Source organism: Streptomyces sp. NPDC096152, from assembly GCF_044763235.1.
In the GTDB taxonomy this organism is placed as follows: domain Bacteria; phylum Actinomycetota; class Actinomycetes; order Streptomycetales; family Streptomycetaceae; genus Streptomyces.
In genome coordinates, this window is the sequence record NZ_JBIWFW010000003.1 from 894,573 (window position 1) to 949,440 (window position 54,868).

General features: G+C 72.3%; 54 protein-coding genes (2 of these 54 only partly in view). 23 read left to right on the forward strand and 31 right to left on the reverse strand.

Going from position 1 to position 54,868, the window contains the following annotated elements:
- A protein-coding gene (locus tag ACIQ9G_RS14325; protein ID WP_392190594.1) for a PLD nuclease N-terminal domain-containing protein crosses the window boundary here: on the forward strand, window positions 1-22 show its 3' portion. Its footprint begins 371 nt before the window's first position; the window shows 22 of its 393 coding nt (coding positions 372-393); its start codon lies off the left edge, out of view; it ends in the stop codon at window positions 20-22.
- A gap of 78 nt (window positions 23-100) precedes the next feature.
- On the opposite strand, the gene ACIQ9G_RS14330 is transcribed toward ACIQ9G_RS14325, so the two are convergent.
- Window positions 101-448 carry a hypothetical protein gene (locus ACIQ9G_RS14330; protein ID WP_403608725.1) on the reverse strand — a complete coding sequence of 116 codons (348 nt, stop codon included), beginning with the start codon at window positions 446-448 and terminating at the stop codon, window positions 101-103.
- Between the two features lie 131 nt (window positions 449-579).
- On the opposite strand from ACIQ9G_RS14330, the gene ACIQ9G_RS14335 reads away from it, so the two are divergent.
- Window positions 580-1,050, forward strand: coding sequence for a nucleoside deaminase (locus ACIQ9G_RS14335; protein ID WP_403608726.1), 471 nt, complete (start codon window positions 580-582; stop codon window positions 1,048-1,050).
- Here the strand turns inward: ACIQ9G_RS14335 and ACIQ9G_RS14340 are convergent.
- The 8 genes from ACIQ9G_RS14340 to hemL form a co-directional block, all read right to left on the reverse strand.
- The gene (locus tag ACIQ9G_RS14340; RefSeq protein WP_403608727.1) at window positions 1,047-1,460 is read right to left on the reverse strand and encodes an SRPBCC domain-containing protein; all 414 of its coding nucleotides are present in this window, start codon (window positions 1,458-1,460) and stop codon (window positions 1,047-1,049) included. The genes ACIQ9G_RS14335 and ACIQ9G_RS14340 overlap by 4 nt on opposite strands.
- A 79-nt stretch (window positions 1,461-1,539) precedes the next feature.
- A complete protein-coding gene (gene ccsB, locus ACIQ9G_RS14345) occupies window positions 1,540-2,643 on the reverse strand; it encodes a c-type cytochrome biogenesis protein CcsB (RefSeq protein ID WP_403608728.1) in 1,104 nt (367 codons plus the stop codon).
- On the reverse strand, window positions 2,640-4,418 hold the full coding sequence (locus ACIQ9G_RS14350; protein WP_403608729.1) for a cytochrome c biogenesis protein ResB: 1,779 nt from the start codon (window positions 4,416-4,418) through the stop codon (window positions 2,640-2,642). The genes ccsB and ACIQ9G_RS14350 overlap by 4 nt, the downstream gene beginning before the upstream one ends.
- A gap of 3 nt (window positions 4,419-4,421) precedes the next feature.
- A complete protein-coding gene (locus ACIQ9G_RS14355; protein ID WP_403608730.1) occupies window positions 4,422-5,195 on the reverse strand; it encodes a cytochrome c biogenesis CcdA family protein in 774 nt (257 codons plus the stop codon).
- 1 nt (window position 5,196) lies between these two features.
- Entirely contained in the window at window positions 5,197-5,826 is a 630-nt protein-coding gene (locus tag ACIQ9G_RS14360; protein WP_403608731.1) for a TlpA family protein disulfide reductase, read from the reverse strand.
- A gap of 75 nt (window positions 5,827-5,901) precedes the next feature.
- Complete coding sequence (locus ACIQ9G_RS14365) at window positions 5,902-7,230, reverse strand: hypothetical protein (protein WP_403608732.1); 1,329 nt, start codon at window positions 7,228-7,230, stop codon at window positions 5,902-5,904.
- A gap of 129 nt (window positions 7,231-7,359) precedes the next feature.
- Window positions 7,360-8,088, reverse strand: a complete 729-nt coding sequence (locus ACIQ9G_RS14370; protein ID WP_403608733.1) for a histidine phosphatase family protein — start codon at window positions 8,086-8,088, stop codon at window positions 7,360-7,362.
- Window positions 8,085-9,401, reverse strand: a complete 1,317-nt coding sequence (gene hemL, locus ACIQ9G_RS14375) for a glutamate-1-semialdehyde 2,1-aminomutase (RefSeq protein ID WP_403608734.1) — start codon at window positions 9,399-9,401, stop codon at window positions 8,085-8,087. Before hemL ends, ACIQ9G_RS14370 begins: the two co-directional genes overlap by 4 nt.
- A gap of 333 nt (window positions 9,402-9,734) precedes the next feature.
- On the opposite strand from hemL, the gene ACIQ9G_RS14380 reads away from it, so the two are divergent.
- Window positions 9,735-10,373: a hypothetical protein gene (locus tag ACIQ9G_RS14380; protein WP_403608735.1), complete on the forward strand. Its 639-nt coding sequence runs from the start codon at window positions 9,735-9,737 to the stop codon at window positions 10,371-10,373.
- A 47-nt stretch (window positions 10,374-10,420) separates the two neighbouring features.
- On the opposite strand, the gene ACIQ9G_RS14385 is transcribed toward ACIQ9G_RS14380, so the two are convergent.
- Both ACIQ9G_RS14385 and ACIQ9G_RS14390 read right to left on the reverse strand, forming a co-directional pair.
- Entirely contained in the window at window positions 10,421-11,296 is an 876-nt protein-coding gene (locus ACIQ9G_RS14385; RefSeq protein ID WP_403608736.1) for a hypothetical protein, read from the reverse strand.
- A 257-nt stretch (window positions 11,297-11,553) separates the two neighbouring features.
- Window positions 11,554-12,039 (reverse strand): carboxymuconolactone decarboxylase family protein, encoded by a 486-nt coding sequence (locus ACIQ9G_RS14390; protein WP_403608841.1) that lies wholly within the window; start codon window positions 12,037-12,039, stop codon window positions 11,554-11,556.
- A 209-nt stretch (window positions 12,040-12,248) separates the two neighbouring features.
- On the opposite strand from ACIQ9G_RS14390, the gene ACIQ9G_RS14395 reads away from it, so the two are divergent.
- Window positions 12,249-13,193 carry an RNA polymerase sigma-70 factor gene (locus ACIQ9G_RS14395; protein WP_403608737.1) on the forward strand — a complete coding sequence of 315 codons (945 nt, stop codon included), beginning with the start codon at window positions 12,249-12,251 and terminating at the stop codon, window positions 13,191-13,193.
- 140 nt (window positions 13,194-13,333) lie between these two features.
- On the opposite strand, the gene ACIQ9G_RS14400 is transcribed toward ACIQ9G_RS14395, so the two are convergent.
- Window positions 13,334-14,689, reverse strand: coding sequence for an NAD(P)-binding domain-containing protein (locus ACIQ9G_RS14400; RefSeq protein WP_403608738.1), 1,356 nt, complete (start codon window positions 14,687-14,689; stop codon window positions 13,334-13,336).
- A gap of 171 nt (window positions 14,690-14,860) precedes the next feature.
- Window positions 14,861-15,382, reverse strand: coding sequence for a DinB family protein (locus ACIQ9G_RS14405; protein ID WP_403608739.1), 522 nt, complete (start codon window positions 15,380-15,382; stop codon window positions 14,861-14,863).
- A 157-nt stretch (window positions 15,383-15,539) separates the two neighbouring features.
- On the opposite strand from ACIQ9G_RS14405, the gene ACIQ9G_RS14410 reads away from it, so the two are divergent.
- Window positions 15,540-15,920, forward strand: coding sequence for an ArsR/SmtB family transcription factor (locus tag ACIQ9G_RS14410; RefSeq protein WP_403608740.1), 381 nt, complete (start codon window positions 15,540-15,542; stop codon window positions 15,918-15,920).
- A gap of 113 nt (window positions 15,921-16,033) precedes the next feature.
- Here the strand turns inward: ACIQ9G_RS14410 and arsB are convergent, their stop codons facing one another.
- Together arsB and ACIQ9G_RS14420 are read right to left on the reverse strand one after the other, a co-directional pair.
- Complete coding sequence (gene arsB / locus ACIQ9G_RS14415) at window positions 16,034-17,143, reverse strand: ACR3 family arsenite efflux transporter (RefSeq protein ID WP_403608741.1); 1,110 nt, start codon at window positions 17,141-17,143, stop codon at window positions 16,034-16,036.
- On the reverse strand, window positions 17,140-17,448 hold the full coding sequence (locus tag ACIQ9G_RS14420; protein WP_392190578.1) for an ArsR/SmtB family transcription factor: 309 nt from the start codon (window positions 17,446-17,448) through the stop codon (window positions 17,140-17,142). Before ACIQ9G_RS14420 ends, arsB begins: the two co-directional genes overlap by 4 nt.
- Window positions 17,449-17,550: 102 nt before the next feature.
- Here ACIQ9G_RS14420 and ACIQ9G_RS14425 point away from each other — a divergent pair, with 102 nt between their 5' ends.
- Window positions 17,551-17,985: an arsenate reductase ArsC gene (locus tag ACIQ9G_RS14425; RefSeq protein ID WP_403608742.1), complete on the forward strand. Its 435-nt coding sequence runs from the start codon at window positions 17,551-17,553 to the stop codon at window positions 17,983-17,985.
- Window positions 17,986-17,994: 9 nt separating this feature from the next.
- Here ACIQ9G_RS14425 and ACIQ9G_RS14430 read toward each other — a convergent pair whose 3' ends face one another.
- The gene (locus ACIQ9G_RS14430; protein ID WP_403608743.1) at window positions 17,995-19,371 is read right to left on the reverse strand and encodes a DUF418 domain-containing protein; all 1,377 of its coding nucleotides are present in this window, start codon (window positions 19,369-19,371) and stop codon (window positions 17,995-17,997) included.
- Window positions 19,372-19,567: 196 nt separating this feature from the next.
- Between ACIQ9G_RS14430 and ACIQ9G_RS14435 the strand changes: the two genes are divergently transcribed.
- Both ACIQ9G_RS14435 and ACIQ9G_RS14440 read left to right on the forward strand, forming a co-directional pair.
- Window positions 19,568-20,272 carry a response regulator gene (locus ACIQ9G_RS14435; RefSeq protein WP_403608744.1) on the forward strand — a complete coding sequence of 235 codons (705 nt, stop codon included), beginning with the start codon at window positions 19,568-19,570 and terminating at the stop codon, window positions 20,270-20,272.
- A complete protein-coding gene (locus ACIQ9G_RS14440; protein WP_403608745.1) occupies window positions 20,269-21,381 on the forward strand; it encodes a sensor histidine kinase in 1,113 nt (370 codons plus the stop codon). Before ACIQ9G_RS14435 ends, ACIQ9G_RS14440 begins: the two co-directional genes overlap by 4 nt.
- Window positions 21,382-21,577: 196 nt before the next feature.
- Here the strand turns inward: ACIQ9G_RS14440 and ACIQ9G_RS14445 are convergent, their stop codons facing one another.
- Genes ACIQ9G_RS14445 through ACIQ9G_RS14455 form a run of 3 tightly spaced genes read right to left on the reverse strand, consistent with a single transcriptional unit; the run spans window position 21,578 to window position 23,972 of the window.
- Window positions 21,578-22,435 carry a phosphatase PAP2 family protein gene (locus tag ACIQ9G_RS14445; protein ID WP_403608746.1) on the reverse strand — a complete coding sequence of 286 codons (858 nt, stop codon included), beginning with the start codon at window positions 22,433-22,435 and terminating at the stop codon, window positions 21,578-21,580.
- Window positions 22,432-23,307: a polyphosphate polymerase domain-containing protein gene (locus tag ACIQ9G_RS14450; RefSeq protein WP_403608747.1), complete on the reverse strand. Its 876-nt coding sequence runs from the start codon at window positions 23,305-23,307 to the stop codon at window positions 22,432-22,434. The genes ACIQ9G_RS14445 and ACIQ9G_RS14450 overlap by 4 nt, the downstream gene beginning before the upstream one ends.
- Window positions 23,304-23,972, reverse strand: a complete 669-nt coding sequence (locus tag ACIQ9G_RS14455) for a DUF4956 domain-containing protein (protein WP_403608748.1) — start codon at window positions 23,970-23,972, stop codon at window positions 23,304-23,306. The genes ACIQ9G_RS14450 and ACIQ9G_RS14455 overlap by 4 nt, the downstream gene beginning before the upstream one ends.
- A gap of 281 nt (window positions 23,973-24,253) precedes the next feature.
- Here ACIQ9G_RS14455 and ACIQ9G_RS14460 point away from each other — a divergent pair, with 281 nt between their 5' ends.
- Window positions 24,254-24,925 carry a response regulator transcription factor gene (locus tag ACIQ9G_RS14460; RefSeq protein WP_403608749.1) on the forward strand — a complete coding sequence of 224 codons (672 nt, stop codon included), beginning with the start codon at window positions 24,254-24,256 and terminating at the stop codon, window positions 24,923-24,925.
- Window positions 24,922-26,292: an ATP-binding protein gene (locus ACIQ9G_RS14465; RefSeq protein WP_403608750.1), complete on the forward strand. Its 1,371-nt coding sequence runs from the start codon at window positions 24,922-24,924 to the stop codon at window positions 26,290-26,292. Before ACIQ9G_RS14460 ends, ACIQ9G_RS14465 begins: the two co-directional genes overlap by 4 nt.
- A 129-nt stretch (window positions 26,293-26,421) precedes the next feature.
- On the opposite strand, the gene ACIQ9G_RS14470 is transcribed toward ACIQ9G_RS14465, so the two are convergent.
- The gene (locus ACIQ9G_RS14470; protein WP_403608842.1) at window positions 26,422-27,567 is read right to left on the reverse strand and encodes an MFS transporter; all 1,146 of its coding nucleotides are present in this window, start codon (window positions 27,565-27,567) and stop codon (window positions 26,422-26,424) included.
- 473 nt (window positions 27,568-28,040) lie between these two features.
- Between ACIQ9G_RS14470 and ACIQ9G_RS14475 the strand changes: the two genes are divergently transcribed.
- Both ACIQ9G_RS14475 and ACIQ9G_RS14480 read left to right on the forward strand, forming a co-directional pair.
- Window positions 28,041-28,511, forward strand: a complete 471-nt coding sequence (locus tag ACIQ9G_RS14475; RefSeq protein ID WP_403608751.1) for a hypothetical protein — start codon at window positions 28,041-28,043, stop codon at window positions 28,509-28,511.
- A 223-nt stretch (window positions 28,512-28,734) separates the two neighbouring features.
- Window positions 28,735-30,552: a phosphatidylglycerol lysyltransferase domain-containing protein gene (locus ACIQ9G_RS14480; protein ID WP_403608752.1), complete on the forward strand. Its 1,818-nt coding sequence runs from the start codon at window positions 28,735-28,737 to the stop codon at window positions 30,550-30,552.
- Window positions 30,553-30,814: 262 nt separating this feature from the next.
- Here ACIQ9G_RS14480 and ACIQ9G_RS14485 read toward each other — a convergent pair whose 3' ends face one another.
- From ACIQ9G_RS14485 to ACIQ9G_RS14510, 6 genes are all read right to left on the reverse strand, one after another.
- Window positions 30,815-32,233 carry an ArgE/DapE family deacylase gene (locus tag ACIQ9G_RS14485; protein ID WP_403608753.1) on the reverse strand — a complete coding sequence of 473 codons (1,419 nt, stop codon included), beginning with the start codon at window positions 32,231-32,233 and terminating at the stop codon, window positions 30,815-30,817.
- Window positions 32,234-32,400: 167 nt separating this feature from the next.
- On the reverse strand, window positions 32,401-33,870 hold the full coding sequence (locus tag ACIQ9G_RS14490; RefSeq protein ID WP_403608754.1) for an ATP-binding protein: 1,470 nt from the start codon (window positions 33,868-33,870) through the stop codon (window positions 32,401-32,403).
- Entirely contained in the window at window positions 33,871-34,584 is a 714-nt protein-coding gene (locus tag ACIQ9G_RS14495) for a response regulator transcription factor (RefSeq protein ID WP_403608844.1), read from the reverse strand.
- Between the two features lie 198 nt (window positions 34,585-34,782).
- Window positions 34,783-35,502, reverse strand: a complete 720-nt coding sequence (locus ACIQ9G_RS14500; RefSeq protein ID WP_403608755.1) for a CE1759 family FMN reductase — start codon at window positions 35,500-35,502, stop codon at window positions 34,783-34,785.
- On the reverse strand, window positions 35,499-36,590 hold the full coding sequence (locus ACIQ9G_RS14505) for an LLM class flavin-dependent oxidoreductase (RefSeq protein WP_403608756.1): 1,092 nt from the start codon (window positions 36,588-36,590) through the stop codon (window positions 35,499-35,501). The genes ACIQ9G_RS14500 and ACIQ9G_RS14505 overlap by 4 nt, the downstream gene beginning before the upstream one ends.
- 33 nt (window positions 36,591-36,623) lie before the next feature.
- Window positions 36,624-37,991 carry an MFS transporter gene (locus ACIQ9G_RS14510; protein ID WP_403608757.1) on the reverse strand — a complete coding sequence of 456 codons (1,368 nt, stop codon included), beginning with the start codon at window positions 37,989-37,991 and terminating at the stop codon, window positions 36,624-36,626.
- 78 nt (window positions 37,992-38,069) lie between these two features.
- Between ACIQ9G_RS14510 and ACIQ9G_RS14515 the strand changes: the two genes are divergently transcribed.
- From ACIQ9G_RS14515 to ACIQ9G_RS14525, 3 genes are all read left to right on the forward strand, one after another.
- On the forward strand, window positions 38,070-38,408 hold the full coding sequence (locus ACIQ9G_RS14515) for a YnfA family protein (RefSeq protein WP_403608758.1): 339 nt from the start codon (window positions 38,070-38,072) through the stop codon (window positions 38,406-38,408).
- 98 nt (window positions 38,409-38,506) lie between these two features.
- Complete coding sequence (locus ACIQ9G_RS14520; RefSeq protein ID WP_403608759.1) at window positions 38,507-39,286, forward strand: SDR family NAD(P)-dependent oxidoreductase; 780 nt, start codon at window positions 38,507-38,509, stop codon at window positions 39,284-39,286.
- Window positions 39,283-39,435: a hypothetical protein gene (locus ACIQ9G_RS14525; protein ID WP_403608760.1), complete on the forward strand. Its 153-nt coding sequence runs from the start codon at window positions 39,283-39,285 to the stop codon at window positions 39,433-39,435. Before ACIQ9G_RS14520 ends, ACIQ9G_RS14525 begins: the two co-directional genes overlap by 4 nt.
- An 81-nt stretch (window positions 39,436-39,516) precedes the next feature.
- On the opposite strand, the gene ACIQ9G_RS14530 is transcribed toward ACIQ9G_RS14525, so the two are convergent.
- Window positions 39,517-40,710 (reverse strand): RtcB family protein, encoded by a 1,194-nt coding sequence (locus ACIQ9G_RS14530; protein WP_403608761.1) that lies wholly within the window; start codon window positions 40,708-40,710, stop codon window positions 39,517-39,519.
- A 206-nt stretch (window positions 40,711-40,916) separates the two neighbouring features.
- Here ACIQ9G_RS14530 and ACIQ9G_RS14535 point away from each other — a divergent pair, with 206 nt between their 5' ends.
- The 3 genes from ACIQ9G_RS14535 to ACIQ9G_RS14545 all read left to right on the forward strand — a co-directional run bounded on the left by ACIQ9G_RS14535 (window position 40,917) and on the right by ACIQ9G_RS14545 (window position 44,271).
- Window positions 40,917-41,795, forward strand: coding sequence for a DUF3558 domain-containing protein (locus tag ACIQ9G_RS14535; RefSeq protein ID WP_403608762.1), 879 nt, complete (start codon window positions 40,917-40,919; stop codon window positions 41,793-41,795).
- 120 nt (window positions 41,796-41,915) lie between these two features.
- Window positions 41,916-42,773 carry a DUF3558 domain-containing protein gene (locus ACIQ9G_RS14540; RefSeq protein ID WP_403608763.1) on the forward strand — a complete coding sequence of 286 codons (858 nt, stop codon included), beginning with the start codon at window positions 41,916-41,918 and terminating at the stop codon, window positions 42,771-42,773.
- A gap of 151 nt (window positions 42,774-42,924) precedes the next feature.
- A complete protein-coding gene (locus ACIQ9G_RS14545; protein WP_403608764.1) occupies window positions 42,925-44,271 on the forward strand; it encodes a DUF2637 domain-containing protein in 1,347 nt (448 codons plus the stop codon).
- A gap of 66 nt (window positions 44,272-44,337) precedes the next feature.
- On the opposite strand, the gene lysS is transcribed toward ACIQ9G_RS14545, so the two are convergent.
- Entirely contained in the window at window positions 44,338-46,098 is a 1,761-nt protein-coding gene (gene lysS, locus ACIQ9G_RS14550) for a lysine--tRNA ligase (protein ID WP_403608765.1), read from the reverse strand.
- 290 nt (window positions 46,099-46,388) lie between these two features.
- On the opposite strand from lysS, the gene argS reads away from it, so the two are divergent.
- The 4 genes from argS (at window position 46,389) to ACIQ9G_RS14570 (ending at window position 50,577) form a co-directional block, all read left to right on the forward strand.
- On the forward strand, window positions 46,389-48,152 hold the full coding sequence (gene argS, locus ACIQ9G_RS14555) for an arginine--tRNA ligase (RefSeq protein ID WP_403608766.1): 1,764 nt from the start codon (window positions 46,389-46,391) through the stop codon (window positions 48,150-48,152).
- A gap of 351 nt (window positions 48,153-48,503) precedes the next feature.
- Window positions 48,504-49,016 (forward strand): hypothetical protein, encoded by a 513-nt coding sequence (locus ACIQ9G_RS14560; RefSeq protein ID WP_403608767.1) that lies wholly within the window; start codon window positions 48,504-48,506, stop codon window positions 49,014-49,016.
- 92 nt (window positions 49,017-49,108) lie between these two features.
- Window positions 49,109-49,522 carry a hypothetical protein gene (locus ACIQ9G_RS14565; RefSeq protein ID WP_403608768.1) on the forward strand — a complete coding sequence of 138 codons (414 nt, stop codon included), beginning with the start codon at window positions 49,109-49,111 and terminating at the stop codon, window positions 49,520-49,522.
- Between the two features lie 173 nt (window positions 49,523-49,695).
- Window positions 49,696-50,577, forward strand: coding sequence for a DUF4253 domain-containing protein (locus ACIQ9G_RS14570; RefSeq protein WP_403608769.1), 882 nt, complete (start codon window positions 49,696-49,698; stop codon window positions 50,575-50,577).
- A gap of 78 nt (window positions 50,578-50,655) precedes the next feature.
- On the opposite strand, the gene ACIQ9G_RS14575 is transcribed toward ACIQ9G_RS14570, so the two are convergent.
- Entirely contained in the window at window positions 50,656-51,558 is a 903-nt protein-coding gene (locus ACIQ9G_RS14575) for an SAM-dependent methyltransferase (RefSeq protein ID WP_403608770.1), read from the reverse strand.
- A gap of 163 nt (window positions 51,559-51,721) precedes the next feature.
- Entirely contained in the window at window positions 51,722-52,714 is a 993-nt protein-coding gene (gene hemB / locus ACIQ9G_RS14580; protein WP_403608771.1) for a porphobilinogen synthase, read from the reverse strand.
- A 208-nt stretch (window positions 52,715-52,922) separates the two neighbouring features.
- On the opposite strand from hemB, the gene ACIQ9G_RS14585 reads away from it, so the two are divergent.
- Window positions 52,923-53,915, forward strand: coding sequence for a phospholipase D-like domain-containing protein (locus ACIQ9G_RS14585; protein ID WP_403608772.1), 993 nt, complete (start codon window positions 52,923-52,925; stop codon window positions 53,913-53,915).
- Between the two features lie 50 nt (window positions 53,916-53,965).
- Here the strand turns inward: ACIQ9G_RS14585 and ACIQ9G_RS14590 are convergent, their stop codons facing one another.
- On the reverse strand, window positions 53,966-54,868 hold the 3' portion of the coding sequence (locus tag ACIQ9G_RS14590; RefSeq protein WP_403608773.1) for a Gfo/Idh/MocA family protein. The gene runs 195 nt beyond the window's last position; the window shows 903 of its 1,098 coding nt (coding positions 196-1,098); the start codon falls outside the window, past its right edge; its stop codon occupies window positions 53,966-53,968.

The window sequence follows — 54,868 nt, forward strand, 5'->3', positions numbered from 1 at the left end:
CGGCGAGGAGGCCGGGGGCTGAGTTCCCGGCCCCGCCTCGGCCGCCGCGGGCGGTCGTCCCTGTCGGACGCCGTGGCCGATGCCGGTCGCCGTAGTCGGTTCAGTCGCCGTAGTCGATCTCGAAGCGGGTCACGTCCATCTCGTCCAGGATCGACTCCAGGCTGCGGCCCGACGTCTGCGCGTTGCGCTCGACCTCGACCGCCGCGTAGGCGGTGAGGCACATGACGAGGATGCGCAGCCCCTCCATGCCGTACTTCTCCAGGACCTCGTCGGTGACGGCCTGTGCCTCCTGTGGAATGCGTTCCTCCGGGTAGGCCCCGGCCACCCGGCGCAGCAGGCTCATCGAGATCTCGACGATGTCCGGGGCCATCGCCGCGTCGGAGGCGCCGTCCTCGTCCCGGTCCGTGTCCTCGCCGCCGCCCCGGGGTTCGCCCCTGTTCTCGGCCATGGCGCTCTCCTGTCCTCGTGCGTGCCGCTCCTCCCGGACCGTACGCGATCACGCCCGGCAGGGGGCCGCAACCTGCGCGGCACCGGGCGGCACCCGTTGCCCCGTTGCCGCGCCGCCCGCAGAGTGAGGGCATGGACCAGGCACAGGCACGCGCATGGCTCACCACTGCCCTCGCCGAGGCCCGCGCCGGGCTCGCCGAGGGCGGCATCCCGATCGGCGCGGCGCTCTACGGCGCCGACGGCACCCTTCTCGGCCGCGGCCGCAACCGGCGGGTGCAGGACGGCGACCCGTCGGCGCACGCGGAGACGGCCGCGTTCCGGGCGGCGGGACGGCAGCGCTCGTACCGCGGTACGACGATGGTGACCACCCTGTCGCCCTGCTGGTACTGCAGCGGTCTGGTCCGCCAGTTCGGCATCGCGCGGGTCGTGATCGGGGAGGCGGCCACCTTCCGCGGCGGACACGACTGGCTGGCGGAGCACGGGGTGGAGATCGTGCTCCTCGACGACCCCGAGTGCCTCGCGCTGATGCGCGACTTCGTCCGGGAGCACCCCGACGTGTGGCACGAGGACATCGGTGCCGAGCCCCCGGGACGGCACACCTAGAACGTGCCCTGGCCGGCCTCCACCCGCTCGATCAGGTGCTCGAACCGGTCCCGCCAGCGGCGCTCGGACTCGGTCTCGCCCTGGAACTCGTGGGTGAAGCGCAGGACGCAGGCGTCCGCGCCGTCCCGCTCCAGGTGGAAGCGGATGCGGCCGCCCGCCCCCACCGTGTACTCGGCCATCCGGTCCACGTCCCACGCGGTGACCTGCCCGGAGCCGAGGCCGCGCAGGGTGACCGCGCCGCCGAGCCGGGGCTGGAGGACGTCGGCCGGCGTGAACCAGCCCGCGAGGCCGTCCGGGGTGGACAGGGCCGGCCAGACGGTCTCCATCGGCCGGGGCAGCCGCACCAGGAAGTGCAGGATGTGCGTGTTCCCGTGGGTCTGGCTGGTGCCCTGTTCGACGGATCCGGTCATGACACCAGCCTGACCCGAGCCCCTGGCTTTCGCACGCGGTTGCCGGGGGCTCGGTTCAGGCCGGGAGAGTCCTCGCGGCTCAGACGCCCGCGTAAGAGTGCTTGCCGCCGACGAAGAGGTTGACGCCGTAGTAGTTGAACAGCCAGCAGCCGAACGCGATCAGCGCGATGTAGGCGGCCTTGCGGCCCTTCCAGCCGGCCGTGGAGCGGGCGTGCAGGTAGCAGGCGTAGGCGACCCAGGTGATGAAGGCCCAGGTCTCCTTGGGGTCCCAGCCCCAGTAGCGGCCCCAGGCGGACTCCGCCCAGATGGCGCCCGCGATGATCGTGAACGTCCACAGCGGGAAGACGGCCGCGTTGACCCGGTAGGCGAACTTGTCCAGGGACGCCGAGGCGGGCAGCCGCTCCAGGACGGAGGTGGCGAAGGTGCCGGGCTTGCCGCCGGCGACGAGCTTGTTCTCGTAGGAGTCCTTGAACAGGTACAGCAGCGTGGAGACCGCGCCGACGTACAGGACCGCACCGCAGAAGATCGCGGTGGAGACGTGGATGTAGAGCCAGTACGAGTGGAGCGCGGGGACGAGCTGGTCGCTGGCGGTGTAGAGCACCGTGACGGCGAGGCCGAGGTCGAGCAGGACCGTGGTGGTCAGGAAGAGACCGAGCCAGCGCACGTTCTTCCTCAGCGCCAGCAGCGCGACGTAGACGCCGACGGCGACCGTGGAGAAGGTGATGTTGAACTCGTACATGTTGCCCCACGGCGCCCGCTCCACGGAGGCCGCGCGGGCGACGACGCCGCACAACTCGACGAGGAAGGCGAGCACGGTGAGGGACACGGCGATCCGGCCGTACAGGTCGCCCTGCTGGTCGCCGCCGTGCGCGCCGGGCCCGTCGGGGACGTCACGGGCGCCGACGGCGGACCGGACGACGACCTTGGGGCGCTCCAGGACGGCGGTGCCGCCCGCCGACTTCACGGTCACCGCGGGTGCCTGCGCCTGCGCGCCCTCGGTCCCGGCGGTGAGCGCGGCGGCCGTGCGGGCGACCTTGCTGCGGCTGCCGAAGAGCCATTCGGCGATGTACGCGAAGAAGGCCAGGGTGTAGACGGCCATCGCGGAGTAGATCAGCGTGTTGCTGATGTTCGCGAGGTGTTCGTTGGTCGCCGTGGCGAGCTCGGTTGCGGCGGCGAGAGTCACTTCTTCTCAGCCCCTTCGGCAGATACGGAGGTGTCGGCGTCCGGCTCCTGGTCGGGGTCGGCGTCGGTCTGTGTGGGTGCCCGGTCGTGCACGAGAGCGGCCAGGCGGCCGATCTCCTCGGGGAGTTTCGCGGACTCGCTGCGGCCCAGGCCCGCGATCTCCACGACGGTCACGCCGTCGGCGCCCTCGACGGCTCGCACCCAGACGCGGCGGCGCTGGATGAACAGGGAGGCGGCCAGACCGAGGATCGCGGCGACCGAGCCGCCCAGTGCCCAGCCGGTGCCGGGCTGCTGGACGATCTGGAAGCCCGCCCACTCCTTGATGTCCTTGTCGAAGGTGATCGACCCGGCGCCGTTCGGCAGCCGCATGGTCTGGCCGGGCGTCAGGCGGGCCTTGAGGATGTCGCCCTTGGCGTCCTTGAACTGCTTCAGGTTCTTGGTGTTCAGCTGGTAGACGTTCTGCGGGACGCCGGCGTCGACGCCGAGGTCGCCGTGGTAGCCGGTCACCGCGAGCACCGGGCGGTCCAGCGCCGGGAACTGGGAGAACATCGTGCCCTTGCCGGCGCCGGCGAAGGTCGGCACGAAGAAGGCCTCGAAGCCGAGCTGTTCGCTCCTGCCCTGCGCGTTCCGGTATCCGTCGAGGACCTTGATCGCGCCCTGCGAGGTGACGTTGGGGTCCATGGGCAGCAGTGGCACCGCCTGGCGGTAGACCACGGCGCCCTTGCCGTCGCGGACGGTGACGGTGGGGGCGTAGCCGTGGCTGACCAGGTAGACCCGGGCGTCGCCGACCTCCAGCGGGTGGTTGGGCGAGATGGCGCCCGTCCGCTCCTTGCCGTCGGCGCCCACGCTGTAGTCGACGTCCGCCCGGTACACGCGCGGCGTCCCCTTCTGCGGGCCGGTGCGCTCGTACGTGCCGGTGAAGCGGTTCAGGTTGAAGCTGAACGGTACGAGGTTGTCGTCGTCGAAGAGGTTGCCGGACTTGAAGTCGTCGTACTGGGTGAGGGTGTTGGAGAACCCGTCGCCCTCGACCACCAGCTTGTTGCCCTCGGTCTTGTACAGCTGGCCCCAGGCGAAGGCGACCAGCATGACGATGAGCGCGACGTGGAAGAGCAGGTTGCCGGCCTCGCGCAGGTAGCCCTTCTCGGCCGCGACCGCGTCACCAGCGGTGTGGGAGCGGAAGCGGCGCTGCTTGAGCACCTTCAGCGCGGTCTCGCGGACCTCCTGCGGGGAGGCGGAGGTGCGCCAGGCGGCGTAGGCGGGCAGCCGGGTCAGCCGCTTCGGGGCGCCCGGCGGGCGGCTGCGCAGCTGGCCGGTGAACTGCCAGGTGCGCGGCACGATGCAGCCGATGAGCGAGACGAACAGCAGGATGTAGATCGCGGAGAACCACACCGAGCTGTAGACGTGGAACAGGCCGAGGCTGTCGTAGATCGGCCCCAGCGTGGTGTGGGTGGTCCTGAAGTCCTGGACCTTCAGCGCGTCGCTGCCGTCCTGCGGGATCAGCGAGCCGGGGACGGCGCCGAGCGAGAGCAGGAACAGCAGCAGCAGCGCGACCCGCATGGAGGTCAGCTGCCGCCAGAACCAGCGGGCCCAGCCGAGGATCTCCCGTGCGGTCCAGGCGAGCCGGCCGCCGAGGCCGGGGGCGCGGTTGCCGCCGAAGGAGCCGGGGACCGCGGTCTCCTCGGGGGCGGTGGACAGCTGGGAGCCGGCGGCGCCCAGGTCCTCGTCACCGGGGGACCCGGTGGCCGGCGTCTCGTCGGGGTGCGTGGTCTTGCTCATCGATCAGATCCCCACAGTGAAGCCGTCGGACCAGGTCTGCATCTCCTGCACCAGGCGGTCCCAGGCACCGGTCAGCAGCAGCACACCGGTCACGATCATCATCGTGCCGCCGATGCGCATCACCCAGACATAGTGGCGCTTGACCCAGCCGAAGGCGCCGAGTGCCTTGCGGAAGGCGATCGCGGCGAGGACGAACGGCAGGCCGAGGCCGACGCAGTACGCCACGGTGAGCAGGGCCCCGCGGGTCGCGCTCGACTGCTGGGAGGACAGGGCCAGCACGGAGCCGAGGGTCGGGCCGATGCACGGGGTCCAGCCGATCCCGAACAGCGCGCCGAGCAGCGGCGCGCCGACCAGCCCGGCGGTGGGCCGGGTGTGGAAGCGGAACTCGCGTTGGGTCAGCCACGGCATCAGGCCCATGAAGAACACGCCGAGCAGGATCATGAGTACGCCGAGCACGGCGGACAGGGTGTCCCGGTGCTCCTGGAGGGTCTGCCCGAAGTAGCCGAAGAGCGCTCCGCCGGAGACGAAGACGACGGTGAAGCCGAGGACGAAGAGGGCGGCGCCGGTGGCCATCCGGCCGCGCCGGGCCTCCGCCAGGTCGGTGCCGGTGACTCCGGTCACATAGGAGAGGTATCCCGGCACCAGCGGCAGGACGCACGGGGAGAAGAAGGAGACGAGGCCGCCGAGCACGGCCACCGGGAGGGCGAGCAGCAGGGCTCCGTTGAGAACCGTCGCGTTCTGGCCGGGAACCGCGGCGAGCAGGGTCACTCCGGTCACGTCACTTCTCCGCGAGGACCGGGTCGATCATGGTGCGCAGCTTCTCCTCGCTCAGCGGGGACAGTGAGCGGGCGGCGACCTTGCCCTGCCGGTCCAGTACGAGCGTGGAGGGGATGGTCTGCGGGTTGAGCGTGCCCTTCTTGAAGCGGAGCATCAGCCGGCCCGTGGGGTCGTACAGGCTGGGGTAGGTGACGCCCTGCTGCTTCTCGAAGGCGACGGCGGGGGCGGTGCTGGTGTCACGGGTGTTGATGCCGACGAACTGCACGCCCCGGCCCTTGAGGCTCTGGAAGACCTTCTCGAAACCGGGGGCCTCGGCGCGGCACGGCGGGCACCAGGAGCCCCAGACGTTGAGGACGACGACCTTGCCCTTGAAGGAGGCGACGTCGAGCCGCTGCCCGTCGACGGTCTTGCCGGACAGGTCGGGGGCGGCGGTGCGCTTGCCCCGGTCGACGGTGGCGATGCCGTCCTTGCCCATGACGAAGTTGGTGCTGTTCCCGCCTCCGGAGGTGCCTCCGGAGGCGCACGCGGACAGCACCAGTGCGGCGACGGCGGCACCCGTGGCGGTCAGGGCGGCGCGGCGGGTGCGGTTCGACCGTTTCGAGCGCAGGGGGGCGCGGCTGGCGGCACTCATGTGAAAAGTTTCGCATGTCCGTTCCGGGGATCTTGCCCACCCCCCTGGCGGCGGGGAACCCGCACGTCAAGCGTCTTACGTGGTGCCTTTCGGAGTGCCGTTCGACGTGGCCTTCGCGCGCTGCGTGCCGGTGGTGGCGGACGAGGCGCCGGAGGTGGTGCCGACGTCCCCGAGGAAGCCCTTCCAGCCACCCGCCGGCCGCTGCCCGACCTCCAGGGTGCGCAGCTTGGCCAGCACCTCCGGCTTCTGGACGTCCATCCAGTCGACGAACTGCCGGAAGGAGACCATGCGCACGTCCGCACCCTTCTCCTTCTCCCGCGCGATGTGCTTGAAGGCCTCCTCGACGGCGTCCATGTAGATGCCGCCGTTCCAATGCTCGAAGTGGTTGCCTATGAAGAAGGGCGCCCGGTTCGACTCGTACGCCCGCCGGAAGCCCTGGATGTAGGCCTGGGCGGACTGCTGCCGCCATCCCGGGTAGTTGTAGGCCGGGGCCTTGGTGGAGTTCACGGACTGGTTGGCGAGCATGTTGTAGTCCATGGAGAGGACCTCGAACCGGCGTCCGGGAAAAGGTATCTGCTGCAACGGCAGGTCCCATATGCCGCTTTTCTTCTCCGGCCACATCTGCCGGCCGCCGGGCGAGGAGGCGTCGTAGCGCCAGCCGAGCTCGCGGGCGGTGGGCAGCAGGTTGTTCTGGCCGAGCAGGCAGGGGGTGCGGCCGCCGACGAGTTCCTTGTCGTAGTCGAAGGGGAGGGACGGCAGGTCGTGCCAGCCGGTGTGGGTCCTCCACTGCTTCACGAAGGACTTGGCCTGCTCGATCTCGCTGCGCCACTGCTGCGGCGTCCAGTTGCCCACCGTGCCGCGGCCGGAGCAGAAGTGGCCGTTGAAGTGGGTGCCGATCTCGTGGCCCTCGAGCCAGGCGCGGCGGACGTTCGCCAGCGTCGACTTGATGTGCTCGTCGCTCAGGTAGCCGATGTCGGAGGCGCCGCGCGGGTTGTTCGGCGGGTCGTAGAGACGCTTCTTCGACTCCGGCAGCAGGTACAGCCCGGAGAGGAAGAAGGTCATGTGGGCGCCGTGCTCCTTGGCGAGGTCCAGGAAGCGCGGGAACAGGCCGTTGCCGACCTCGCCGGCCCCGTCCCAGGAGAAGATGACGAACTGGGGCGGGGTCTGGCCCGGCTCCAGGGGCACCGGCCGCGCGGGCTGGTACGGCTGCTTGCCGGTGAACGAGGTCGAGCCGTCACCGAGGGGACGGGCTGGATGCTCCGTACCGCGTGAACGCCCGCCTCCGGAACCGCCGGCGTGGTCCGTGCCGTCCGAAGACTTGAGGGTGCCGCAGCCCGCGAGCCCGACGGCGGCCGCGGTGCCCGCGCCGAGGCCGAGCATTCCCCTCCGGCTGAAGGTGCGCATGAAAGATCCCCGATCCGTCACGTCCTCTGGTGGTCACCCACTGAGAGGCAGCGACGAACCGGGGGGTTCCTCACTTCATTACATATTTTGTAATAAATGTAAGAAAACTGTCAGGCGGTAAGGAAACCGTCAGGCGCCGAACGCCTTGCCCTGACCCTTCACCGGCTTGGCGCCCGCGAGGAGATGAGCCGGCACCAGATCGCGGGCCGGCTCGGTGTAGCCGACGGAGACGATCCGGTCGCCCCGGTACGTGAACGTCGTCAGCGACGCGAGCGTGCACTGCCGCCTGCGCGGGTCGTGCCACAGCCGCCGCCGCTCGACGTAGGAGCGGACGATCCAGATCGGCAACTGGTGGCTGACCAGCACCGCTTCGTGGCCGCGCGCCTGGTCGCGGGCCGCGTCCAGCGCGCCCATCATGCGCACCACCTGGTCGACGTAGGGCTCGCCCCACGACGGCTTGAGCGGGTTGACCAGGTGCTTCCAGTTGCCCGGCTTGCGCAGCGCTCCGTCGCCGACGCCGAAGGTCTTGCCCTGGAAGACGTTCTCGGCCTCGATCAGCCGCTCGTCGGTCGCCAGGTCCAGCCCGTGCGCCTTGGCGATCGGCGCCGCCGTCTCCTGCGCCCGCTCCAGCGGGGAGGCGACGACATGGGTGACGTCGCGGGAGGCGAGGTGCTCGGCGACCCGTTCGGCCATCTGCCGGCCCAGCTCCGAGAGGTGGTAGCCCGGCAGCCGTCCGTAGAGGATGCCGTCCGGGTTCTCGACCTCGCCGTGCCGCATGAGGTGCACGACGGTGATGTCCGTGTCGCCCTTCGTCCCGCTCGTGCCCCGGGTCTCGCTCATGTCCTGCGTCTCGCTCATGCCGTGGCCTCCGCCGCCGCCCGGGCCGCCGCCGGAAGGGCGTCGGCGATCCGCTGGAGAGCCCGGTCGTCGTGCGCCGTGGAGACGAACCAGGACTCGAAGGAGGACGGCGGCAGGTACACGCCGTTCGCCAGCATCGCGTGGAAGAACGCGGTGAAGCGGTACGACTCCTGCGCCTTGGCGTCCTCGTAGGAGCGGACCGGACGGTCGGTGAAGAACACCGAGAACATGTTGGAGGCGTTCTGCAGGGTGTGCGCGACGCCTTCCTTGCTCAGCGCCTCGGAGACGAGCGCCTGGATCTGCCGCGAGACGTCGTCGATCCTGGTGTAGGCGGCGTCGTCCAGCAGACGCAGCTGCGCGAGTCCGGCGGCCGTGGCCACCGGGTTCCCGGACAGGGTGCCGGCCTGGTAGACGGGGCCGGCCGGGGCGAGGTGCGCCATGACGTCGGCGCGGCCGCCGAAGGCCGCGGCCGGGAAGCCGCCGCCCATCACCTTGCCGAAGGTCATCAGGTCGGGCCGGACTCCGTCGACGCCGTACCAGCCGGCGCGGCTGGTGCGGAAGCCGGTCATCACCTCGTCGGAGATGTAGAGGGCGCCGTGGTGCGCGCAGGCGTCCTTGAGCCCCTGGTTGAAGCCGGGCAGCGGCGGCACCACGCCCATGTTGCCGGGCGAGGCCTCGGTGATCACGCAGGCGATCTCGCCGGGGTGCGCGGCGAAGGCGGCGTGCACCGCGTCGAGGTCGTTGTACGGCAGGACGATCGTGTCGCCGGCCTGGGCGCCGGTGACGCCCGGGGTGTCGGGCAGCGCGAAGGTGGCCAGGCCGGAGCCGGCGGCGGCGAGCAGCGCGTCGACGTGCCCGTGGTAGCAGCCGGCGAACTTGATCACCTTGGTGCGGCCCGTGAAGCCGCGGGCCAGCCGGATCGCCGACATGGTGGCCTCGGTGCCGCTGGAGACGAGCCGGACCTGCTCCAGGGGCGCGACCCGGCCGACCATCTCCTCGGCGAGCGCGACCTCGCCCTCACCGGGCGTGCCGAAGGACGTGCCGTGCGCGACCGCCTCCTGCACGGCGGCGATCACCTCGGGGCGCGCGTGCCCGAGGATCATGGGCCCCCAGGAGCACACCAGGTCGACGTACTCCCGCCCGTCGGCGTCGGTCAGGTACGCGCCGCTGCCGGACACCATGAACCGGGGCGTGCCGCCCACGGCGCGGAAGGCACGCACCGGCGAGTTCACGCCGCCGGGCGTGACGGCCGCCGCACGGTCGAACAGCGCCTGCGAGACGGGGGCTTCGTATGGATATGGCAGTTCGCTCATGACCTGCGACTTCTCCGACTTCTCGGAATCCGGTGGGAAGTGACCTCCTCAGGGTAGGCCAGCGGGCCGGACGGGCCGGGGGCGGTGAGGGGGCCGGCCCGATCTCCGCACCGGACACACAGGCAACCCGCGGTTTTCCTCGCCGCCCATCTGCGAAACTGGTCTTCGCGTACGTATGAACATGGCGAAAGCACATGTCGAGGGCCGCGAAGATCCCCGGGGACTGATGTTTCACCGCACGTTTCGGCGGGCGGGCGTGGGGGAGGTCACTGACACGATGATCGGGTTGCGCGGCGGGGGCCACGCGTCCTAGAAAAGCACTCGGGTGGAGATATGCATCGCGGTGGCGGACTGGGCGAGGGGACTGACGGCCTGGGTCCTCGACGTGCCCGGCGGGGAAGGCACCGACGCGAGGTGGAGGAAGCCACCGAAGCGCGGCAGGCGCACGGTGTACCGAGTGAGCCCGAGCGGACGGACCGGCGCGTGGAGCGCGGGATCGACCGGCTCCGGGCCGGGAGCAGGAATGGTGGTCGGGTGGGGGTGACGTACAAGTACTTCGGCGCGCCCGACGGCGCGACCGCGGCCCGCGTCCCGATCTCGATGCGCCCCGAGGAACTCGGCGGCGACGAGCTCGGCATGAACGGCATGTTCACCAAGATCAAGCCGGAGACGATGGCCGCGATGGTGCTGACCGGCATCGAAGGGGTCCCGCTGCACAAGGTGCCGCCCCTGGAGCTGGTGGTCCTGCACCCCGACTACGCGGTCGTGAAGCTCCCCATGACCGTCGTCGACCCCCTGCGCGACATCGGCGAGGAAGCGGTCGGCGCCGCCGCCTTCATCTGGTCCACGGTCCCGGACCGCGGCGGCCCCCGGGACGCCTTCAACGTGTACCAGCTGCTGCACGAGTGGCAGGACTTCAGCCACCGGCTGCACGAGGCGGGGCATCAGCCGTACTGCCTGGTGTGGCCCTGAGCCGGGGTTTCGGTGGTTGCGGGCGGGGCCTTCGGGCCTCGCCCTTTTCAGTGCTCCTCCTTCTCCAGCCGGGCGGATCGGCGCTCCCGAACCTGGGCGTACGTCATCAGCGCGAACAGGACGGCGAGGAGGACGGCGGACGACCCCGCGGTGCCCAGATCCAGGCCGCCCTTGGCGACCGGCTTCGTGAGGAAGTCGCCCGCTGTGGCGCCCAGCGGACGGGTGAGGACGAAGGCGATCCAGAACAGCAGGACGTTCGGCACCACGGGCACCTTCATGAGCGCCACGAGCACGGCGAGCAACCCGGTCACGAGCAGCGCACCACCGGCGTAGCCGAGGCCGGAGCTGTCGGAGAGGAAGTCGCCCATGGAGGTGCCGAGGGTGTTCGACACGAGGATCGCCGACCAGAACAGGGCCTCACCCCTGAAGGTGACGATGTCGCGGATCTGGAACGTCATCCCGCTCAGCTTCCAGGCGAGGAAGATCGCCAGGAGGATCGAGATCAGGATGGCCGCCCCGGCGGGATAGCCCAGGCCGAGGCCCTGCGGACCCCAGCCCAGCTTGGTCGCGCCGTTCGAGAGGTACTCCGCGCTGGCGTCGCGGTTCATGAAGTCGGACATCGTGGTCCCGGCCATGCTGGTCGACAGGATCACGGTCCAGTAGAAGAACGGGTTGTAGCGGCTGGACCGCAGCTGTACCACCAGCGTCACCACGAAGATCAGGAACAGCGCGATCGTCGTGAGGAAGTAGCCCAGCCCCAGGGTCTGCGCGAAGAGGTCGCCCGCCGTCTCGCCCAGGGTGGTCGCGGCGATCTTCATGATCCAGAACGCCAGAGTGACCTCGGGCAGCTTCTTCATCACCGACCTGGCCGTACGCGACGTGCTCGCCACGTCGAGGTCGGTGAGGACCTCCGGTCTCTCCAATTCGGCTCTCCTGTCCGGTCGACGACAGGGCGCTCGCCCCAGGAAGCGGGACGAGCGCCCTGTGAGATGAGCCGGCCGCCGAGCGGCCGTGATCTCCGACCGTGACACAAAGGGCCCGAACTCATCCTGAACGCGCGCCGTGTGGCAGGTCAGGCCGCGTGTCGGGCGGCAGGCGGACATCGGTCCTGCCTCAGGAACGGCCCGGCCCGGATCGGATGATCGCGGGCCGGACCGGCTTGGTTCGGACGATCCGCCGGTCAGTCGAACGCGGCGGCGAACATGCCGGGCTCGTAGGAGCCGCCCCGCTGGTGCACGATCACGGCGAGCCGGTTCGCCGCGTTGATCAGGGCGACCAGGCAGACCAGCCCGGCGATCTCGTCGTCGCCGTAGTGCTTGCGCACCTGGGCCCAGGTCTCGTCGGACACGCCCTGGTGGGCGTCGGCGAGCCGGGTGCCCTCCTCGGCGAGCGCCAGCGCGGCCCGCTCGGCCTCGGTGAACACGGTGGACTCGCGCCAGGCGGCGACCAGGTGGAGCCGGACCGCGCTCTCACCGGCGGCCGCGGCCTCCTTCGTGTGCATGTCGATGCACCAGCCGCAGCCGTTGATCTGGCTGGCGCGCAGCGACACCAGCTCCCGCGTGGACTTCGGCAGCGGCGACTGGTCGATCACCAGGCCGGTGTTGGCGAACCTCTTGGCGAACTTGGCGGCGATCTCGTTGTCGAACAGGTTGAAGCGGGTTTCCATGACCTCGTCGTCCTCACTCGTGATGTCGCAACTCGTGGTGTCGCAACTCGTGGTGTCGCACCGGACGACCACGAGATGCCGGCCGCCCGCTCCGCGTGACAGGACGTGCCGTGTGACGTGCGCCACCGCGCACGGGTGTCACAAGACCGCGGTGACAGGCGTCTTGTGCGCGTGGTGACGTCGGGAGCGGACAGGCGGGAGCAGCGGTGATGAGCGAGCACGGCAAGGGCGCGCAGGACACGGAGGGCACGGCCGGGCGGCTCGCCGCCGGCGGACGCACGGACCCCGCCACCGAGGCGTTCGTCGCCCACCGCAACCTGCTGTTCACCGTCGCCTACGAGATGCTCGGCTCGGCCGCAGACGCGGAGGACGTCCTGCAGGAGACCTGGCTGCGCTGGGCGGGTGTCGATCTCGGCACGGTGCGGAACGAGCGCGCGTACCTGGTCCGGATCACCACGCGCCAGGCGCTGACCCGGCTGCGCACGCTCGGCCGCCGCAAGGAGTCCTACGTGGGCACCTGGCTGCCCGAGCCCTTGCTGACCTCCCCGGACGTGGCCGAGGACGTCGAACTGGCCGACAGCGTCTCGATGGCCATGCTGCTGGTGCTGGAGACGCTCACGCCCACCGAGCGGGCGGTGTTCGTGCTGCGCGAGGTGTTCGACGTGGAGTACGACGAGATCGCCGAAGCCGTCGGCAAGAGCCCGGCCGCGGTCCGCCAGATCGCGCACCGGGCCCGGGCCCACGTCGCGGCGCGCCGGCCGCGCGGGGTCGCCTCCCCGGCCGAGACCCGGGACGCGCTGCACGCGTTCCAGCAGGCCGTCGAGACGGGCGATCTGCAGGGCTTCCTCGACATCCTCGCCCCGGACGTCGTCCTCCTCGGTGACGGCGGCGGAGTCCGGCAGGCCGTCCTGCGGCCCGTGGTGGGGGCCGACAAGGTGGGCCGCCTGCTGGCCGCCGGGCTGGGCCGGATCACCGCGGCGTCGCTGCGGCCGGCCCAGGTCAACGCCTGCCCGGCGCTGGTGCTCCGGATCGACGGCGCGGTCGACACGGTCGTGGCGGTGCGCATCGACGACGGCCTCGTCAGCGGGCTCTACGCGGTACGCAACCCCGAGAAGCTGGCGCACATGGGGCGGGAGACCACCCTGCGCCGCTGAGCCCGCTCGCCCTGCCCGGCCCGCCCACCCGCGCCTCCCGGTCCCGCCGCCAGTACGCCAGTACGGCCGCGGCGGACGAGAGCGCCAAGAGGGTGAGGAAGAGGGCGGCGCGGCCGCCGAGTCGTCGGCGGCCGCCCGGGTCAGCAGCCGCCGGCGGGCGGGGCGCCGATCCGGAGGGTGACCGGGGCCGCGCAGCAACCGCCGCCGTCGGTGCTCTGGGCGGCGTCGGGGTCGTCGTAGAGGCCCGCGCCGCCGCACACGCCGGTCTCGGGCAGGGTCAGCTCGACGCGCTCGGCGGCCTCGCGGTCACCGGCGATCGCGGCCGTGACGGAGCGGACCTGCTCGTAGCCGGTCATCGCCAGGAACCTGGGAGCACGGCCGTAGGACTTCATGCCGACCAGGTAGATGTCCTTCTCCGGGTGGGAGAGCTCGTTCACGCCGTGCGGGTAGACCGTGCCGCAGGAGTGGACATTGGGGTCGATGAGCGGGGCCAGCGCGGTCGGGGCCTGGAGACGCTCGTCGAGGCCGAGGCGGACCTCGGAGAGGAAGGACAGGTCCGGGCGGAAGCCGGTGAGCACGACGACCTCGTCGACCGGGTCCAGGCGGCGGCCGTCCTCGGCGACGAGGACGAGCCGGTCGCCGTCGCGTTCCACCGCCTGCGTACGGAAGCCGGTGACCGCGCTCGCGTGGCCGGCCTCGACGGCGGCCTTGGCACGCAGGCCCAGGGCGCCGCGGGCCGGGAGCTGGTCGGCCTCACCACCGCCGAAGGTGTTCGCGCCGATGCCGCGGCGCAGGATCCACGTCGTGTGCGTGCCCGGCTGTTCCTGGGCGAGGCCGGCGAGTTGGGCGAGCGCGGTGAAGGCGGAGGCGCCGGAGCCGACGACCGCGGTGCGCCTGCCCGCGTACCGGGCGCGGGCGGCCGGGTCCCTCAGGTCCGGGACGTGATAGGTGACGCGGTCGGAGGCGGCCTTCTCGCCGAGGGCGGGCAGGCCGTCGGCGCCCATCGGGCCGGGGGCGCCCCAGGTGCCGGAGGCGTCGATGACGGCGCGGGCGCCGATCCGCTCCTCGCGGCCGTCGGCCGACCGGAGGTGCACGGTGAAGGGCTGCTCGTCGCGGTCGGCGTCGACGATGCGGTCGCGGCCCGCGCGGGCGACGCCGGTCACCGCGGCGCCGTAGCGGACCTTGTCGCCGAGGACGTCCGCGAGCGGCTGAAGGTACCGCTCGGCCCAGTCGCCGCCGGTGGGGTAGGCGGCGCCGTCGGGACGGGTCCAGCCGGTGGGCGCGAGGAGCTTCTCGGCGGCCGGGTCGGTGACCTCGGCCCACGCCGAGAACAGCCGCACGTGCGCCCAGTCGCGTACCGCGGTGCCGGCGGAGGGGCCGGCCTCGAGGACCAGCGGTTCAAGACCGCGCTCGACGAGGCGGGCGGCGGCGGCCAGCCCGACGGGGCCGGCGCCGATGACGACGACGGGCAACTGGCCGTTGGTGGGCGCGTTCACGAGGCTTCCCCTTTGCTTCGACGTTCGTCGATGGCTTGCGCGGCCAGCATGGCAGCTGATTCGACATGCGTCAACATAGACATTTGCCGAATCAGGAAGCTCGCGACGGCCTCCGCCCGCACCGCGGAGTCGCCGGCACGGCCACCGGGACCCAGGCGGCGGGGGCTCAGGTCATGACCGCCCGCCGAGGGTGAGCTGGGCACGGTGGAAGTCGAAGTGCCGGGTCGGGTACCGGTAGACCTCTTCGAGGGTCATCACGTCCTTGAAGAACGGATCCCACCGGGTCGGAAAGGCCATCGTGCGCGCCAGGACCGCGTCCGGCTCGGCCTCCAGACGGCGATGGAGGACCGCGAGCGTGCGATCGAACTTGGCCCCCATGCGCCGCCGGCCGTAGACCCGGGCGCCGGCCACGGAACCGAGATGGTTGACGGCGTCGAACGGCCGGGTCGCGGCGTCCAGCAGACGCGCCCACGCCCGGCTCGCGCCCGGCGGAAGGCGGCCGAAGAGGCGCACCATGGGGAGCAGCGCCCGTACGACCATGTAGCCGAACAGCATGTGATAGAGCAGCTGTTCGTTGTCCCAGCGGGTTCCGTCACTCCGGCGGCGCATGTCCTCGGCCGTGGCCGAGTCCAGAAGCTGGTGGAACGTCGCACCGGCCCGCCGCATCTCCTCGTGAATGACTTCCCTGTCCATGGGTCCCGCCCCGGTGGGAGTAGGTGGGGTTGCCGCCCCATGATGAGGCTCGCCGCATCCCTCGGCACCCGGCCGGCACGGCAATTCTCGGCGGGCCCGGCTCCGAGGCCCTCCGACACCCTCGGCATTCTGGTTCGACGCGTGTCAACATAGACGCATGTCGAATGCTGAGGTGCTCCCGCTGCCGGCCCCTGCCGCCGGCCAGGCCGCGGTGGCGTGCTGCCCGCCGCTCACCGAGCGTCCGTTCAGCGCGGAGGAGGCGGAACGGGCCGCGCGCATGTTCAAGGCGCTCGGCGATCCGGTGCGGCTGCGGCTGTTCTCCGCGGTGGCCTCGCACGAGGGCGGCGAGGCGTGCGTGTGCGACATCTCCGACGTCGGGGTCTCCCAGCCGACGGTGTCCCATCACCTGAAGAAGCTCAAGGAGGCCGGGCTGCTCACCTCCGAGCGGCGCGGCACCTGGGTCTACTACCGCGTCGAGCCGTCCGTGCTCGCCACCATGGGCAGTCTGCTGGCCGCCCCGGCGACCGCGGCCCGGTGAGCGCCGGGGACGCCGGAGCGGTGGTCCCCTGAACGCTCCTCGTGCCGTGCGACCGGGCGCAGACCCCGGCCCGGCGGTCTGCGCCCCGGTCCCGCAGCGGTCCGGGCGGTGCTTCAGCTCTCCTGTGGTGCGGGCGTGAGCTGCCGCGCGGCGCTGAACTTCCGCCGCCAGGCCAGGGAGACGTACACCAGCGCGACCAGGACCGGAACCTCGATCAGCGGGCCGACCACACCGGACAGCGCCTGGCCGGAGGTGACGCCGAAGGTGGCGATGGCGACCGCGATGGCCAGCTCGAAGTTGTTCCCGGCGGCGGTGAAGGCGAGCGTCACGGTCCGGTCGTAGCCCAGGCCGATCGCCTTGCCGAGGGCGAAGACGCCGAACCACATCACCGCGAAGTAGGCCAGCAGTGGAAGGGCGATGCGGGCCACGTCCAGCGGCCGGGACGTGATCGTCCTCCCCTGGAGGGCGAACAGGACGACGATCGTGAACAGCAGGCCGTACAGCGCCCAGGGGCCGATCTTCGGCAGGAACCTCGTCTCGTACCTCTCGCGGCCGAGCTTCTTCTCGCCGACGCGGCGGGTGAGGAACCCGGCGAGCAGGGGGACGCCGAGGAAGATGACGACGTTCAGGGCGATCTTCACCATGGAGATGTCCAGGTGCTCGCCCCCGCCCAGGCCGAGCCGGCCGGGCAGCAGGTCGAGGTAGAACCAGCCGAGCAGGCCGAACGCGAGGACCTGGAAGACCGAGTTCAGGGCGACCAGGACGGCGGCGGCCTCGCGGTCGCCGCACGCCAGGTCGTTCCAGATGACGACCATGGCGATGCAGCGGGCGAGGCCGACGATGATCAGGCCGGTGCGGTACTCCGGCAGGTCCGGCAGGAAGGTCCACGCCAGCGCGAACATGACGGCCGGGCCGACGAGCCAGTTCACGACCAGCGAGGAGACCATGAGCCTCCTGTCGCCGGTGACCGCGTCGAGCCGGTCGTAGCGGACCTTGGCCAGGACCGGGTACATCATAACCAGCAGGCCGATGGCGATCGGCAGGGAGATGCCGCCGATCTCGACCTCGGCCAGGGCGTCGTTCAGGCCGGGGACGAGCCGGCCGAGTCCGAGGCCGACGGCCATGGCGAGCATGATCCAGACGGCGAGGAAGCGGTCGAGCGTCGACAGCTTCGCGACGATCGACGCCTCTTCGGCCGTCGCGGGTGCTTCGGTGCGGGTCACGGGCAGGCCCTCTTGTTGTCGGCGGCGTTCCGGGCGGAGTCGGCCAATTCCGCGAACCGGCCGGCGAGCTGGGCGATCACGTCCGGGCGCAGCCGGTAGTACGTGTACCGGCCGCATGGCTCCGTGTCGACGACGCCCGCCTCACGCAACACCTTCAGATGGTTGGAGAGGTTCGTCTGCTTCGCACCGGTCTCCTCGACCAGATGCGTGGTGCAGAGCGTCTCCTCGGCGAGCAGGGTGACGATCCGGAGCCTGAGCGGGTCGGCCAGCACCCGGATCAGATCAGTGTCGACTGACGTCAGCATGGGCTGATACTGTCACATCAGCCCAGACTGATACCAGTCTGGGCTGATCCTTGGGGCCCGCACCTGCATGTCGCCCACTTCCCCGACCCGAAGGAAGAAACCATGGCCTCCCGCCCGCTCGCCTCCGTGCTGTTCGTCTGCGTCCACAACGCCGGGCGTTCGCAGATGGCCGCCGGATTCCTCTCCCACCTCGCGGGCGACCGGATCGAGGTCCGCTCCGCCGGTTCCGTCCCCGGCGACCAGGTCAACCCGGCCGCGGTCGAGGCGATGCGCGAGGCCGGCGTCGACATCTCCGCGGCCAGGCCGAAGATCCTCACCACCGAGGCCGTCCAGGCGTCCGACTACGTCATCACCATGGGCTGCGGCGACGCCTGCCCCCTCTTCCCGGGCAAGAAGTACCTCGACTGGGCCCTGGAGGACCCGGCCGGCAAGGGCGTGGAGTCCGTGCGCCCCATCCGCGACGAGATCCGGAAGCGGGTCGAGGCCCTGATCGCCGAGATCGACGCCGGGCGGCAGGACACGACCCGCTCCCTCTGACGTGCCGCTCTATCTGACGTGCCGCGCGGGCCCGGTGGCGATGTGGAGCAGGTGTTCCAGGGGACCGCGGCGGAATCGGCGGGTCCAGGCGGTCGCCAGGAGCGTCGCCGACGCGATGAAGGCGAGCAGGACCGGCAGCGCCGACATGGTGTCGCCCTCGACCGCCGGTACGTGCCAGACGTGGGCGAAGAACCAGAGGGCGACGATGTGCAGGACGTACGTCGTCAGGGCCATCGTGCCGACCGCCGTGACGGGTCCGGCCAGGGCCGTGAGACGCGGCATCCGGTCGGCCACGGTCAGGCACGCCGCCATCACGAGGAGAGCGACGCCCGTGTTGCCGAGGAGGGAGAAGGTCGTCTGGCTGTGCGGCGCCGCCACCAGCAGCCAGGCGAGCGGGGTGTGGTTCTCGGGTTCGCCCACGGTGTCGGACCACCAGGCGGACGACGCCGAGCCGGCGCCCGTGGCGGCCGCGACGGTGGACAGGGCGTGCGGCACCAGGCGCAGGGCCAGCCAGGAACCCCCGTAGCCGAGCGTGGCGAGCGTCCCGCCCGCGAGGGCCAGCCGGGATCGTACGCCCGCCCGCGTGAGGTCGAGCCGGGCCACCGCCATCCCCGCGACCAGGAACGGCATCCACGTGAGCACCGGATACTCCCCGGTGAAGAGGAGTTCCAGGACGCCGTCCGTGCCGCTGATCCGGGCCAGCGGGTCCCAGGCGGTGACGGCGTCCGCCCAGCCCCCTGCCTCGATCGCCCCTCGGATCGCGTAGAGCGACAGGGGCATGACCAGCGCACCCCCGGCAGCGATCAGCGCGAGCGTCCGTGCGCGCAGCCGGTACAGCGGGAGCACGGCCAGGAAGAGCAGCGCGTAGAAGCTGAGGATCACGGCCACGTCGGTGCCCAGGGCCGTCAGGGCGTAGCCGAGCACCATCAGGACGGCGGCCCGGATCACGACCCTCGCCACGGCCTGGCGGCCGGAGCGCCCGGTGCGCGGCTGCGGCCGGCCGGTGATGATGACCAGCGAGAAGCCGGCGAGCACGGCGAAGAGCGCGGAGGAGCGGCCGCGGGCCGTCTCCAGCAGGAAGCCCACCGGGCCGCCGACCGTCACATCGGGGCCGACGTGTGCCGCGTACATGCCGAAGACGGCGAGCCCGCGGGCCAGGTCGATGCCGACGAGCCGCCCGGTGGACGTGGACGGCGGGGCGGAGGCGGTGGAGGAGCGGTTCCCCGGGCGCCCGCTTCCAGTGTCGGGCGGCTTGTCCACCGGCTTGCCCACCGGCTTGCTCAGCGGCTTGCTCAGCGGCTTGTCCACCGGCTTGCTCAGCGGCGCGGGCGACGGTGCGTTCAGCGGCTCGTGCGTCGGCGCGGGCGACGGTGCGTTAGGCGTCATGTCCGAGATATGACCGGCGGACCGCCCCCGGCCACCGGGGCGGGTTTCCGAAGGCACCCCGCCGACCGGCCGGAGTCACCCCGGCCAACCGGCTGGGACCACCCCGCCAACCGGTGGGAATCGCGTACGGCCCACCGATCGGCCGGCGTCCGGGGGGTACGGATCGACCGGCGGCCATGCGACGAGTGGAGCGCACGTGATCCGGGTCCTGGTGGTGGACGACGAAGCCCTGATCCGCAGGGGCTTCACCCACATCCTCAACGCGGCGGACGGCATCGAGGTCGTGGGCGCGGTCCCGGGCGGCCGGGCCGTCCGTACGGTGCGGGAACTGCGGCCCGACGTCGTCCTGCTGGACATCCGGATGCCGGACGTGGACGGGCTCACCGTCCTCGCCGAACTCCGCCGTCTGCAGGAGCCCCCGGTGGTGGCCATGCTCACCACCTTCGACACCGACGAGTACGTGGCCTCCGCGCTGCGCTCGGGCGCCGCCGGATTCCTGCTCAAGGACACCGACCCCGAGCATCTCCCCCATCTCGTGCGCACGCTGGCCGAGGGCGGGCCCGTGCTGTCGTCCAAGGTCGCCCGGACCGTGGTGAACGGCTACCTCGACACCGACGTCCGCGAGCCCTCCGCCGTCCGCCTCACCGACCGGCTGACCGAGCGCGAGCGCGCCGTGCTCGTGCTGATGGCGGAGGGGCTGGCCAACAACGACATCGGCGACCGGCTGCATCTGAGCACGGGCACCGTGAAAGGCCACGTCAGCGCGGTGTTCGGCAAGCTGCGGGTCGGCAGCCGGGTCCAGGCGGCGCTGATCGCCGAGCGTGCGGGTCTGCTGGGCCGGCCCCAGGACGAGGCCGAAAACGCGGCCGAGGGCGAGGTCGAGAGGAAGGGCGCCGGATGAGAGCCCGCAGGCTTCCGGCTCCGCTGGTGGACGTCGCTCTCGTCGGGGTGTCGCTGGCGGACACGTGGGTGCACGTCGACGCCGGGGACCGGGTGGCGCTGTCCGTGTCGCTGCTGGCCGCCTTCGCGCTGCTGCTGCGGCGCCGGCTGCCGCTGACCACCTTCGCGCTCACCCTCCCCACCGCCATGATCTCCGACGCGGCGGTCGCCACCACGGCCGCGCTGTACACCCTGGCCTCGCTCAGCCGCCACCGCGTGCTGCTGGCCGGCTGTGCGCTGGTCTTCGCGGCCGGTGACTTCCTGCCCTGGCCGTGGTCGGCCGTGCGGGTCACCGAGTTCACCCAGAGCGGCAACCTCTTCCACCTCAGCTACACGCTGGCCACCGCGGCCGCCCCCGTCTTCCTGGGCCAGCTCGTACAGGCCCGGCGCGACCTGTCCCTGCGGCTCACCGAGATCTCCGAGGCCCGCGAGCACGAGAAACTGCTGACCGCCCAGAGCGTCCTCGCGAAGGAACGCGCACAGCTCGCCCGCGAGATGCACGACGTGGTCTCCCACCAGGTCAGCCTGATCGCCGTACAGGCCGGAGCGCTCCAGGTGGGCAGCGGCGACCCCGAGACGAGGGAGGCCGCAGCCACGATCCGCCGGCTCAGCGTGCAGACCCTCGACGAGCTGCGGCACATGGTCAGCGTGCTGCGCGCCTCCGGCAGCCGCCCCACCGAACTCACCCCCCAGCCCTCCCTCGCCGACCTGCGGCGCCTGGTCGAGACCAGCGGTATCGAGGCGAAACTGGAGACCGGGCTCCCGGCGGACCTCCCGCCCACCATCCAGCGCGCCGTCTACCGCACCGTCCAGGAGGCCCTGACCAACGTCCGCAAGCACGCGCCCGGTGCCACGGCCACCATCCGCATCGACCACAGGGGCCGCACCGTCCGCACCACCATCACCAACACCGCCCCCACCCGCCACGCTCTCGCCCTGCCCAGCGCCCAGTACGGTCTCGCCGGCCTGCGCCAGCGCGCCGAACTCCTCGGCGGGGCCGTCACCTCCGGCCCGACACCCGACGGCGGATACGCCCTGCACCTGGAACTGCCCGACGAGCCGCGCCGCTGAGCGGCCGGGAGGCCGGGCACCCCGCGGCGGCCCGGCCCCGGGTGGGGCCGGGCCGCCGGTGCGTGGTGCGCGGGCGGTCAGTGGCCGCCGGTCCGTGGAGGGCGGGCGGTCAGTGTCCGGTCCGTGGTGTGCGGGCGGTCAGTGGCCGGTCCGTGGTGTGCGGGCGGTCAGTGTCCGGTCCGTGGTGTGCGGGCGGTCAGTGGCCGCTGACCATGAGTTCGTAGTCGCCGATCAGGTCGCCGAGCAGGGTGCCGGCGGTCAGGTCGCTGGTGACGTGGCCGGCCATGTAGAGGCGGGAGTAGAGGACCTCGGCGCGCATCCACTCGTACTCCGGGACCCGGTGCGGGGAGAGGGCGCTGAGGAAGGTGACCGCGGCGGCGGCGCGGGTGGCGTGCCGGGAGGGGTAGGAGTACGGGCCCTTGGCGCCGGGCTGGATGTGCTTCTCGGGGCGCAGCGTCGGGTCGAGGACGAAGGGGGCGGGCTGCTTGTCCTTGGCGGCGAGCTGGTCGCTGATCGTCTTGCCCATCTTCAGGGCGGCCTTGAGCTCGGCCTTCTCGGCCGTGCCCTGCAGGGCGGGGATCAGTTCGCGCTGGTCGTGGAGGTAGAGCTTCCAGATGTCCTTCTTGCCGTAGGCCTCCAGCCAGGTGGCCGCCTTCTTCCCGGCGGCGGTGCGGGTCCTGGCGAGCTGCTGGACCTGGTGGAGTTCGGCGGTACGGGTGCTCGCGGCGGGCGGCGCGGGGACCTGCTCCGCGGCCCAGGCGGCGAACGCCTTGTCGTCGCGGACGGTGCCGTGCTGGGACTTCCACCGGGCGAAGAGGGCGTCGGCCTTCTTGCGCTGGGCGTCGGCCTGCTTGCCGATGGCGGCGATCTCGGCGTCGGTGAACAGCTTGGGGGGCGGGTTCAGCTTGATCCGCGCCGTCGCGCCGGGCTTCTTCTTCGCGGTGGTCGAGCCGGCCGGGATCAGCTGCGGCCGCAGCAGGCCGACGGTGGCGGCCGCGACGGCGAGCAGCGCGATGAGGGCGTACGGCCACTTGATGCTGCGCAGGGCTTTCATGCGGCGGTGGACCTTTCGATGGGGGAACCCGGCCGGAAGTGGGTGCGGGCGAGGCGGCGTACGTCGTTGTCGGGCAGACCCGGGGTGAGCAGGGACTGACCCACGATGTACTTGCTGAGGGAGACGGGCCGGGCGCCGAGGCCCAGCAGCAGCCGGTCGGCGGGGGCGGGCCGGGCGGTGCCCTTGGTCTCGACGAGGACGACGTCCGGGGCGAGCGCGGCCGTGCGGGCGTCCCGGTGGCAGCTGAGACCGCCGTCCAGGGTGACGCGGGTGCCGAGACGCAGGTCGGCGAGGGCCACGCGGACGTAGCGGATCTCGGCGGCCGGGGCCAGGTCGGCGGTGGTGACGGGTATCCCGGCGCGCCGCAGGACGTCGTCGACGAACTCGGCCGACGGGGCGTCGAGCCGGCCGTAGGACTGCGGGGCGGCGCGCAGCGCGTGCTTGACGGTGGCGCCGCGGCCGTCCTTGGTCTTCACCTCGACCCGGCACAGCCCGTCCTCCGCGTACAGGCGGGTGCGGACCTTCCAGCGCCTGCGGCGGCCCTGCACATGGGCGTGCCAGGCGCCCAGCCGCGGGGTGTCGAAGTAGGTGCTGAGGTACGTCGTCGTACGGCGGCCGTCCAGGTCCAGGACGCGGTGGCTGTCCGCGAGGCGCTCGACGAGGGCGCGGGCGCTCTCGAGCGGGACGAGGTACTTGCGGTCGGTGCGGTGCTGGAGGGCGGCGGCCGCGTCGACCTCGGCGAGCGTGGCACCGGGGAGCCGTTCGAGGCCGAGGGTGGTGGCGAGGGAGGAGGGAGTCGAAGAGAGGTCCGCGGGGAGGGCGGAGGCCAGGTCGGCGGAGGGGCCGGAGGCGACGGTGGTGCCCGGAGTCACGGGGCGATCCCGGCGTCCGTGGCGGCGGCGAGTTCCGGTTCCGCCGGCGCCGGCCCGGTCTGCTCGGTGACGGGGTAGCGGGCGGAGACCCGGGTGGTCTCGCGGACGTAGTCGACCTCGTCGACGGCCACGGAGAGAGGGGCCTGCCCGAAGCGGAGGGCGACGTCCTGGGCGATCAGGTCGGGGGTGGGATATATGCGGTCGAGGGTGAGCCTGACCGTGCGGGTGCGGGTCTCGGTCCCCGGGGCGTCGACCAGCAGCACGGCGAGCAGGACCGCCGCGACCAGGGCCACGGCCAGCCAGTGCTGCCGCTGCGGCAGCCCGGTGCACAGGGCGACGACCAGGGTCACGAAGGTGTAGGCGACGTCCCGGAGGGTGAACGCCGCGCTGCGCAGCCGGACCAGGGAGAGTATGCCGAACAGGCCGAAGCCGACCCCGGCCGGGAACTTGCCGGAACTGATCATGCTCATCGCGGCGAACAGGCCGAGGTTCAGCGCGACCAGGACGAGCGGCATTCCGGGCGCGCTGCCGCGACGCCGGTAGAGTCCGCCGACCAGGATCATCAGCGCGATGACGTCGAGGCCGCCGCGGGTGATCAGGTCGGCGGGGGCGATGTGGTCGGTGATGCCCTTGGCGGAGAGCAGCACCGGTATCGCTGTGTGCATGAAGGTCCCTTCCCGGCGGCGCGTCGGACGGCGGACCGGCTCCCGGCCCACGGAGCGCCGCGGCGTGAAGAACGCTAGGGACGGAGCATGAACAGACCATGAAGGCTTGAGGGCCCTGCTCCCGGTGCCCGGCCTGCCCGTCCCACCGCCCGGGCGTGGACCCGGCCGGTGGGACGGGCGGACGGCGCCGACCCCCGACGGGGGCCCGGCGCGGGGGCCCGGCGGGGGTCCGGCGCGGGGGCCCGGCGGGTGCCGTCCGCGTGAGGGCTAGCCTGGCGGCCATGCACTACCTGGTCGTCGACGACGAGTCCCGCCTGACCGACCTGGTCGTCCGCTACCTCGGCGAGTCCGGCCACACCGCCGAGGGCCGCTACGACGGTCACGCCGGCCTGGCCGCCGCCCGCGACCCGCGGATCGACGCCGTGGTCCTGGACGTGATGCTGCCGGGCCTGGACGGCGTGGAGGTGTGCCGGACCCTGCGCGACGAGGGCGTCGACGTCCCCATCGTCCTGCTGACCGCGCGCGGGGCGATCAGCGAGCGGGTGGCCGGGCTGGACGCCGGCGCCGACGACTACCTCGTCAAGCCCTTCGCGATGGAGGAGCTGCTCGCCCGGCTGCGCGCGATATCCCGGCGCCGCCCCGACGCCGCCGGCCGCCTCCGGGTCGGCGACCTCGTGCTCGACCCGGAGCAGCAGCGCGCATGGCGGGCGGACACCGAGCTCGACCTGTCCCGCCGGGAGTTCGCCGTACTGCGCGTGCTCATGGAGAACGCCGGCCGGGTGGTCTCCCGCCTCCAGCTGCTCGACGAGGTCTGGGACGGCGAGACCGACCTGCGCAGCAACGCCATCGACGTCCACGTCTCCAAGGTGCGCGCCAAGGTCGACCGGGCCTTCGGCCGTACGACGATCACGACCCTGCGCGGCCGCGGCTACCGACTGGAGGCCGCGCCGTGACCAGGCCCGGTCTGCGGGCGCGCGTCCAGCGGCTGCCCGTGGTCACCCGCCTGGTGCTGGCCGTGGCCGTCACCATGTCCCTCGTCCTGACGGGGGCGGCGGGCCTGGTGTACTGGCGGGTCCAGACCGCCCTGGACCAGCAGCTCGACGACGACCTGGCCACGTACCAGCACACCCTCGACCGGGCCGTACGCGCGGGCGCCGCGCTCCCACCCGGCCCCAGCGGCAGCCTCCACCAGGTCCTCGACGCCCGGGGCCGGATCCTGGACGCCGACCCCGCCGTACGCGGCAGGCCGCTGCTCACCGCCGCCGAACGCGGTGCCGCGGCGCGCGGGCGCACGGTCCGGCGCGATGTCGGCTCGCTGCTGCCGATCACCGCGGACACCCTGCGGGTCCAGGCCGCGCGGGTCACCGCCGGGGGCCGGGTGCGCCTGGTGGTCGCCGCGGTCCGGCGCGGCCACCGCGACGAGGCGCTGCGCGAGCTGCTGGCCCAGCTCGCCTTCGCCTCGGGCCTGACCCTCATCGCCGCCTCCTACGTCGGCTACCGCACCGCGCGGGCTGCCCTGCGCCCCGTGGAGCGCTACCGGCGCGGCGCGGCCAGCTTGGCCGACGGCGGCCAGGACCTGCGCCTGGACGTGCCCGCCGACCGCGACGACGAGATCACCCGGCTCGGCCACACCCTCAACCGGATGCTCGACCGGCTGGCCGCCTCCGCCGCCCGGGAGCACCAGTTCATCGCGGACGCGAGCCACGAACTGCGCACCCCGCTCACCCTGATGCGCGCCGAACTCGACGTCGCCCTGCACCGCCCGCGCACCGCCGGGGAGTTGACCGACACCCTGCGCTCCGTCGACACCGAGGTCCGCCGGCTGGTCACTCTGGCCAACACCCTGCTCGATCTGGAACAGCTCGACAGCGGTGAACGCATCCAGCGCTCCCCCGTCGCGCTGGGCCGTCTCCTGGACGACGCCTCGGCCCCCTATCGGGCGGCCGCCGAGCGGGACGGACGCACCCTCACCGTCACCTGCGACGACGCGACCGTACGGGTCGATCCGCACTGGCTGCATCCGGCCATCGGAACCCTGCTGGACAACGCCCTGCGGCACGGCGCCGGTGCGATCGCCCTGCGCGCGACGGTCCGGGACGGACGGCTGAGCCTGTCCGTCGCCGACGCGGGCTCCGGCTTCCCCGGCGACTTCCTCCCGCACGCCTTCGAGCGCTTCACCCGCGCCGAGACGAGCCGCACCACCCCCGGGACCGGCCTCGGCCTCGCCCTCGTCGCCGCCGTCGCCGCCTCCCACGACGGCACCGCCCGCGCCGAGAACACCTCCCCGGGCGCGGTCGTCACGCTCGACATCACCTGCTGAGGCGACGGCGTACGGCACCTCCCGCCGAGGCGACGACGTACGGCTGCACCCACCGAGGAGACACCGTAGGACTTCACCCGCTGAGGCGGCGTCGTACGGCACCGGCCGCCGGCGCGACGGCGTACGGCATCACCCGCTGCGGCGACGGCGCACGAGCCCGCTGGCGAGGCCGACCGCGGGGCCGAGGGCGAGCAGCGCCGCGAGGGCCGCGAAGCCGTGGGCCAGGGTGGTCGTCGTGGCGACCGCGGCGACGAGCAGCGGGCCGCCCGCGTCGCCGAGTTCGCGGCCGAGTTCGGCGGCACCCATGGTCTGGCCCAGACGTTCGGCCGGGGTGGCGGCGGCCAGGGCCGCGAAGCCGAGCGGGGTGACCAGGCCGGTGCCCACGCCGATCAGGGCGGCACCGGTCAGAATGCCGGGCAGGCCGGGCAGCGTGGCGCAGCCCAGTCCGGCGGCGCCGATCAGCAGTCCGGCGGTGAGGCCGGAGCGGGTCGTCAGCCGCCCGGCGTCCAGGGCGCGCCCGGCGCGCGGCTGGGCGACGGCCGCGCAGGCGGCCAGCACCGACACGGCGGCGCCCGTGGCCACCGTGCCCAGCCCGGCCGCCCGGCCCGAGACCGGCAGGAAGCCCACACCGGCCGCGAGGGCGGCGGTCGCGGCGGCCAGGGCGGCGGTCGGGGCGAGGAACGCCGGGTCGGCCAGGCGCCGGGCCAGGTCGAGCACCGTCTGCCGCGCCCTGGGCAGCGGCGGTACGACGGGCACGGCGAGCGCGGCCCACACCGCGACCGCCGCGCCGAGCAGCGCCGTCACCGCGAACAGCAGCCGCAGGCCGCCCGCCCACACGAGCACCCCGCCGAGCAGCGGGCCGAGGGTGTAGCCGACGGACTTGTAGAAGCCGTACGACCCGAAGGCGCGGCCGTGCTTGGCCGCCGGGTTGAGACGGGCGACCAGGGAGGAGGCCGACGGGGAGAAGGCGGAGGCCGCCGCGCCCTGGCCGAGACGGGCGGGCCACAACCATCCGGGGCTGTCCGCCACCACGTAGACGGCCGAGGCCGCGGCGAAGGCGACGAGCCCGCCGAGCAGTACCGGGCGGGCGCCGATCCGGTCGGCGAGGGTGCCGAACAGGGGCTTGAGGAGCACCTCGGCGCCGTCGTAGAGGGCCAGCAGTCCGCCGAGCACCAGCAGTGAGGTGACCGCGTGCGCGGAGCGGGCGCCGAGGCTGGCGGCGATGCCGTGCGCGCCGAAGGCGGTGGTGAACCCGGCCGCGTACAACGGCCGCATCCGAATGTCCGGGGTCGTCCGCGCGGTCGTGGGTGTGCTCACTGGTCCTGCTCCGGGCTCGGGTGCCGACACGTTCGCGGCGGGTCCTGGGTCTGCCCGATCGTGTCGTATCCGGCCGCCGCGGGCCAGGGGCGGGCGGGCCGGATGCGCGGACGCCGTCGGCGGGGATGGCGGCCCGAGCAGGATGCCGACGACTCGCCGCCCCACCTACCGGCTCAGTGAAGCGGGCCACGAACGAGGAGGTCCACGACCAAGAATCGATGCCCCGTATAGGTGGGGCCTATACGAAGCGCCGCAGCGGGGCCGGGCCGGGGATCCTGGCGACTCGGCCGTCCCCGGCCCTGTGGCGCACCGGCCCGGGGCACCGGGCCCACCCGGCCAGGGGACCCGCGGCCGGGCCGCCGGTTTTCCTCCGGGGATGTCCCTACGTACTGTAGGGTCCGGCTCGCCATCCAACCGTCGACGGGGGACCCATGCAGGACGCACGTAGCCCGGGGCCGGGCGCCCCGGCCGGTGAGGACGCTGAGGGTGCGCTCGGCCCGACCGTCGCGTTGCTCGTCGTGAGTCTCACCATCGCCGCCGTCGGCGTGTACCAGCTGTGCGGCTTCGGGCTGCACAGCCTCGACCGGCGGCCCCATCTGTTCAGCGACGGCTTCGCCACGGCGGGGGTCATCGTGGCGACGGTGGCGGCGGGCGCGGCGGTGGGCAACCTGGCCTGGATCCTGACGGCACCCCGCCGCCGCGCGGCCGCGGGCGGCGGACGGACCGGCGACGGACCGATCGGCGAGAGACGGGCCCGTGACGGGCGGATCGGCGAGCCAGGGGCCGATGACGGGTGGATCGGCGGAAGCGGGGCCGGTGACGCCGATCCGGGTCGCGACGGCCCGGGCGGTGCCGAGCCGGGGCCGGGCGAAGCCGAGCCCATGCACGCCCCGGCCGAGTAGCCCTCGCGCTACGCGGGTAGGCCTGCGCCAGGCCCGTACCCGGCACGCCCCCGGATCCTCACCGATTTTCCTCAGGATCGGCGGCCGACAGTCCGGCGCGCCTCCGTTACCCTACGAGCTGTAGGGTCAGCGACAAGGGCGTGCGGCGGGCCGCGCGTCCGTCCGCCCGCTCCGTCCCCGCCGGTTCGCCGGCCCGCTCCCAGTCCCAAGGTGACGTGTCACCATGCCTGCTCAGCAGTCGGTCCCCATCCCCCCTCAGCGCGGCCCCCGCGAATCGGCGCGCCCCTGGCCGAGCCCGCTCCTGCGCAGGCGTGCCGCCACGGCCACGGTCTGGTACCTGCGGCTGCTCGCGGTCCTCAACATCGTCGCGGTGCTCTCGCTGCCGTTCCGCGAGGAGGTGCACGAGCACAACGCGGGCGAGTTCTTCACGCCGTACCTGGCCACCGCCGGCCTGGTCTCGGCGGCGCTGGCGCTGTTCCTGGCCGTGGTGATGCGGCGCCGCAAGCGCGCCGCCTGGCTGTCCAACCTGCTGCTCGCCGGGCCGCTCTTCGCGCTCTACGTCCTCGCGCTGACCCAGGAGCGCTACCGCGACCACGTCTTCAACTGGCTCTCCGCCGCGCTCACCGGCCTGTTCGTGGCCGCCCTGCTGATCGGCCGCCGTGAGTTCAACGCCATCGGCGACCGCTCCAACCCCCGGCTCGCTCTCGCCGTGGGCGTCGGCGGACTGCTGGTCAGCGGCGCCCTGGGCACCCTGCTCGTCGACGCCACCAACACGGTGCCCGACGCCTCCCTGGCCGACAAGATCGCGTACACGATGCTGCGCGGGGTCAGCGTCGGCCCGCTCGCCGACCGCGTCGCCGCCGTGCACGCCCCCCGCTGGACGGACGTCACGATCAACGTCCTGATGGCGGCGACCTTCGTCCTCGTCCTGTACGCCTGCTTCCGCTCGCCCCGCGGCCTCGCCCTGCTCGGCGCGGAGGACGAGAAGCGGCTGCGCGAGCTGCTCGACCGGCACGGCGAGCGGGACTCCCTCGGCTACTTCGCGCTGCGCCGCGACAAGGCCGCGATCTTCTCCCCCACCGGCAAGGCCGCCGTCACCTACCGCGTCGTCAACGGGGTCAGCCTGGCCTCCGGCGACCCCATCGGCGACCCCGAGGCGTGGCCCGGCGCCATCGACGCCTGGCTCGCCGAGGCCCGCCGGCACGCCTGGACGCCCGCCGTCATGGGCGCGAGCGAGGAGGCCGGCACGATCTACGCCCGGCACGGCCTGGACGCGCTGGAACTCGGCGACGAGGCCATTGTGGAGGTCGCCGACTTCACCGTGGAGGGGCGGGCCATGCGGGTCGTGCGGCAGGCGCACAACCGGGTCCGCCGGGCCGGGTACACCGTACGCATCCGCCGCCACGAGGACATCTCCGACGACGAGATGGCGACGCTGGTGGAGCGGGCCGACGCCTGGCGCGACGGCGCCACCGAGCGCGGCTTCTCCATGGCGCTGGGCCGCCTGGGCGACCCGGCCGACGGCCGCTGCGTGATGCTGGAGTGCCGGGACGCCGACGACGTGCCGCGGGCGCTGCTCAGCTTCGTGCCCTGGGGCGAGCACGGCCTGTCGCTGGACCTGATGCGCCGGGACCGCTCCTGCGAGAACGGCCTGATGGAGTTCATGGTCGTCGAGCTGCTGCTGCGCGCCGGGGAGATCGGGGTGCGCCGGGTGTCACTGAACTTCGCGATGTTCCGCTCGGTCTTCGAGCGCGGCGCCCGTCTCGGCGCCGGTCCGGTGCTGCGGCTGTGGCGGTCGGTGCTCACCTTCTTCTCCCGCTGGTGGCAGATCGAGTCCCTCTACCGCGCCAACGCCAAGTACCGGCCCGTGTGGGAGCCCCGGTTCCTGCTGTTCGCCAAGAGCAGCGACATCCCGCGCATCGGCCTGGCCAGCGCCCGCGCCGAGGGCTTCCTCACGCCGCCGGCCCTGCCGTCCTTCACTCGCCGCAAGGAGTCCGCCGCGCCCGCCCAGGCAGGCGCGGGAGCGGAAGACCGCGGCTGAAGGTCACGCCGCCCGGGCGGCCACGGACTCCCCCGTGACCAAGGGGCCACTCCGCCCGGGCTAGCACTCACTCCGGGACGACTCACTCCGGGGCTCCGACCGTCCCGCACGGTTCGCACGCCTTGCGCGGTCTCACACGCATCGCACGGCCTCGCTCGCGCGGGCCTCCTACGGCCGGGGCGTGACCTCGTCACCTCGTCACCTCGCCACTTCGCCGCCTCGTCACTTCGCCGCCTCGTCACCTCGCCACCTCGCCACCTCGTCACCTCGTCCCCACCGTCCGCAGCACCGTCAGCACCAGCGCCCGCGCCACCGCCACCACCTCGCCCACGGACACGTGCTCCCGCGCGCTGTGCGCCACCCGCACGTCGCCCGGCCCGAACTGGAGCGTCGGAATCCCGGCCGCCGCGTACAGCCTGAGGTCGCTGCCGTACGGCGCCCCGCGCTCGCGCACCGGAGCGCCCCCGACGGCGTCCGCGTGCGCGCCGCGCACCACGTCCCGCAGCGGGTGCCCCTCCGGCAGCCGCCCGCTGGCGAACTGCCCGCCGGGCCAGCTCACGTTCGCCGGACGGTCCCGCAGCCACGGGTCGGCCGCGCACGCGTCGGCCACGCACCGCTCCAGCTCGGCCCGGGCGTGCGCCGGGTCCTCGCCCAGCCGTACGCCCAGCCGTCCCTCGGCGACCAGCAGGTCCGGCACGCTGCTCGCCCAGTCACCCGCGCGCAGCGTGCCGACCGACAGCGCGTACGGGATCGGGTACTCCGCCATGAGCGGCGCGGGGTCGGCGTTGCGGGCCCGCTCCAGCTCGGCCAAGGCCCGGTGCAGCGGCAGGTAGGCGTCGATCGCGCTGACCCCGGCGTCCCGCGAGCTGGCGTGCGCCGCCTTGCCGGGCACGGTGAGGCGGAAGGTCAACGCGCCCGCGTTGGCGGTGATCAGCGTGCCGCCGGTCGGCTCGGTGATCACGCACGCGTCCCCGCCGTGGCCGCGGCGCAGCGTGCCGAACGCGCCGAGGCCACCGTCCTCCTCGCCGACCACGAAGTGCGCGGCGACCCGGCCGCGCAGCCGCACCCCGGCCGCGCGGATCGCCGCCAGCGCGGCGAGGTGCGCGACCAGCCCGGCCTTCATGTCGCAGGCGCCGCGCCCGTGCACCAGGTCCCCGCTCACCCTCGGCACGAACGGGTCGCCGTCCCAGGCGGCGTGGTCACCGGGCGGTACGACGTCGACGTGCCCCTGGAGGACGAGCAGCGGCCCGTCGCCGCCGTCCGGCGTCGTGCCGACCAGGCCCCACGCCTCCTCGCGCGGTGCCTCCGCGCCGGGGAAGCCGGGGTGGGCGCGCAGCGCGGGCAGGTCCATGGACCACAGGTCGACGTCCATCCCGAGCCGCTCCAGGCGCCCGGCCAGGTGGTGCTGGATCTCCGACTCGGCGGGGCTCCCGGTCACACTCGGAATCGCGATGAGCTCCTGCAAGGCGCGGGCCACGGCGGCCTCGTCGATCTCGTCGAGCGCGGCGGCCTCGGCACGACCGAGCCCGGCACGACCGAGCCCGCCACGGCCCACCGCGTCCCGGCCCGGCTCCTCGCAGCCCAGGCCGTTCCGGCTCGGGCTGTCCCGGCTCGGCTCCGAGGGGGCCGAGCCCTCCTGGCCCAGGCCCTCGCTGTTCAGCTCGTCGCCGGTGATGGTCATGGGCGCTCCTCGTGGTCGGCCGGTGCCCCCGATCATCGGGCCATCCCGGCCGCCTCGAACAGATGCCTGCGCAGGTGAAACACCCGCGCGAGTGGAGGCCGGCGCGAGTGGAAGCCCGCGCACCCCGGCCCGCCCCGCCCGCCGTCCCCACCGCACCCCTCCGGGCCTCAGCTCCCCCCGCGTGCCCCGTTCGGGGTCCCGCCGGTGTCGTGATGGCCGCGGTCCCGGTCCACGCCCACCGTGAACCCGATCACGGCACCGCCCCCGGCGCGCCGGAAGGCGAACGGCGCGCCGCCGTGGGCCAGGGCCACCTCCCGCACGATGGACAGGCCGAGGCCGGAGCCGGGCAGGGAACGGGCGTCGGCGGCGCGGTAGAAGCGGTCGAAGATACGGATCAGGTCCCCCTCGGAGATGCCGGGCCCACGGTCGAGGACCTCGACGCGGACCGGGCCCGGCCGGGCCGGCCCGGCCACCGTGATCTCGATGGGCGCCCTGCCGCCGCGGTCGAACTTCGCGGCGTTCTCGACGAGGTTGGACAGCGCGCGCTGGAGCATCCCCGGGCGGCCGTCGGCCGTCGTGTCGCCGCTCGCGCGGACCACGACGGTGCGCCCGGTACGGCGGCGGGCGGCACCCGCGACGTCCTCGGCGATGTCGGCGAGGTCGACCCGCTGCGGCGGCTCGGTGTCGGACTGCCCGGCGGCGAGGTCGACGAGCTCGTTGACCAGGTCGGTCAGCTCGCGGGCCTCCTGGGTGAGGTCGGCGACCAGTTCCTCGCGGGTGGCGGGCGGGAGTTCGTCTATGCGGCGCAGCAGGGAGATGTTGGTCCGCAGGGAGGTGAGCGGGGTCCGCAGTTCATGGCCCGCGTCCTGGACCAGCCGCCGCTGGTCCTCCTCGGACTGGGCGAGCCGGCCGAGCATGTGGTCGAAGGAGCGACCGAGGCGGCCCACCTCGTCGTAGCCGGTGACGGGGACCTCGATGCCGAGCTGCCGGGTGCGGGCGACGTCCTCGGCGGCGGAGGTGAGGATCACCAGCCGGCGTGTGATGCGGCGGGCCAGCCACCAGCCGCACAGGCCGGCGGCGATCACCACGACGCCCATCAGGACGAGGGTGCGCTGCTGGAGGGCCCGCAGCAGGTCCTCGGTGTCGCTGAACTCCTGCGCGACCTGCACGGCGCCGCGCCCGTCGCCGAGCGCCACGGTGGCGATGCGGTAGACGTCCGAGGCGACGACGACGTCCTTGTACTCCACGGTCCTTCCGTCGACCCGGGAGGCGGCCAGCGCCCGGTCCTTCGCGGTGACCGGCAGCACGGGGCTGCCGTGGTCGACGATCTGACCGCGCGGGCCGAGCACCTGCACATCGGTGCGGCTGGGCCGGACGACCTCGTGGCCCGGGCGGGAGGAGGAGAAGTCCTCGGGCGTACGGTCGTAGCGCCGCACCTCGTCCTGCACGTCCTGCACGACCTGGGTGAACACGGACTGCTGGTCGACCCGCACCAGCCGCGCCGCGGAGCTGTACGACACGATGCCGACGAGGATGGTGACGGCGGCGGTGACCGCGGCGAACGACACCGCGAACGTGGTGCGCAGCGACGACAGCCGGGGCCGGGGCAGGTCCCGCAGCCGCGCGAGACGGCCCACCTAGTCCTCCCGCAGCACGTAACCCACGCCGCGGACGGTGTGGATCAGCTGCGGCGCGCCCGGCTGGTCGAGCTTGCGGCGCAGATAGCCGACGTACACGGCGAGGTTCTTGGAGCCGGGGCCGAAGTCGTAGCCCCAGATGCGGTCGTAGATGGTCGAGTGGTCGAGGACGATGCCGGCGTTGCGGACCAGCAGTTCCAGCAGTTCGAACTCGGTGCGGGTCAGCTCCAGCTCCCGCTCGCCCCGCCACACGCGGCGGGCCTGCAGGTCCATGCGGATGCCGGCCGCCTCGACCTGCCGCTCGGGCAGCTGCGGTTCCCTCACCGGCGCCTCGCCCGCGGGGGCGCCGCCGCCGTTGGGGCTGGTGCGGCGCAGCAGGGCGCGCAGGCGGGCGAAGACCTCCTCGACGTCGAACGGCTTGACCACGTAGTCGTCGGCGCCCGCGTCCAGACCGGCGATGCGGTCGGCGGTCTCCACGAGGGCGGTGAGCATGAGGATCGGGGTGCGGTCGCCCTCGGCGCGCAGCACCCGGCAGACCTGGAGGCCGTCGATGCCCGGCATCATCACGTCCAGGACGAGGACGTCCGGCGGGATCTTGTGGGCCTGGGCGAGTGCCTCGACGCCGTCGGCGACCGCCGTCACCGCGTAGCCCTCCAGGGTCAGGGCCCGCTCCAGGGCGTGGCGGATGGCGCGGTCGTCTTCGGCGAGCAGCACAGTCTGAGGCACGGGTCCAGTCTGCCAAGGCCCACGACGCCGTGGCCGGGGCGAACAGGTCTACGATCACCCTTTTTACCCGGCTCTCACCGTCCCGGACGCAACCCGGGTCGGGGCGCCCGCCGTCCTCTCACCTCGCGCCGCGCGGCCCTCGGGGCCCGGTGACCGCGCCCGGGTCCCGGCGCGGCCCGCGCCCCGTCACGTCCGCAGGGCCGCGAGCCGCTCCTCGAACGGCACCACCCGGAAGCCACCGGCCTCCTCGGGCACGGTCCCGGGCACGGCCTCGGGCGCGGTCTCGGGCGCGGATTCCCGCGCCGCGGTCGCCGCCGGCGCGGTCGCCGGGAAACGGGCCGCCGGGAGACCGGCCTCGGGACCGGCCGAGGGGCCCGGCGCACCCGACAGGCCCGTCATCAGCGTGACCAGCTCGCCCGCCGCCCGTTCGATCCGCTCGGGCAGGCCCTCGGCGCCCCAGTCCTCCGAGGCGGCGTAGACGCCGGTCGGGACGACCACCGCCCGCAGATGGGCGAAGAGCGGACGCAGCGCGTGGTCCAGCACCAGCGAGTGGCGGGCCGTGCCCCCGGTCGCCGCGATCAGCACCGGCCTGCCCACCAGGGCGTCCTTGTCCAGCACGTCGAAGAAGGACTTGAACAGTCCGCTGTACGACGCCGCGAACACCGGGGTGACCACGATCAGCCCGTCGGCGGCCGCCACCGCGTCCAGCGCGCCGGCCAGCGCCTTGCCGGGGAAACCGCTGGTGAGGTGGTGGGCGATCTCGACGGCGAGGTCGCGCAGCTCGACCACCCGCACATCCAGGGCGCCGGCCGGGGCCCGCCGCTCCGCCGCGGCCGCCAGCCGGTCGGCCAGCAGCCGGGTGGAGGACGGGACGCTCAGCCCCGCGGAGACGACGACGAGCTTCATGCGGCGGCCTCCCGCGACGTCCGGTCCGCCAGCAGGGACACGTGCGTCGGCGCGTCCGGCACGCCCGCCGGGCGGCCCGCCGCGAACTCCTTGCGCAGCACCGGAACGACCTCCTCGCCGAGCATGTCGATCTGCTCCAGCACGGTCTTCAGCGGCAGTCCCGCGTGGTCCATCAGGAACAGCTGGCGCTGGTAGTCGCCGGCGTACTCGCGGAAGGACAGGGTCTTCTCGATCACCTGCTGCGGGGAGCCGACGGTCAGCGGGGTCTGGTCGGTGAAGTCCTCCAGGGAGGGCCCGTGACCGTAGACCGGGGCGTTGTCGAAGTAGGGACGGAACTCGCGCACCGCCTCCTGGGAGTTGCGCCGCATGAACACCTGGCCGCCGAGGCCGACGATCGCCTGCTCGGCCGTGCCGTGCCCGTAGTGGGCGTAGCGGGAGCGGTACAGCTCGATCATCCGCTTGGTGTGGTCGGCGGGCCAGAAGATGTTGTTGTGGAAGAAGCCGTCGCCGTAGTACGCGGCCTGCTCGGCGATCTCCGGGGAGCGGATGGAGCCGTGCCAGACGAACGGGGGTGTGCCGTCCAGCGGGCGGGGGGTGGAGGTGAAGCCCTGGAGCGGGGTGCGGAACTTCCCCTCCCAGTCGACCACGTCCTCGCGCCACAGCCGGTGCAGCAGCGCGTAGTTCTCGACGGCGAGGTTGATGCCCTGGCGGATGTCCTGGCCGAACCACGGGTAGACGGGCCCGGTGTTGCCGCGGCCCATCATCAGGTCGACCCGGCCGTCCGCGAGGTGCTGGAGCATCGCGAAGTCCTCGGCGATCTTCACCGGGTCGTTGGTGGTGATGAGGGTGGTGGAGGTGGACAGGATCAGCCGCTCCGTCCGCGCGGCGATGTAGCCGAGCATCGTGGTCGGCGACGACGGCACGAACGGCGGGTTGTGGTGCTCGCCGGTCGCGAAGACGTCGAGGCCGGCCTCCTCGGCCTTCAGCGCGATGGCGACCATGGCCTTGATGCGCTCGCGCTCGGTCGGCGTACGGCCCGTGGTGGGGTCCGGCGTGACGTCGCCGACGCTGAAGATCCCGAACTGCATGGTCGCTCACCCTCCAGGTTGTTGACTGTTCAACTATATCCCTGGAACGGGCGCCCCACCGGCGGTATTCCCTTCCCCGCCGGTGGGCCGACCCGAGGCTTCAGTGGGCTGGTCCGCGGGGCCGGCGAGCTGATCCGAGGCGCCGGTGGGCCGACCCGAGGTGTTCGACGCTCGCCCCGGAGCCGGTTCGGACGCCGGCTCGCGCCGCCCCGGCAGCAGCAGCGGAGTCGCCAGGAGCAGCAGACCCGCGACACCGATCGCGGTCCGCGGGCCGGCCAGAGCGCCGAGCAGGCCCCACAGCGCGGTCAGCGCCGCGATGGTCGCCTTGCCGGTCACCGACCACGCCGACAACACACGGGCGACCCGGTCCGAGGGCGTCCGCTCCAGCCGGTACGTCGCGAACACCGGGTTGAACACGGCGCAGCAGGTGATCAGCATCAGCTCCACCACCATCACGAGCGCCAGCCCGGGCACACCCGGCCGGACCAGCACCAGCCCCACCGGCCAGCACGCGCGCAGCACCCCGGCGGCGAGCAGCACCCGGCCCTGCCCGAACCGGGCGACCAGCGGCCGGGCCAGCCGGGAGCCGACCAGACCCCCGAGGCACGGCACCGCGAAGGCCAGCCCGTACTGCCACGGCGCGAACCCCAGCGGGCCGAGCATCAGCACCGCGAGCAGCGGCGAGACCGCCATGATCAGGCCGTTGTTCAGGACCGTGTTGAAGAACAGCGGGCGCAGCACCGGATGGGAAAGGATGAACCGCCACCCCTGGAGCAGATCGCCCGCCCGCGGCCGCGCCGGCGCGGCCGCGCGCTCGGGGCGCGGTTCCCTCCCGCCGATCGCCCGGATCCCGGCGGCCGACAGCAGAAAGCTGACCGCGTCGGCCGCCACCGTCACCACCGGCCCGAACAGCCCGATCGCCGCGCCCCCGGCCGGCGGCCCGAGCACGCTGGCCGTCCAGGTCGTCGACTCGAACCTGCCGTTGGCGGCCAGCAGGTCCTCAGGAGGCACGAGAGTCTTCAGATACGCGCCGCTCGCCGCGCCGAAGGCGATGTCGGCCGCGGCCACGACCACCGACACGACCAGCAGCTGGGCGAAGCCGAGCCCGCCGAACGCGAACGCCACGGGCACGCTGAGCAGCGCCGCGCACCGGACCAGGTCCGCAGCGATCATCACCGGGCGCTTGCGGCGGAACTCCATCCACGGCCCGAGGGGCACCGCCAGCACCGCGCCCACCGCCAGGCCCACGGCCGCCAGGAGCGACACCTCGGCCGACCCGGCGTGCAGCACCAGCACCGCGATCAACGGGAAGGCGTCGAACGCCAGCCACGACCCGAACGTACTGACCCCGTACGCCGCCCACAGCCACCCGAACCGCCGCCCCAGCCCCCGGCTCGCCACCCCGGCCCCACCTCCTCAGCACCACGACCACGGGCATCCAAGCAGAAACGGCCGCGGGCTCCGTGCGAGGCTGCCCGCATGACGATCCTCCGCTCCGCCGCCCTCTTCGTCGTCGCCGCGCTGTTCGAGATCGGCGGCGCCTGGCTGGTCTGGCAGGGCGTGCGCGAACACCGCGGCTGGCTGTGGGCCGGCGGCGGTGTCCTCGCCCTCGGCGCGTACGGCTTCGTCGCCACCTTCCAGCCGGACGCCCACTTCGGCCGCGTCCTCGCCGCGTACGGCGGGGTCTTCGTCGCCGGTTCGCTCCTGTGGGGCGCGGTCGCGGACGGCTACCGGCCCGACCGCTGGGACCTCGCGGGCGCCCTGATCTGCCTCGCCGGCATGGCGGTGATCATGTGGGCCCCGCGCGGCGGCACCTGACCGGCGACCAGCGCGCCGGGGCCGGAAGGCCCACTCGGGCGCCCGCCCCCGTCGCCTACTCTGGGCACCAGGAACCGCCGCAGCCCGAGGAGCAGTCCATGGCCACCGCCGCACCGTCCGCCGCCTCCCGCATCGCCGTCGTCACCGGTGCGAGCAGCGGCATCGGCGCCGCCACGGCCCGGCAACTCGCCGCGGCCGGCTACCGCGTCGTTCTGACCGCCCGCCGCAAGGACCGCATCGAGGCGCTCGCCGAGGAGATCAACGCCGCAGGCCACGCGGCGACGGCGTACCAGCTGGACGTCACCGACCGGACCGCGGTCGACGAGTTCGCCACCGCCTTCAAAACGGTCGCCGTCCTGGTCAACAACGCGGGCGGCGCGCTCGGCGCCGACCCGGTCGCCACCGGCGACCCGGCCGACTGGCGCACGATGTACGAGACGAACGTCCTCGGCACCCTGAACCTCACCCAGGCCCTGCTGCCCAAGCTGGAGGCCGGCGGCGACGGCACCATCGTCGTGGTGTCGTCCACCGCGGGTCACGCCACCTACGAGGGCGGCGCGGGCTACGTCGCCGCCAAGCACGGCGCCCACGTCCTCGCCGAGACCCTCCGCCTGGAGATCGTCGGCACCCCCGTCCGCGTCATCGAGATCGCGCCCGGCATGGTGAAGACGGACGAGTTCGCGCTGACCCGCTTCGGCGGCGACAAGGAGAAGGCGGACAAGGTCTACGAGGGCGTCGCCGAGCCGCTCACCGCCGACGACGTCGCCGAGACCATCACCTGGGCGGTGACCCGCCCCAGCCACGTCAACATCGACCTGCTGATCGTGCGCCCGCGCGCCCAGGCGTCCAACACCAAGGTGTACCGGGAGCGGCCGTGACCGACACCCCCGACCGCCAGGCGGAGCGCGAACGCCTGGCCCTGGAGACGAAGCGCGAACGCCAGGTCTGGTACTACCTCGCCTACTTCCTCTTCGGCATCCACATCATGGCCTTCGTCATGATCTACGCGGTCCGCCACGCGAAGTAGCACCGGCACCCACGAAAGCGACCCGGCCGACCCGGCGGCACGCGCCGCGTGGCTCCCGGCCGGCGCCGGGAGCCAGGTGCGTCAGCCCTTCACGCACACGACCTGCTTCAGCTTCGCCACGACCTCCACCAGGTCGCGCTGCTGGTCGATGACCTGCTCGATCGGCTTGTAGGCCCCGGGGATCTCGTCGACGACGCCGGAGTCCTTGCGGCACTCCACTCCCCGGGTCTGCTCCTCGAGGTCCTTGGTGGAGAAGCGCCGCTTGGCGGCGTTGCGGCTCATGCGCCGACCGGCACCGTGCGACGCGGAGTTGAAGGACTTGTCGTTGCCGAGGCCCTTCACGATGTACGAGCCGGTGCCCATCGAGCCCGGGATGATCCCGTACTCGCCCGAGCCCGCGCGGATCGCGCCCTTGCGGGTGACGAGCAGGTCCACGCCCTCGTACCGCTCACGGCTGACGTAGTTGTGATGGCAGCTCACCTCGGGATCGAAGGCGACCTTGGCCTTCTTGAACTCCTTGCGGACCACGTCCTTGAGGAGCGCCATCATGATCGACCGGTTGTACTTGGCGTATTCCTGGGCCCAGTAGAGGTCGTGCTCGTACGCGGCCATCTGCGGGGTGTCCGCGACGAAGACCGCGAGGTCACGGTCGACCAGGCCCTGGTTGTGCGGGAGCTTCTGCGCGACGCCGATGTGGTGCTCGGCCAGTTCCTTGCCGATGTTCCGGGAACCGGAGTGGAGCATCAGCCAAACGAAACCGGTCGAATCCGTGCACACTTCGACGAAGTGGTTGCCGCTACCGAGCGTTCCCATCTGCTTTGTCGCCCGTTCCTGGCGGAACTTGACCGATTCGGCCACCCCTTCGAACCGCTCCCAGAAGTCCCCCCACCCCGAGGTCGCGAAGCCGTGGAAGCGGCCGGGGTCCACCGGGCCGTCGTGCATCCCGCGGCCCACCGGGATCGCCTGCTCGATCTTCGAGCGCAGCCGGGAGAGGTCGCCCGGCAGGTCGTTCGCCGTCAGGGAGGTGCGGACCGCGGACATCCCGCAGCCGATGTCGACCCCGACCGCCGCCGGGCACACCGCACCCCGCATCGCGATCACCGAGCCGACCGTGGCGCCCTTGCCGTAGTGGACGTCCGGCATGACCGCGAGGCCCTTGATCCAGGGCAGGGTCGCCACGTTCTGGAGCTGCTGCATCGCCGCGCCCTCGACCGTCGCGGGGTCGGCCCACATACGGATGGGGACCTTCGCGCCCGGCATTTCCACGTACGACATATCGTCCTCATTCCCCCGGATACCTACAGAAGCCTTTAATCGCAATACCGGCGCCAAGGTCCACGAAACAGGACTACGGACCGGCGTCCACGGCAGTGCGTGCGATACACATTGTCTCCAGGGGGCGCCCCCGCCCGGCAAGCGAATAAGCGGCGGGGACCGCCGAGACCACCCAGTGAACGGACATCGTCGAGAGGAGCCCGACCGTGCTGCGGAAGGCGTACGTATCCGGGTCGGCCGCGCTTCTCGTGGCGCTGCTGGCCGGGTGCACCTCGGGCTCGCCGGGCAGCGCCGACACGGACGACGCCAACCCGGGCGACGCCGGTACGGCGACGGTGGCGGCCCAGCCGGGCAAGTACCGCACGCTGCCGGAGCCCTGCGGCGCGGTCGGCCACGGCACCCTCGACGCGATGCTGCCCGGCATCAAGCAGCTCACGGACCTGGACCAGCGCACCAAGGCGTACGAGGGCGAGGCCACGCTCACGTACGACACCGACCGCAGGGTGGGCTGCCGCTGGAAGGTCGACGGCCCGGATGCCACCGACCATCTGTCGGTCGACTTCGAGCGGGTCGTCTCCTACGACAACAGCGTGAGCGACGACAGCCAGGCACAGTCGGTCTTCGCGGCGAAGCAGACGGCCGCCGACCTCCCCGAGCCCACCGCCACCACGTCCGGCACCGGCACCGGCAGCACCAGCCCGAGCAGCGGCACCGGCGCCGCCGGCGGCCCGCCCTCCTCCTCCGCCGCCCCGTCCTCGCCCGCCGCCTCCACCCCGTCCTCCCCCTCCCCCACCTCCTCGTCCTCCACGTCGGCGTCCCCCTCCGGCAGCGCCGCCTCGGCCGACCTCCAGCCTCGCGTCCTGAGCGACGTCGGCGACGAGGCGTTCCTCGACGACGCGCTCAGCAGCTCCGGCTCGACGGCGAAACAGCGGACGGTGACTGTGGCGTTCCGCACGTCCAACGTGGTGGTGACCATCGAGTACGAGGAGCAGCCGGCGACCGTCGGCGTGGTCCCGGACAGCAAGGAAATGCAGGACAGGGCCCGGAAACTGGCGGCGCAACTGGCCGATTCACTCAGCGGCTGACCGCCGTTCCGCACGCCTTCACGCCCCGGCGCACAGCACGCGAACCGGGAACGCCCGGCTGTCTCACCGCGTACCGTGGCCCCTCGGAACCGATCCGACCGCAAGGAATCACCGAGCGTCATGAGTGAAGGAACCATGCAGCGAGCAGTGAAGCGTCTGAACCGTGCCGTCGTCTGCGCGGCCGCCGTCCCCGTGATGTTCCTGGCCGCGGCCTGTTCCTCCGGCTCCGGCTCCGGCTCCTCCGGCGGCGGCGAGGAGACCCCGGCGGGGAACGCCAAGGGGTCCACGAGCGCGAGCGCTTCGCCGACCGTGCAGGCGGCCGCGTACGGCAAGCTCCCGGAGGCATGCAAGGCCCTGTCGGGGAAGACACTGGGCGAACTGGTTCCGAAGGGTGCGAAGTCGGGCAAGGAGGGCACGTCGAGCGACGTCTCCACGCGTGGCAGCTGCTCCTGGAACAGCCTGGACAACAACGGCGTGAAGGGTTCGCAGTTCCGCTGGCTGAATGTCTCCCTGCTGCGCTTCGAGTCCGACCCCTCGCGCGGCGCGGGCGACAAGCAGGCGCGGGCGTACTACCAGAAGCAGGTGCGTGACGCGGCGTCGGTGACGGGCGCGAAGAACAGCAAGTCGCAGCCGCTGTCCGGGACGGGCGACGAGGCGACGGCGATCCGCTACGACCTGAAGAAGAATGAGGGCACCTTCAAGCAGCAGACGGTCGTGGCGCGGGTGGAGAACGTGGTCGTCACCCTCGACTACAACGGCGCGGGTCTGGCCGGCGACAAGGCGCCGGACGCCGCCGAGCTGGCCAAGGACACGGAGAAGGCGGCCCGGGAAGTGGTGGCTGCGGTGGCCGACGCCAACGGCGGCTCCGGTGCCTCGAAGCCGGGCGGGTCCTCGTCCGAGTCGCCCTCGAAGCAGGCGTCCCCGTCGGCCTCGAAGTCGCCCTCCAAGTCGGCGTCCCCGTCGGCCTCGAAGAACTGAGACGTCGGCCTCCGAGAACTCGGGGTCAGCGCGCGAAGAACTGACAGGTCGGCAGGCGGACAGATCCGAGCAATCGGATCCGGCCACCCGTTCCTCGTACGGATGTGCCACCCTGTTGCGCGCAAGAACACGCAATGGGGAGGGAGTACGGGTGGCCGCGCCACTGCAGCTGACTCGGATGCACCGCGTTCTCATCGGCGTGGTCGTGACCGGTGCCGTGATCATCGCCGGGATCGGCTTCGCCGGTTCGTACGCGGCCGTCCGCGAACTCGCCTTCAAAAAGGGCTTCGGGAACTTCAGTTACGTCCTGCCGGTGGGCATCGACGCGGGCATCTGCGTCCTGCTCGCCCTCGATCTGCTGCTGACCTGGATCCGCATCCCCTTCCCGCTGCTGCGCCAGACCGCGTGGCTGCTGACGGCGGCGACGATCGCGTTCAACGGCGCCGCCGCGTGGCCCGACCCGCTGGGCGTCGGCATGCACGCGGTGATCCCCATCCTGTTCGTGGTCTCGGTGGAGGCGGCCCGGCACGCGATCGGCCGGATCGCGGACATCACCGCCGACAAGCACATGGAGGGCGTCCGGCTCACCCGCTGGCTGCTCTCGCCGCTCCCGACCTTCCTGCTGTGGCGCCGTATGAAGCTGTGGGAGCTGCGCTCCTACGAGCAGGTCATCAAGCTGGAGCAGGAGCGCCTGGTCTACCAGGCGCGGCTGCGTTCGCGCTTCGGCCGGACCTGGCGCCGGAAGGCTCCGGTGGAGTCCCTGATGCCGCTGCGGCTGGCCCGCTACGGCGTTCCGCTGGCGGAGACGGCCCCGGCGGGTCTGGCGGCGGCGGGCATCGAGCCGGCGCTGATACCCCCGGCGCCGCGGCAGGAGCTCGACGCCGTGACCGCGGACGCGCGCACGGCCGGCCCCGCGTCCGCGGCGCAGCGGCCGGCGCGGGCGGGCGAGTCGTCGCGCCCGGAGCTGGTCGCCCAGCAGCAGCGGCAGCCCGCCGGCCCCGAGCCGGAGTACGCGCAGCAGCCGCCGGAGGACCAGAGCCCCTGGTTCCAGACCCCGGTGGCGGTCGACTACCAGGGCGACTACGACCCGACGTACGACCCGGAGCAGTACGCCCAGTGGTACGCGGAGCAGCAGCAGGCCGAGCAGTACCAGGCGGACCAGTACCGGACCGCCGCCCGGTACGAAGAGCCCTCCGCCCAGGAGTTCGCGGAGCCGGGCCCGGAGGAGACCGGCAGCTTCCCGATCCCGTCCGGCCCGAACCGCACCCGTCAGCTCGGTGAGGGCGGCGGTACCCCGCCTGTCGAGCCGGACGAGGAGGGCTACTACCAGGTGTTCAAGCAGTCGATAAGCGGCAGCGGCTACCCGACCCAGCGCGAGTTCAGCGACAACGTCGAGGCGACGTACGGCGCCCCCGTCCCGGATGCCGAGGCCAAGAAGATGGTCATGCGTTTCCGGAACCGCCACACCGCGGAGCTGGAGGACGAACACATCGCCTAGGCGGTCCCGGTACGGCGTAGGGGGCTCCCGGTGTGCACCGGGAGCCCCCTACGCCGTGTCGCGGTGTTACTCGCCCAGCAGGGCCCGCACCCGGTCCTGGCCGACCGCCAGGAGCAGGGTGGGCAGCCGGGGGCCGGTGTCGCGGCCCACGAGCAGGTGGTAGAGGAGCGCGAAGAAGGTCCGCTGGGCGGTCTTGATCTCCGGGGGCAGCTCCTTGGGCGTCGCGTCGGCGGCGAACCCGGCCTGGACCTTGGGCACGCCGTAGACGAGGTGGGTCAGGCCGTCGAGGGACCAGTGCTCCTCCAGTCCGTCGCGCAGCAGGCGCAGCGACTGCTGGGCCTGCTCGTCGAGGGACTTCAGCAGCTCGGCGTCGGGCTCCTCGCGGACGATGGTGCGCTGGTCGGCGGGGACGTGGGTGTTGATCCACGCCTCGGCCTTGTCGTACCGCGGCCTGGCCTCGTCGAGCGAGGCGAGCGGGTTGGCCGGGTCCAGCTCGGACAGGATGCGCAGGGCCTGGTCCTGGTGGCCGGCGGTGATGTCGGCGACGGACGCCAGCGTGCGGTACGGCAGCGGGCGGGGCGTCTTCGGCAGGTCACCGGCGGCGGTGCCCACCGCGCGGGTGTACGCGGCGATGTCGGCCGGAAGCGCGGAGCCCTCGGCGACCTTGGCGGCGAGCTTGTCCCACTCGTCGTAGAGCCGCTGGATCTCCTGGTCGAAGGCGATCTTGAAGGACTGGTTCGGCCGGCGCCGGGCGTACAGCCAGCGCAGCAGCTGCGGCTCCATGATCTGCAGCGCGTCGGCCGGGGTGGGCACGCCACCGCGGGACGACGACATCTTCGCCATGCCGGAGATGCCGACGAAGGCGTACATGGGACCGATGGGCTGCTTGCCGCCGAAGATCCCGACGATCTGCCCGCCGACCTGGAAGGAGGACCCCGGGGACGAGTGGTCGACACCGCTCGGCTCGAAGATCACGCCCTCGTAGGCCCAGCGCATCGGCCAGTCGACCTTCCAGACCAGCTTGCCGCGGTTGAACTCGCTGAGCCGGACCGTCTCGGAGAAGCCGCACGCCGTGCAGCCGTACGTCAGCTCCGTCGACTCGTCGTCGTAGACGGTGACGGTGGTGAGGTCCTTCTCGCAGTTGCCGCAGTACGGCTTGTACGGGAAGTACCCGGCGGAGCCGGAGCTGCCGTCGTCCTCGGACGCGGCGCCCGAGCCCTCCTCGGCCTCCAGCTCGGCCTCGTCGACCGCCTTCTGCTGCTTCTTGGCGGGGGCCTTCTTGGTCCGGTACTGGGCGAGGATCGCGTCGATGTCGCCGCGGTGCCGCATCGCGTGCAGGATCTGCTCACGGTAGACACCGGTGGTGTACTGCTCGGTCTGGCTGATGCCGTCGAACTCCACACCCAGCTCGGCGAGCGAGTCGACCATGGCCGCCTTGAAGTGCTCGGCCCAGTTCGGGTGCGGCGAGCCCTTGGGGGCGGGGACCGAGGTCAGCGGCTTGCCGATGTGCTCGGCCCACGACTCGTCGACGCCGGCGACGCCGGCCGGCACCTTGCGGTACCGGTCGTAGTCGTCCCAGGAGATCAGGTGCCGCACCTGGTACCCGCGGCGGCGGATCTCGTCGGCGACGAGGTGCGGGGTCATGACCTCGCGCAGGTTCCCCAGGTGGATGGGCCCGGACGGCGACAGCCCGGACGCGACGACCACCGGAGCGGAAGCGACTGATGTCACTGTGCCCGGGGCCCGACGCTCCGCCTCCTCGATGACCTCATCCGCGAAACGGGAGACCCAGTCGGTGGTCTCGGTGCTCTGAGCCACGATCGGCACGTCCTCTTTCTGAAGAGTTCTCTGGAGGTTTCTCCGCGAGCAGCCGGTACGGTCGCACGGCTGACCGCTCCATTGTCCCAGGCGGGACCACTTCCACGAAAACGCCTTTTCGGGGTCGTGCCGCGCCCGCCCCCATCGTGTCGCCGCGTCCGCCGCCGTGCCGCCGCGGCCACCCCGTGGGACGGGCGGGAACGGCCCGGCGTTCACCCGCCGACCGGAAAATTCGCTTTACCCCGCATGGGATACTGGCCGGGTCTATCCATTCGTCGAGGAGAACGGCACCCACTCCTATGGCCTCGGTCACGTCCCTCACCGCCTCCGTCCACCAGCACCTCGCGTCCGCCCTCTCGGCCACCCTGCCGGAGGCCGCCGGCGCGGACCCGCTGCTGCGACGAAGCGACCGGGCTGACTTCCAGGCCAACGGCATCCTGGCGCTGGCGAAGAGGACCAAGGCGAACCCGCGGGAGCTGGCCACGCAGGTCGTCTCCCAGGTGACCACCGGTGACGTGATCGAGGACATCGAGGTCTCCGGGCCCGGCTTCCTCAACATCACGGTCGCCGACCGGGCGATCACCGGGAACCTCGCCGCGCGCGCCGCCGACCCCGAGGGCCGGCTGGGCTTGCCGTACGCGGAGCACCCGGGCACGACGGTCATCGACTACGCCCAGCCGAACGTGGCGAAGGAGATGCACGTCGGCCACCTGCGGTCCGCCGTGATCGGCGACTCGGTGGCCCAGCTCCTGGAGTTCACCGGGGAGAACGTGGTCCGCCGGCACCACATCGGCGACTGGGGCACCCAGTTCGGCATGCTCATCCAGTACCTGGACGAGCACCCGCACGAGCTGGACCACAGGGCCGCCGAGATCAGCGGCGAGGAGGCGATGTCGAACCTCGACCGCCTCTACAAGGCGGCGCGCAGGCTCTTCGACTCCGACGAGGAGTTCAAGACGCGGGCGCGGCGCCGGGTGGTGGACCTCCAGGCCGGGGAGCCCCACACGCTCGCCATGTGGCAGAAGTTCGTCGACGAGTCGAAGATCTACTTCTTCTCCGTCTTCGAGAAGCTGGACATGGAGATCCAGGACCCGGACATCGTCGGCGAGTCCGGTTACAACGACATGCTGACCGAGACCTGCCGCCTCCTGGAGGAGTCCGGCGTGGCGGTCCGCTCCGAGGGCGCGCTGTGCGTCTTCTTCGACGACATCAAGGGCGCGGACGGCCAGCCGGTCCCGCTGATCGTGCAGAAGTCCGACGGCGGCTTCGGCTACGCGGCCACCGACCTGTCCGCGATCCGCGACCGCGTCTTCAACCTGAAGGCGGACACGCTGCTCTACGTCGTGGACGCCCGCCAGGCCCTGCACTTCCGGATGGTCTTCGAGACCGCCCGCCGGGCCGGCTGGCTGAACGACGGCGTGAAGGCGCTCCACCTCGCCTTCGGCACGGTCCTCGGCAAGGACGGCAAGCCGTTCAAGACGCGTGAGGGCGAGACGGTCAAGCTGGTCGATCTGCTGGACGAGGCGATCGACCGGGCTTCGGCCGTGGTGCGGGAGAAGGCGCAGGACCTGTCCGAGGAGGAGATCGCCGAGCGGGGTGCCCAGGTGGGCATCGGCGCGGTGAAGTACGCGGACCTGTCGACGTCGGCGAACCGGGACTACAAGTTCGACCTGGACCAGATGGTCTCGCTGAACGGCGACACGTCCGTCTACCTCCAGTACGCGTACGCCCGTATCCAGTCGATCCTCCGCAAGGCCGGGGAGGTCCGCCCGGCGGCCCACACCGAGCTGGAGCTGACGGAGGCGGAGCGGGCGCTGGGCCTGCACGCGGACGCCTTCGCGGAGACGGTCGCGGAGGCGGCCGCGGAGTACGCCCCGCACAAGCTCGCCGCGTACCTGTACCAGTTGGCGTCGCTGTACACGACGTTCTACGACAAGTGCCCGGTGCTGAAGGCCGAGACGCCGGAGCAGGTGCAGAACCGCCTGTTCCTGTGCGACGTCACGGCCCGCACCCTGCACCAGGGCATGGCCCTGCTGGGCATCAGGACGCCCGAACGGCTCTGACCGGCGCTCGCTCCACCGGAAGGCCCCGGCCTGTTGACCACAACAGGCCGGGGCCTTCCTCGTGCTCGGGCCTTCCTCGTGCGGGGGCCTCCTCGGCGACCCGGCGGCGGTGAGGCCGTCACCCGCTTGGGGGAGGGTACGGGCATATCTCCGGGGCAAGGGGACGGCCTTGGCCCCCTTGGCGAACAGGCCGGCCGGCTCCCCCGCGCCCCCGCGACGGCCCCGGACCTGAGGCGCAAGATCGAAATGCGACCGGCCCCGCCCCCTCACACGATGACGGTGAAGGGCGGAGCGGCCGGCCGCTGACGGCCAAGCACTCCGCCGAGTCATGCGCCACAGAAAGAGGAGAACATGACGGCAACGACGGAGAGCCCCACGCGGGAAAAGACAGAGGTCGGCGCGGAAGAGGTCGGGGAGGAAACCGGCATCGGCCCCATCCTGCTGGCGGCCATGCTGGCCCGTCGTGAGGAGCGCGGGGAAGAGCCCATCATCGAGCACCCGCTGCTCCTCGCCGCGCTCATGCGCGGCCGCGAGGAGCGCGGCGAAGCGCTGATCCAGCACCCCCTCCTCCTCGCCTCGCTGATGCGCCGCCGCGAGGAGCGCGAAGAGCCGGGGATCGAGCACCCCCTCCTCCTCGCCATGCTGATGCGCCGCCGCCGCGAGGAGCGCGGGGAGGAGTCGATCATCGAGCACCCCCTCCTCCTCGCCGCGCTCATGCGCCGCCGCCGCGAGGAGCGGGGAGAGGAGTCGATCATCGAGCACCCCCTCCTCCTCGCCGCACTCATGCGCCGCCGCCGCGAAGAGCGCGGGGGCGAGTCCCTGGTCGAGCACCCGCTGCTCCTCGCCGCGCTGATGCGCCGCTAGGACATGGCAACACCCTGCCCTCCGAAGGTGGCGAGCGTCGCCTTCGGAGGGCAGGCCCCGTAAGACAACCGAGGAATCGAAGGAACCACACAATGGCAGCTGAGTCCGGCGGAGATTCGGAACGGGATCCCCTGGAGACCTTCATCGACGAGGTCTTCGAGGAAATGGTGCGCGAGGCCGGCGGTCCGCACGGCACCACCGGTATGAGGTACGGAAGGGACCCGATGGCGGCCGCCCTGGTGGAAGCGGCCATGGCGTCACTGTCCCAACCGCCGTCCTCCCGGTCCTCGGAACTGGAGAGGATGCTGTTCGCGCAGACTCTCGCGAAGGCGCTGGCCGAGTCCCTCGCCCCCGCCCTGGCGGAGTCTCTGGCCTCGGAGATCATGAAGGTCCTGACCCACCACGGAGTCCCGCCCACCGGCGGGACGCATCAGTCCGTCGGTGCGACGGGCCCGACGGGCCGCAACCGCCGAGGCTCCGGCGGCGCCGGCGGCAGCACCTCCTGAGCCAGGGGCAGGCGGCGGAGTGCGAGCCGGTTGCGGATGAGCGTCTCGCGCGGACGTCCGCCTTCCGGCTCGCACGCCTCCCGCTCAACCCCAGGCGGGCGGTGGGGTCCACGGACGGGCAACCACGCCTGCGCCGAGGCCGGTTGTCAGTGACTGCCCCTACAGTCACCGGCATGGCGACTCTTCCGAACCCGCTGCCCAAGCTGGCGTCCGACCCGAGCGGGCGTTCGCTCGGACTGCAACTCCCGCCCGGTGTCCTGCTCGACACGACGTACGACGGTCCGGCGGACGAACCGCTGCTGTGGCACGCGGGCCGGGACGTGTCCCCCGGCAACTGGGCGGCGCTCGGCGCTCCGGCGGCGCGCGTGGGCCTGCTGCCGCTCCTCGTGGACGTGGGGAGCACGCAGGGCGGTTTGGAGCACTGGCACTTGCGGCCCGGCCAGACGTCGTATCCGGGGGACCACGAGGCCGAGGAGGTGCTTGCCTCCTACTGGGACGAGTACGCGGCGTACGAGGCCGGCGCCGGTGATGACCACCCCGGCCGGGACAAGGTCGTGGAGCTCTTCGGTGAGCCGGCGACGTACGAGGAGCAGGTCGCCCCCTTCGGCCCGGACTGGCCCGGCCTCGCCCCTGCCGGCGTGCTCGCCGCCGACCCCGACGTCAGGGCCGCCGGCGTCGCCGACGCGCTCAGCGACGGCCGGGGCGACTGGTTCAAGCAGCCCCGTCTGGCGCTGGTCCCGGCCCGCCGCTCCGCCGACATCCCCGCCGCGATCGGCTGGAGCGGCCCGGTCAACTACGAGAGCGACGTGGCCCGGCTGTGCGCGGTGCTCCGCTCCTGGGAGGACCGCTTCGGGATACGGGTCGTGGCGCTCGGCTTCGACATCCTCGTCGTCTCCGTGGCGGCCCCGCCGACCACCCTCGCCGAGGCGGAGGCGGTGGCGGCGGAGCACTTCGCGTTCTGCCCGGACAACGTCGTCCAGGGCGAGGCGGAGACCCTGCGCGCCTACGCCGAGGAGCTGGTCGGGGAGCGGGTGTGGTCGTTCTGGTGGGACTGACCGTGAGCGCGGCTCCGGCCGGGCGGGGCGAGGGCCGGCCGACCGGAGCCGGGCGGGGCGAGGCCCGGGTTCCCGCCGTCAGGGCTTGGCGCCCAGCGCCGCGTACACGTTGATGTCGGCGTCGGTCGCGTCGTTGATGTCGCGGTAGCGGACCTTGTCGATGTCGTCGAGGGTCGCGAGGTACGTCGCGTCCGGCTGCTCCGGGACGGGGGCCGCGTGGTCGGGGCGCCAGCGGTGCGCGGGGACGACGCCGGGGTCGGCGAGGTCGAGGCCGTTGTCCGTGAAGAAGCGCTCCACCTCCGCCTTCGAGCGCAGCACGAAGGTGAACCCGCGTTCGGTGTAGGTGCGTTGGACGGCGCGGACGTTCTCCGGGTTGAGGTCCTCGGTGAGGTGGCTGACGACCAGGCGGCTGCCGGAGGGCAGCGCGGCGAGCAGCTCGCGCACGATGGCGTGCGCCTCCCCGTCCTCGACGAAGTGCAGGACGGCGACCAGGCAGAGGGCGATCGGCTGGTCGAAGTCGAGCATCTTGGCGGCCTGTTGGATAATGCGCGCCGGGTGCGTCAGGTCGGCGTCGATGTAGTCGGTGCGGCCCTCGGGGCCGCTGGTGAGCAGGGCGCGAGCGTGGGCGAGGACGACGGGGTCGTTGTCGACGTAGACCACCCGGGTGTCCGGGTGGATCCGCTGGGCGATCTGGTGGACGTTCTCGGCCGTGGGCAGACCGGTGCCGATGTCGAGGAACTGCCGGATGCCGTCGCGGGCCGCCAGTTCGGTCACGGCGCGGCGCAGGAAGTCGCGGTTGTGTCGTACGTCGAGATAGCCGCGCGGGTTGGCGGCGAGGGCGGCGGCGGCCGCCCGGCGGTCGACGGGGTAGTGGTCCTTGCCGCCGAGGAAGACGTCGTACACCCGGGCCGGATGCGCCTTCGTGGTGTCGATTCTTCTCTGGAGCGCGATGGGATCCTGGCTGAGAGCGTCACCGGACATGGGGGTCTCCTGGTGAGGTGGTCAGTCTCTTCAACGAGCAACTACTAGTCAACCACCCAGGTTCCGGGGCGACTTGATGCTTTCCACACCCCGGTGACCCACATCCGCGCGCGAGCCTCGCGGCCACCGCCGGACGACGGTGGCCGCCGGGGGCGGCGGGGACTCAGCGCAGCTTCCGCGCGACCTCCGTCGCCCAGTAGGTGAGGATGTTGCGCGCGCCGGCCCGCTTGATACCCGTCAGGGTCTCCAGGATCGCCCGGTCGCGGTCGACCCAGCCCTTCTCGGCCGCGGCCTCGATCATCGAGTACTCGCCGGAGATCTGGTAGGCGGCGACGGGCACGTCCACGGCGTCGGCGACACGGGCCAGGATGTCCAAGTAGGGCCCGGCCGGCTTGACCATGACCATGTCCGCGCCCTCCTCCAGGTCGAGCGCCAGCTCCCGCAGCGACTCGCGCAGGTTCGCCGGGTCCTGCTGGTAGGTCTTCCGGTCGCCCTGCAGCGAGGAACCGACCGCCTCGCGGAAGGGCCCGTAGAAGGCGGAGGAGTACTTGGCGGTGTAGGCGAGGATGGCGACGTCCTCGCGCCCGATCTGGTCGAGCGCGTCCCGGACGACGCCGATCTGGCCGTCCATCATCCCGCTGGGCCCGACGATGTGGGCACCCGCGTCGGCCTGCACCTGCGCCATCTCGGCGTACCGCTCGAGCGTGGCGTCATTGTCGACCCGCCCCTCGGCGTCGAGGACGCCGCAGTGCCCGTGGTCGGTGAACTCGTCCAGGCACAGGTCGGACATGACGAGCAGGTCGTCCCCCACCTCGGCGCGCACATCACGCAGGGCGACCTGGAGAATCCCGTCCGGATCGGTCCCGCACGTCCCGGCCCCGTCCTTCTTCGACTCCTCCGGCACCCCGAAGAGCATGATCCCGGACACCCCGGCCTCGACGGCCTCCGCGGCCGCCTTCCTCAGGCTGTCCCGGGTGTGCTGCACGACCCCGGGCATCGCCGAGATCGGCACCGGCTCACTCACACCCTCCCGGATGAACGCCGGGAGGATGAAGTCGGCGGGGTGCAGTCGCGTCTCGGCGACCATCCGCCGCATGACGGGCGAGGTCCGCAGCCGACGAGGACGCGTACCGGGAAAGGATCCGTACTTCGTCATACCTCCTACGCTACGCCCGCCGGGACCGCGCCTTTGCCGACGCCCTGTCGGATGCCGAGAAACCCCAATCAGGGCATAGCGGAACGCCGATACCAAGTTTTTGCGCTCCCCTGGCCGTCCCTGGAGCCGCACGCCTCCCCAGCGTTCTACGCGCGTGGTGTCATGCACGCGCCACTAGCACCTCCCCTCCCCCCAACAGGAGTCACGCATGCTGTGGAAGGTCCTCGGCCGGGCGGGCGTCGCCCTGGCCACCGGCGCCGCGATCGTCGCCACCGCCGCCCCCGCGAACGCCGCGAGCTACTCCGCGTTCGCCTTCTCCCAGAGCGGCAGCCAGCCCACCATCTACGACTTCATCAACTCGGCCACCAGCAAGCTCGACATGACCATGTACGAGCTGGAGGACACGACGGCCGTCAACGACCTCATAGCCCTGAAGAACAAGGGCGTCACCGTCCGCGTCATCCTGGACAGACAGCACCAGAGCGCCAACAACTCGGCGTACACGTCCCTGACGAACGCAGGGATAGGCGTCGTCTGGTCCTCCTCCGCCTTCGTCTACACCCACCAGAAGACGATCACGGTGGACGGCGTGAAGTCCCTGGTCATGACGGGGAACCTGACCTCCCAGTACTACACGACCAGCAGGGACTACGGCGTCTTCACCGACGACACCCGGGACGTCGCCTCCATCGAGAAGGTCTTCGACGCCGACTACACGGCCACCTCGATCACCCCCACCGACGGCGACCACCTCCTGTGGTCCCCCACCGACTCCCGCAACCGCCTGGTGTCGTTCGTCAACTCCGCGACGAAGAGCCTCGACGTGGAGGAGCTGGAGTTCAGCGACAGCACGGTGGTCAACGCCATCGTGGCCCGCGCGAAGGCCGGCGTGAAGGTACGGGTCGTCCTGGAGAACCCGTCGAACTACGCCAGCCAGGTCGCGTCCATCAAGGCAGCGGGCGGCACCGTCGTCGGCTACTCCGACCCCAACGGCTTCTTCATCCACGCCAAGGCCATGGTCGCCGACTACGGCCTGTCGACCCAGGAGGTCGAGGCGGGCTCGATGAACATCAGCAGCAACTCACTGAGCAACAACCGGGAGCTGGGCATCATCCTCACCGGCACGGGCGTGGCCCAGCCGGTGGCGCAGACGGTCGAAACGACGTTCAACGGTGACTACGCGGGCGGCACGGCGGCCTGATCTCCCGAGGGGCGGGTGGGTGCCGCCCGGCACCCACCCGCCCCTCCCTGTCAGTCCCGCAGGGTCTGCCGCTGTCCGCTCTCGGCGGACCTCTTGATGGCGTCCAGCAGGCGGTGCGTGCGCACGGCGGTACCGAAGTCCGGCTCGAACGGCTCCCCGGTACGGATCGCATGCGCCAGATCGACGTACACCTGGCGCACGTTGCGCATCGCGGGCGGCACATCGGCCGGCTGCGGCCGGTAGCGCTCGGGCACCTCCAGCTCCACCGGCCCACCGCCGCCCGCCGCGTGGGTGAGCACGAACTCGGGGCCGACCAGCGAGTCGTCCATGGAGCGCAGCACCAGCCGGCCGACACGCCCGTGCACCTCGATACGGAAGCCGTCGCCGTGCGGGCCGCCCGTCATGAAGTGCGCCGATGCGGCGGCACCGGACTGGAGCAGCCCGGCCACCGCGATCTGGTCCGGGGAGGTCACCTCGATCTCCCGACCGGTCTCCTCCAGCGTGATACGTCGGATCCGGGTCGTCAGCGTCGCCGACAGTTCGGTGAAGTCGCCGACGATGAAGCGGTACATGTCCATCGAGTGGCCGCCCACGACCGCCACGTGGTTGACGCCCTTGGTGTGGTCGAACAGCGCGGCGTACCGCTCGGACCAGACCTCCGGTGTCGACAGGGAGTACGTCAGCGAGGCCGACAGCACCTCTCCGACGAGGCCGTCCGCGACCAGGTCGCGCATCAGCCGGACCGCCGGATGGTGGCGGCTCTGCAGTCCCACCGCATGCCGCACCCCTGCGGACTCCGCCGCCGTCCGAAACCGCTCGGCTTGTGCCGCGGACAGGGCCAGCGGCCACTCGCCGTAGACGTGCTTGCCCGCCGCGATGGCCGCGGAGACCAGTCCGTCGCGGCGCGGAAGCTGTACGGCGATGGTGACCAGGTCGACCTCCGGGTGTGCCAT

What these genes read in the sequence shown, in the direction of transcription:
- ACIQ9G_RS14330 (WP_403608725.1), bottom strand. Translation starts at nt 448, where the DNA reads ATGGCCGAGAACAGGGGCGAACCCCGGGGCGGCGGCGAGGACACGGAC.
- ACIQ9G_RS14335 (WP_403608726.1), top strand. Translation starts at nt 580, where the DNA reads ATGGACCAGGCACAGGCACGCGCATGGCTCACCACTGCCCTCGCCGAG.
- ACIQ9G_RS14340 (WP_403608727.1), bottom strand. Translation starts at nt 1,460, where the DNA reads ATGACCGGATCCGTCGAACAGGGCACCAGCCAGACCCACGGGAACACG.
- ACIQ9G_RS14350 (WP_403608729.1), bottom strand. Translation starts at nt 4,418, where the DNA reads ATGAGCAAGACCACGCACCCCGACGAGACGCCGGCCACCGGGTCCCCC.
- ACIQ9G_RS14360 (WP_403608731.1), bottom strand. Translation starts at nt 5,826, where the DNA reads ATGAGTGCCGCCAGCCGCGCCCCCCTGCGCTCGAAACGGTCGAACCGC.
- ACIQ9G_RS14365 (WP_403608732.1), bottom strand. Translation starts at nt 7,230, where the DNA reads ATGCGCACCTTCAGCCGGAGGGGAATGCTCGGCCTCGGCGCGGGCACC.
- ACIQ9G_RS14370 (WP_403608733.1), bottom strand. Translation starts at nt 8,088, where the DNA reads ATGAGCGAGACGCAGGACATGAGCGAGACCCGGGGCACGAGCGGGACG.
- hemL (WP_403608734.1), bottom strand. Translation starts at nt 9,401, where the DNA reads ATGAGCGAACTGCCATATCCATACGAAGCCCCCGTCTCGCAGGCGCTG.
- ACIQ9G_RS14380 (WP_403608735.1), top strand. Translation starts at nt 9,735, where the DNA reads ATGCATCGCGGTGGCGGACTGGGCGAGGGGACTGACGGCCTGGGTCCT.
- ACIQ9G_RS14390 (WP_403608841.1), bottom strand. Translation starts at nt 12,039, where the DNA reads ATGGAAACCCGCTTCAACCTGTTCGACAACGAGATCGCCGCCAAGTTC.
- ACIQ9G_RS14395 (WP_403608737.1), top strand. Translation starts at nt 12,249, where the DNA reads ATGAGCGAGCACGGCAAGGGCGCGCAGGACACGGAGGGCACGGCCGGG.
- ACIQ9G_RS14405 (WP_403608739.1), bottom strand. Translation starts at nt 15,382, where the DNA reads ATGGACAGGGAAGTCATTCACGAGGAGATGCGGCGGGCCGGTGCGACG.
- ACIQ9G_RS14410 (WP_403608740.1), top strand. Translation starts at nt 15,540, where the DNA reads ATGTCGAATGCTGAGGTGCTCCCGCTGCCGGCCCCTGCCGCCGGCCAG.
- ACIQ9G_RS14420 (WP_392190578.1), bottom strand. Translation starts at nt 17,448, where the DNA reads ATGCTGACGTCAGTCGACACTGATCTGATCCGGGTGCTGGCCGACCCG.
- ACIQ9G_RS14425 (WP_403608742.1), top strand. Translation starts at nt 17,551, where the DNA reads ATGGCCTCCCGCCCGCTCGCCTCCGTGCTGTTCGTCTGCGTCCACAAC.
- ACIQ9G_RS14430 (WP_403608743.1), bottom strand. Translation starts at nt 19,371, where the DNA reads ATGACGCCTAACGCACCGTCGCCCGCGCCGACGCACGAGCCGCTGAAC.
- ACIQ9G_RS14440 (WP_403608745.1), top strand. Translation starts at nt 20,269, where the DNA reads ATGAGAGCCCGCAGGCTTCCGGCTCCGCTGGTGGACGTCGCTCTCGTC.
- ACIQ9G_RS14445 (WP_403608746.1), bottom strand. Translation starts at nt 22,435, where the DNA reads ATGAAAGCCCTGCGCAGCATCAAGTGGCCGTACGCCCTCATCGCGCTG.
- ACIQ9G_RS14455 (WP_403608748.1), bottom strand. Translation starts at nt 23,972, where the DNA reads ATGCACACAGCGATACCGGTGCTGCTCTCCGCCAAGGGCATCACCGAC.
- ACIQ9G_RS14460 (WP_403608749.1), top strand. Translation starts at nt 24,254, where the DNA reads ATGCACTACCTGGTCGTCGACGACGAGTCCCGCCTGACCGACCTGGTC.
- ACIQ9G_RS14470 (WP_403608842.1), bottom strand. Translation starts at nt 27,567, where the DNA reads ATGCGGCCGTTGTACGCGGCCGGGTTCACCACCGCCTTCGGCGCGCAC.
- ACIQ9G_RS14475 (WP_403608751.1), top strand. Translation starts at nt 28,041, where the DNA reads ATGCAGGACGCACGTAGCCCGGGGCCGGGCGCCCCGGCCGGTGAGGAC.
- ACIQ9G_RS14480 (WP_403608752.1), top strand. Translation starts at nt 28,735, where the DNA reads ATGCCTGCTCAGCAGTCGGTCCCCATCCCCCCTCAGCGCGGCCCCCGC.
- ACIQ9G_RS14485 (WP_403608753.1), bottom strand. Translation starts at nt 32,233, where the DNA reads ATGACCATCACCGGCGACGAGCTGAACAGCGAGGGCCTGGGCCAGGAG.
- ACIQ9G_RS14500 (WP_403608755.1), bottom strand. Translation starts at nt 35,502, where the DNA reads ATGAAGCTCGTCGTCGTCTCCGCGGGGCTGAGCGTCCCGTCCTCCACC.
- ACIQ9G_RS14505 (WP_403608756.1), bottom strand. Translation starts at nt 36,590, where the DNA reads ATGCAGTTCGGGATCTTCAGCGTCGGCGACGTCACGCCGGACCCCACC.
- ACIQ9G_RS14515 (WP_403608758.1), top strand. Translation starts at nt 38,070, where the DNA reads ATGACGATCCTCCGCTCCGCCGCCCTCTTCGTCGTCGCCGCGCTGTTC.
- ACIQ9G_RS14520 (WP_403608759.1), top strand. Translation starts at nt 38,507, where the DNA reads ATGGCCACCGCCGCACCGTCCGCCGCCTCCCGCATCGCCGTCGTCACC.
- ACIQ9G_RS14530 (WP_403608761.1), bottom strand. Translation starts at nt 40,710, where the DNA reads ATGTCGTACGTGGAAATGCCGGGCGCGAAGGTCCCCATCCGTATGTGG.
- ACIQ9G_RS14540 (WP_403608763.1), top strand. Translation starts at nt 41,916, where the DNA reads ATGAGTGAAGGAACCATGCAGCGAGCAGTGAAGCGTCTGAACCGTGCC.
- argS (WP_403608766.1), top strand. Translation starts at nt 46,389, where the DNA reads ATGGCCTCGGTCACGTCCCTCACCGCCTCCGTCCACCAGCACCTCGCG.
- ACIQ9G_RS14560 (WP_403608767.1), top strand. Translation starts at nt 48,504, where the DNA reads ATGACGGCAACGACGGAGAGCCCCACGCGGGAAAAGACAGAGGTCGGC.
- ACIQ9G_RS14565 (WP_403608768.1), top strand. Translation starts at nt 49,109, where the DNA reads ATGGCAGCTGAGTCCGGCGGAGATTCGGAACGGGATCCCCTGGAGACC.
- ACIQ9G_RS14570 (WP_403608769.1), top strand. Translation starts at nt 49,696, where the DNA reads ATGGCGACTCTTCCGAACCCGCTGCCCAAGCTGGCGTCCGACCCGAGC.
- ACIQ9G_RS14575 (WP_403608770.1), bottom strand. Translation starts at nt 51,558, where the DNA reads ATGTCCGGTGACGCTCTCAGCCAGGATCCCATCGCGCTCCAGAGAAGA.
- hemB (WP_403608771.1), bottom strand. Translation starts at nt 52,714, where the DNA reads ATGACGAAGTACGGATCCTTTCCCGGTACGCGTCCTCGTCGGCTGCGG.
- ACIQ9G_RS14585 (WP_403608772.1), top strand. Translation starts at nt 52,923, where the DNA reads ATGCTGTGGAAGGTCCTCGGCCGGGCGGGCGTCGCCCTGGCCACCGGC.